Source organism: Achromobacter sp. ACM01 (genome assembly GCF_014851745.1).
In the GTDB taxonomy this organism is placed as follows: Bacteria; Pseudomonadota; Gammaproteobacteria; order Burkholderiales; family Burkholderiaceae_B; genus Achromobacter; species Achromobacter aegrifaciens.
The window spans coordinates 795371-851535 of sequence record NZ_JACVAF010000003.1 but is presented as its reverse complement, the minus strand read 5'-3'; the positions used below and the strand labels follow the sequence as shown (position 1 = coordinate 851535).

General features: G+C 65.8%; 52 protein-coding genes and 1 tRNA gene (2 of these 53 running past the window's edge). 38 read left to right on the top strand and 15 right to left on the bottom strand.

Going from position 1 to position 56165, the window contains the following annotated elements; genetic code table 11:
- A protein-coding gene (locus tag IB268_RS18670; protein ID WP_054450112.1) for an ABC transporter substrate-binding protein crosses the window boundary here: on the bottom strand, positions 1-1307 show its 5' portion. 250 nt of this gene lie to the left of the window's left edge; the window shows 1307 of its 1557 coding nt (coding positions 1-1307); it begins with the start codon at positions 1305-1307; its stop codon lies beyond the left edge, outside the window.
- 118 nt (positions 1308-1425) lie between these two features.
- Positions 1426-2697, bottom strand: a complete 1272-nt coding sequence (locus tag IB268_RS18665) for an amino acid deaminase (protein ID WP_192352531.1) — start codon at positions 2695-2697, stop codon at positions 1426-1428.
- 152 nt (positions 2698-2849) lie between these two features.
- Here IB268_RS18665 and IB268_RS18660 point away from each other — a divergent pair, with 152 nt between their 5' ends.
- From IB268_RS18660 to IB268_RS18645, 4 genes are all read left to right on the top strand, one after another.
- Positions 2850-3641: a deaminated glutathione amidase gene (locus IB268_RS18660; RefSeq protein ID WP_082400636.1), complete on the top strand. Its 792-nt coding sequence runs from the start codon at positions 2850-2852 to the stop codon at positions 3639-3641.
- A 78-nt stretch (positions 3642-3719) separates the two neighbouring features.
- Entirely contained in the window at positions 3720-5060 is a 1341-nt protein-coding gene (locus tag IB268_RS18655; RefSeq protein ID WP_054450116.1) for a replication-associated recombination protein A, read from the top strand.
- A gap of 42 nt (positions 5061-5102) precedes the next feature.
- Positions 5103-6461 (top strand): serine--tRNA ligase, encoded by a 1359-nt coding sequence (serS, locus tag IB268_RS18650; RefSeq protein WP_175181159.1) that lies wholly within the window; start codon positions 5103-5105, stop codon positions 6459-6461.
- Between the two features lie 233 nt (positions 6462-6694).
- A complete protein-coding gene (locus tag IB268_RS18645) occupies positions 6695-6943 on the top strand; it encodes a hypothetical protein (RefSeq protein WP_082400638.1) in 249 nt (82 codons plus the stop codon).
- 242 nt (positions 6944-7185) lie between these two features.
- Here IB268_RS18645 and IB268_RS18640 read toward each other — a convergent pair whose 3' ends face one another.
- Both IB268_RS18640 and IB268_RS18635 read right to left on the bottom strand, forming a co-directional pair.
- The gene (locus tag IB268_RS18640) at positions 7186-7515 is read right to left on the bottom strand and encodes a virulence factor (protein WP_054450122.1); all 330 of its coding nucleotides are present in this window, start codon (positions 7513-7515) and stop codon (positions 7186-7188) included.
- 307 nt (positions 7516-7822) lie between these two features.
- Entirely contained in the window at positions 7823-8335 is a 513-nt protein-coding gene (locus tag IB268_RS18635; RefSeq protein WP_175159468.1) for a hypothetical protein, read from the bottom strand.
- Positions 8336-8526: 191 nt separating this feature from the next.
- Between IB268_RS18635 and IB268_RS18630 the strand changes: the two genes are divergently transcribed.
- The gene (locus tag IB268_RS18630) at positions 8527-8724 is read left to right on the top strand and encodes a hypothetical protein (protein WP_013391913.1); all 198 of its coding nucleotides are present in this window, start codon (positions 8527-8529) and stop codon (positions 8722-8724) included.
- Positions 8725-8791: 67 nt separating this feature from the next.
- On the top strand, positions 8792-9988 hold the full coding sequence (locus IB268_RS18625; RefSeq protein WP_175159471.1) for an amidohydrolase family protein: 1197 nt from the start codon (positions 8792-8794) through the stop codon (positions 9986-9988).
- 10 nt (positions 9989-9998) lie between these two features.
- Here IB268_RS18625 and IB268_RS18620 read toward each other — a convergent pair whose 3' ends face one another.
- Positions 9999-10877 (bottom strand): LysR family transcriptional regulator, encoded by an 879-nt coding sequence (locus IB268_RS18620; protein WP_054450126.1) that lies wholly within the window; start codon positions 10875-10877, stop codon positions 9999-10001.
- Positions 10878-11035: 158 nt separating this feature from the next.
- Between IB268_RS18620 and IB268_RS18615 the strand changes: the two genes are divergently transcribed.
- The 3 genes from IB268_RS18615 (at position 11036) to IB268_RS18605 (ending at position 14973) form a co-directional block, all read left to right on the top strand.
- The gene (locus tag IB268_RS18615; protein WP_054450128.1) at positions 11036-12163 is read left to right on the top strand and encodes a mandelate racemase/muconate lactonizing enzyme family protein; all 1128 of its coding nucleotides are present in this window, start codon (positions 11036-11038) and stop codon (positions 12161-12163) included.
- 144 nt (positions 12164-12307) lie between these two features.
- Positions 12308-13288, top strand: a complete 981-nt coding sequence (locus tag IB268_RS18610; protein ID WP_054450130.1) for a tripartite tricarboxylate transporter substrate binding protein — start codon at positions 12308-12310, stop codon at positions 13286-13288.
- Positions 13289-13386: 98 nt separating this feature from the next.
- Positions 13387-14973: an EAL domain-containing protein gene (locus IB268_RS18605; RefSeq protein ID WP_192354619.1), complete on the top strand. Its 1587-nt coding sequence runs from the start codon at positions 13387-13389 to the stop codon at positions 14971-14973.
- Positions 14974-14988: 15 nt separating this feature from the next.
- Here IB268_RS18605 and IB268_RS18600 read toward each other — a convergent pair whose 3' ends face one another.
- On the bottom strand, positions 14989-15828 hold the full coding sequence (locus tag IB268_RS18600) for an IclR family transcriptional regulator (protein ID WP_054450135.1): 840 nt from the start codon (positions 15826-15828) through the stop codon (positions 14989-14991).
- Between the two features lie 171 nt (positions 15829-15999).
- On the opposite strand from IB268_RS18600, the gene IB268_RS18595 reads away from it, so the two are divergent.
- The 3 genes from IB268_RS18595 to IB268_RS18585 are packed head-to-tail and all read left to right on the top strand — an operon-like array spanning position 16000 to position 19238.
- On the top strand, positions 16000-17652 hold the full coding sequence (locus IB268_RS18595) for an MFS transporter (protein WP_192354618.1): 1653 nt from the start codon (positions 16000-16002) through the stop codon (positions 17650-17652).
- A gap of 14 nt (positions 17653-17666) precedes the next feature.
- Complete coding sequence (locus tag IB268_RS18590; protein ID WP_054450139.1) at positions 17667-18617, top strand: carbon-nitrogen hydrolase family protein; 951 nt, start codon at positions 17667-17669, stop codon at positions 18615-18617.
- 3 nt (positions 18618-18620) lie between these two features.
- Positions 18621-19238: a flavin reductase family protein gene (locus tag IB268_RS18585; protein WP_119450782.1), complete on the top strand. Its 618-nt coding sequence runs from the start codon at positions 18621-18623 to the stop codon at positions 19236-19238.
- A gap of 813 nt (positions 19239-20051) precedes the next feature.
- On the opposite strand, the gene IB268_RS18580 is transcribed toward IB268_RS18585, so the two are convergent.
- Positions 20052-20142 (bottom strand) — tRNA-Ser (locus IB268_RS18580).
- Positions 20143-20428: 286 nt separating this feature from the next.
- Between IB268_RS18580 and IB268_RS18575 the strand changes: the two genes are divergently transcribed.
- The 3 genes from IB268_RS18575 (at position 20429) to yaaA (ending at position 23317) form a co-directional block, all read left to right on the top strand.
- Positions 20429-21646 (top strand): cation:proton antiporter, encoded by a 1218-nt coding sequence (locus IB268_RS18575; RefSeq protein ID WP_054450164.1) that lies wholly within the window; start codon positions 20429-20431, stop codon positions 21644-21646.
- 102 nt (positions 21647-21748) lie between these two features.
- On the top strand, positions 21749-22531 hold the full coding sequence (locus tag IB268_RS18570) for a 3-hydroxybutyrate dehydrogenase (RefSeq protein ID WP_054450166.1): 783 nt from the start codon (positions 21749-21751) through the stop codon (positions 22529-22531).
- Positions 22532-22546: 15 nt separating this feature from the next.
- The gene (yaaA, locus tag IB268_RS18565) at positions 22547-23317 is read left to right on the top strand and encodes a peroxide stress protein YaaA (protein WP_054450168.1); all 771 of its coding nucleotides are present in this window, start codon (positions 22547-22549) and stop codon (positions 23315-23317) included.
- A gap of 58 nt (positions 23318-23375) precedes the next feature.
- On the opposite strand, the gene IB268_RS18560 is transcribed toward yaaA, so the two are convergent.
- On the bottom strand, positions 23376-25598 hold the full coding sequence (locus tag IB268_RS18560) for an FUSC family membrane protein (protein WP_119450786.1): 2223 nt from the start codon (positions 25596-25598) through the stop codon (positions 23376-23378).
- Positions 25599-26016: 418 nt separating this feature from the next.
- Between IB268_RS18560 and IB268_RS18555 the strand changes: the two genes are divergently transcribed.
- From IB268_RS18555 to pssA, 4 genes are all read left to right on the top strand, one after another.
- Positions 26017-27786, top strand: a complete 1770-nt coding sequence (locus IB268_RS18555; RefSeq protein ID WP_255423500.1) for an acetolactate synthase 3 catalytic subunit — start codon at positions 26017-26019, stop codon at positions 27784-27786.
- Between the two features lie 11 nt (positions 27787-27797).
- The gene (gene ilvN, locus IB268_RS18550) at positions 27798-28289 is read left to right on the top strand and encodes an acetolactate synthase small subunit (RefSeq protein WP_054450173.1); all 492 of its coding nucleotides are present in this window, start codon (positions 27798-27800) and stop codon (positions 28287-28289) included.
- A 76-nt stretch (positions 28290-28365) separates the two neighbouring features.
- Positions 28366-29382: a ketol-acid reductoisomerase gene (ilvC, locus tag IB268_RS18545; protein WP_013391929.1), complete on the top strand. Its 1017-nt coding sequence runs from the start codon at positions 28366-28368 to the stop codon at positions 29380-29382.
- 178 nt (positions 29383-29560) lie between these two features.
- On the top strand, positions 29561-30334 hold the full coding sequence (gene pssA, locus IB268_RS18540; RefSeq protein ID WP_054450175.1) for a CDP-diacylglycerol--serine O-phosphatidyltransferase: 774 nt from the start codon (positions 29561-29563) through the stop codon (positions 30332-30334).
- Positions 30335-30400: 66 nt separating this feature from the next.
- Here pssA and IB268_RS18535 read toward each other — a convergent pair whose 3' ends face one another.
- Complete coding sequence (locus tag IB268_RS18535) at positions 30401-30919, bottom strand: hypothetical protein (RefSeq protein WP_054450177.1); 519 nt, start codon at positions 30917-30919, stop codon at positions 30401-30403.
- Positions 30920-31231: 312 nt separating this feature from the next.
- Between IB268_RS18535 and rpsO the strand changes: the two genes are divergently transcribed.
- The 4 genes from rpsO (at position 31232) to IB268_RS18515 (ending at position 35935) form a co-directional block, all read left to right on the top strand.
- On the top strand, positions 31232-31501 hold the full coding sequence (gene rpsO, locus IB268_RS18530) for a 30S ribosomal protein S15 (RefSeq protein ID WP_006223612.1): 270 nt from the start codon (positions 31232-31234) through the stop codon (positions 31499-31501).
- 90 nt (positions 31502-31591) lie between these two features.
- The gene (pnp, locus tag IB268_RS18525) at positions 31592-33754 is read left to right on the top strand and encodes a polyribonucleotide nucleotidyltransferase (RefSeq protein WP_054450179.1); all 2163 of its coding nucleotides are present in this window, start codon (positions 31592-31594) and stop codon (positions 33752-33754) included.
- Positions 33755-34041: 287 nt separating this feature from the next.
- A complete protein-coding gene (locus tag IB268_RS18520) occupies positions 34042-34704 on the top strand; it encodes a hypothetical protein (RefSeq protein ID WP_370127071.1) in 663 nt (220 codons plus the stop codon).
- Positions 34705-34717: 13 nt separating this feature from the next.
- Entirely contained in the window at positions 34718-35935 is a 1218-nt protein-coding gene (locus IB268_RS18515; RefSeq protein WP_054450181.1) for a threonine ammonia-lyase, read from the top strand.
- Between the two features lie 15 nt (positions 35936-35950).
- On the opposite strand, the gene IB268_RS18510 is transcribed toward IB268_RS18515, so the two are convergent.
- The 3 genes from IB268_RS18510 to IB268_RS18500 form a co-directional block, all read right to left on the bottom strand.
- Positions 35951-36595, bottom strand: coding sequence for a PIN domain-containing protein (locus IB268_RS18510; RefSeq protein ID WP_175159655.1), 645 nt, complete (start codon positions 36593-36595; stop codon positions 35951-35953).
- A 96-nt stretch (positions 36596-36691) separates the two neighbouring features.
- On the bottom strand, positions 36692-37381 hold the full coding sequence (locus tag IB268_RS18505) for a glutathione S-transferase family protein (protein WP_054450186.1): 690 nt from the start codon (positions 37379-37381) through the stop codon (positions 36692-36694).
- A gap of 523 nt (positions 37382-37904) precedes the next feature.
- A complete protein-coding gene (locus tag IB268_RS18500) occupies positions 37905-38828 on the bottom strand; it encodes a carbon-nitrogen hydrolase family protein (protein WP_192352535.1) in 924 nt (307 codons plus the stop codon).
- Positions 38829-38911: 83 nt separating this feature from the next.
- Here IB268_RS18500 and IB268_RS18495 point away from each other — a divergent pair, with 83 nt between their 5' ends.
- The 5 genes from IB268_RS18495 to IB268_RS18475 all read left to right on the top strand — a co-directional run bounded on the left by IB268_RS18495 (position 38912) and on the right by IB268_RS18475 (position 44205).
- On the top strand, positions 38912-39856 hold the full coding sequence (locus IB268_RS18495; RefSeq protein ID WP_192354617.1) for a LysR substrate-binding domain-containing protein: 945 nt from the start codon (positions 38912-38914) through the stop codon (positions 39854-39856).
- Between the two features lie 71 nt (positions 39857-39927).
- Positions 39928-40848 carry a LysR family transcriptional regulator gene (locus tag IB268_RS18490; protein ID WP_054450193.1) on the top strand — a complete coding sequence of 307 codons (921 nt, stop codon included), beginning with the start codon at positions 39928-39930 and terminating at the stop codon, positions 40846-40848.
- Between the two features lie 169 nt (positions 40849-41017).
- Complete coding sequence (locus tag IB268_RS18485) at positions 41018-42226, top strand: CaiB/BaiF CoA-transferase family protein (RefSeq protein ID WP_082400642.1); 1209 nt, start codon at positions 41018-41020, stop codon at positions 42224-42226.
- 70 nt (positions 42227-42296) lie between these two features.
- Entirely contained in the window at positions 42297-43256 is a 960-nt protein-coding gene (locus tag IB268_RS18480) for a tripartite tricarboxylate transporter substrate binding protein (protein ID WP_119450837.1), read from the top strand.
- A gap of 22 nt (positions 43257-43278) precedes the next feature.
- Positions 43279-44205: a hydroxymethylglutaryl-CoA lyase gene (locus tag IB268_RS18475; RefSeq protein ID WP_192354616.1), complete on the top strand. Its 927-nt coding sequence runs from the start codon at positions 43279-43281 to the stop codon at positions 44203-44205.
- Positions 44206-44219: 14 nt separating this feature from the next.
- On the opposite strand, the gene IB268_RS18470 is transcribed toward IB268_RS18475, so the two are convergent.
- The gene (locus IB268_RS18470) at positions 44220-44657 is read right to left on the bottom strand and encodes a universal stress protein (protein WP_054450200.1); all 438 of its coding nucleotides are present in this window, start codon (positions 44655-44657) and stop codon (positions 44220-44222) included.
- 93 nt (positions 44658-44750) lie between these two features.
- On the bottom strand, positions 44751-46307 hold the full coding sequence (locus IB268_RS18465; protein ID WP_192354615.1) for an AMP-binding protein: 1557 nt from the start codon (positions 46305-46307) through the stop codon (positions 44751-44753).
- A 226-nt stretch (positions 46308-46533) separates the two neighbouring features.
- Between IB268_RS18465 and IB268_RS18460 the strand changes: the two genes are divergently transcribed.
- Complete coding sequence (locus IB268_RS18460) at positions 46534-47547, top strand: tripartite tricarboxylate transporter substrate binding protein (protein WP_192354614.1); 1014 nt, start codon at positions 46534-46536, stop codon at positions 47545-47547.
- A gap of 6 nt (positions 47548-47553) precedes the next feature.
- Here IB268_RS18460 and IB268_RS18455 read toward each other — a convergent pair whose 3' ends face one another.
- Positions 47554-48462, bottom strand: a complete 909-nt coding sequence (locus tag IB268_RS18455; RefSeq protein ID WP_192354613.1) for a LysR family transcriptional regulator — start codon at positions 48460-48462, stop codon at positions 47554-47556.
- Positions 48463-48549: 87 nt separating this feature from the next.
- Here IB268_RS18455 and IB268_RS18450 point away from each other — a divergent pair, with 87 nt between their 5' ends.
- The 9 genes from IB268_RS18450 to nirJ all read left to right on the top strand — a co-directional run.
- Positions 48550-49710 carry an acyl-CoA dehydrogenase family protein gene (locus IB268_RS18450; RefSeq protein WP_119450842.1) on the top strand — a complete coding sequence of 387 codons (1161 nt, stop codon included), beginning with the start codon at positions 48550-48552 and terminating at the stop codon, positions 49708-49710.
- Positions 49707-50846 (top strand): CaiB/BaiF CoA-transferase family protein, encoded by a 1140-nt coding sequence (locus IB268_RS18445; protein WP_175181166.1) that lies wholly within the window; start codon positions 49707-49709, stop codon positions 50844-50846. Before IB268_RS18450 ends, IB268_RS18445 begins: the two co-directional genes overlap by 4 nt.
- A gap of 117 nt (positions 50847-50963) precedes the next feature.
- Positions 50964-51755: a uroporphyrinogen-III C-methyltransferase gene (gene cobA, locus IB268_RS18440; protein ID WP_175181167.1), complete on the top strand. Its 792-nt coding sequence runs from the start codon at positions 50964-50966 to the stop codon at positions 51753-51755.
- Positions 51734-52081 carry a cytochrome c gene (locus IB268_RS18435; protein ID WP_192354612.1) on the top strand — a complete coding sequence of 116 codons (348 nt, stop codon included), beginning with the start codon at positions 51734-51736 and terminating at the stop codon, positions 52079-52081. The genes cobA and IB268_RS18435 overlap by 22 nt, the downstream gene beginning before the upstream one ends.
- A gap of 7 nt (positions 52082-52088) precedes the next feature.
- Entirely contained in the window at positions 52089-53258 is a 1170-nt protein-coding gene (locus IB268_RS18430; RefSeq protein WP_192354611.1) for a cytochrome D1 domain-containing protein, read from the top strand.
- Positions 53248-54246 carry an AsnC family transcriptional regulator gene (locus tag IB268_RS18425; protein ID WP_225591412.1) on the top strand — a complete coding sequence of 333 codons (999 nt, stop codon included), beginning with the start codon at positions 53248-53250 and terminating at the stop codon, positions 54244-54246. Before IB268_RS18430 ends, IB268_RS18425 begins: the two co-directional genes overlap by 11 nt.
- Positions 54239-54724: an Lrp/AsnC family transcriptional regulator gene (locus IB268_RS18420; protein ID WP_192354609.1), complete on the top strand. Its 486-nt coding sequence runs from the start codon at positions 54239-54241 to the stop codon at positions 54722-54724. The genes IB268_RS18425 and IB268_RS18420 overlap by 8 nt, the downstream gene beginning before the upstream one ends.
- Before the next feature lies 1 nt (position 54725).
- Positions 54726-55244 carry an Lrp/AsnC family transcriptional regulator gene (locus tag IB268_RS18415; RefSeq protein ID WP_054450220.1) on the top strand — a complete coding sequence of 173 codons (519 nt, stop codon included), beginning with the start codon at positions 54726-54728 and terminating at the stop codon, positions 55242-55244.
- A gap of 13 nt (positions 55245-55257) precedes the next feature.
- Positions 55258-56165, top strand: the 5' portion of a protein-coding gene (nirJ, locus tag IB268_RS18410) for a heme d1 biosynthesis radical SAM protein NirJ (RefSeq protein ID WP_125470934.1). The gene runs 232 nt beyond the window's last position; the window shows 908 of its 1140 coding nt (coding positions 1-908); the start codon lies at positions 55258-55260; its stop codon lies off the right edge, out of view.

Below are 56165 nucleotides of genomic sequence, written 5' to 3'. Positions count from 1 at the left end.
TCGATCAGGGCGGGTTCAGGCAGGAAGGGGCTGTGCGTGATGAAGACGTCCCACAGGGCCGGGTCCTGGCGGCGCTGCGTCAGCGTGGCCCAGTCCACCACCTGCATGTCCACGGTGAAGCCCGCGGCCTTCAGGTATTCGGCGGCGACCAGCGCCATCTTGTAGTGGAACTCGTACTGCTGGCTGGTCAGGATGCGGATCTTGCGGTCCTGCACGTTGGCACCATCCACCAGCTTCTTGGCGCCGGCGGCGTCGCCCTTGTTGTAGACCTTGCCGCCCAGGGACGTGGCCCAGGGATAGCCCTCGGGATACAGGTCGCCGTTGAGCTTGTAGAAGTTCTTGTCGCCGAAGGCGGCGTACAGCATGTCTTCTTCGTTCAGCGCCAGCTGCACGGCCTGGCGGACCGCCAGGTTCGACATGATGCCTTGCTTGGTATTGAGCACCAGGCGCGGCCAGCCGAAGGGCTTGAGCATGACGGGGTCGGAGCGGCCGTTCTTGAGCTTGGGCAGCGATTCCACCGGCAGCGAGTCGACGTAGTCGAACTGGCCTGCCACCGCGCTTTCGACGCGGGTGTTGGCGTTGCTGACCGGTACGAAGCGGATCTCGTCCAGGTACTGCTTGCGCGCGCCGCCAAAGCCGTCAGGCTCGCCTTCGCGCTGCTTGTAGCCTTCGAAGCGGACCAGCTGGATGTACTGGTCGGGCACGCGCGCCTTCAACTGGTAGGGGCCGGTACCGACGAATTCGGTCAGGGCCGGAGCGATCTTGCCCTTGGGCATGATGACGGCGGCGCTGTTGTTCATGGCCAGCAGCGCGGTCAGGGGCGCATAGGGCTGCTTGAGCGTGATGCGGATGGTGTTGGCGTCCGGCGCTTCCATGCCGGTGATGATCTTGGCGGCCATCTTGCCGCGCGTGGCGGTCTCGGTCCAGCGCTTGAGCGAGGCCAGCACGTCGGACGAATCCATCTTGGATCCGTCATGGAAGGTGATGCCCTGGCGCAGCGGGATCGTATAGGTCAGCCCGTCGGCGGAGACTTCCGGCAGCTTGTCGGCCAGGAGCGGGGTCAGGTTCCACTTGCCGTCGAAGGTGTACAGCGTTTCGAAGAAGTGCTGGGTCAGGATGCCCACCAGGTCGGCGGTGCTGGTCATCGGATCCAGCGTGGGCGGCTCGCCTATGGTGGCAACCGAAATCGTGCCTCCCTTGATCGGCGTGGCACAGAGGGCGGGGGTCGACAATGCGGTCAAGCCAATTGCGCCGGCCAGCAGCAGGCTATTGAGCCCACCGCCTCGCCGGGAGGTACGGAAGTTCATGATTCTCTCTCCAGAGGGTCAAAAACGGGTTTTGCTTGTAGTAATTAGAGGTTTGCGCCGGAATCCCGCGATTCCCCCTGCCCGCCGGGTACCGGCGCGGTGCGGCGGGCAGGGCCGTTCAGAAGAAGGTTTCGGCCACGTCGGTAACGCGGTATTGCTCGTCCACCAGCAGCACCTGGCGCCACTTGTCGAAGGTCAGGCACGGGTGGGAAATATCGAAGGCGATCATGTCGCCGACCTGGATGTCGTCGCCTGCGCCGATCTGCATGAAGGCGTGCTGGTCCATCATCGCGCTCAGCTTCCAGTGGCCGGGAGCCTGGCCGGGCGCGGCGTCACGGCCGGGGCGGTACAGCGCGGCGGGCGTGGGCAGGCCGGCGTCGAAGGCGGCGTCGCGCTTGCCCATGGCGACGATGGCGCGGCCCGGTTCGGGCAGAGACTGTACGTAGGCCCAGACCTGCAAGGCCGGCTGCAGGCCGGGTTCCATCTTTTGCGCGACCGGATTGTGGGCGTTGATGCGCTCGGCGGCCGAGCGGTAGATGCCGACGTCGTGCGACAGGTAGCAGCCGGGGCGCAGCACGATTTCCAGCGGCGCGCCGATGTCCAGTTGCGAGAATTCTTCGGCCACCACGTCGAACCAGGCGGAGCCGGCGCCAGAGATCAGGGCGGGGCCGTTCTTGCGCAGGCGGCCGGCGGCGGCGAGGCCGCGCAGGGCGTCGGCGGCGCGGCGCAGGAAGGCGCGGATGGCGTCTTCTTCCTGCAGCACGCCTTCGTAGACTTCGATGCCGGCCAGGGCCAGGCCGGGCCATTTGCCGATTTCGTCGACCAGCGCCCGCAATTGGGCGTCGTCGCGCACGCCGGTGCGGCCACCCTGCGGGCCCAGCTCGATCAGCACCGGCAGGGTCAGGCCCTGTTCGCCGAAGTAGGCGCCCAGCTGGGCCGCGTTGGCCGGGGAGTCCACTATGCAGAAAAAGGTGAAGGCCGGGTCGCGCAGCACGTGCGCGATGATGGCCATGTTGGCGCGGCCCACCAACTGGTTGGCCATCAGGATCCGGCGCACGCCGTGCTGGTAGGCGGCCCGGACCTGCGGGGCGGTTGCCAGCGTGATGCCCCAGGCGCCGCCTGCGATCTGGCGCTGGAACAGCGCCGGGCTCATGGTGGTCTTGCCATGGGGCGCAAGCTTGACCTTGTACGCTTCCATGAAGCGCTGCATCCATTGCAGGTTATGGCGCACGCGGGCTTCGTACAGCACCGCCACGGGCAGGCTGACGTCCTCATTGAGCAGGTTCCAGTTCAGCGCCGCCACGCCGGCGGTGGTACAGGATTCCGGAAAGGCGCCCAGGCCTTTGCCGTTCACGTCCAGGGGGGCTGCGGGGAAGGAGGAGTTCGTCATGGGGGCGCCTGCTATGGAAAATATTTACGTCAAACCTGGTTTTTTTCATTATCGTGAAAAGAATTTACAAGCGGGAGTTAGGAGTTTCCCGTAGTCGGCGCTGGCCGGCGGTTGGCGCGACAATAGGAAAACCTCCGACACAAGGAAGCGTCATGCTGAAAGTTGCTTTGGGCCAGTTCGCCGTCAGCCGCGTCTGGGAAGAAAACGCCCAGGTCTGCATAGACTTGATGGAGCGCGCCCGCGCCGGCGGCGCCGGCCTGCTGGTCTTGCCCGAAGGCATCCTGGCCCGCGACATCACCGATCCGCAGATCGTCCTGAAGGCTGCCCAGCCGCTGGACGGTCCCTTCATGAGCCGCCTGCTGGAAGCCAGCCGCGGCTCGCAGTTGGCGACCATGATGTGCGTGCATGTGCCGACCGGGGAAGGGCGGGTCTGGAACACGCTGGTGACGCTGCAAGACGGCAAGATCCTGTCGCAATACCGCAAGCTGCACCTGTACGACGCCTTCAACATGAAGGAATCCACCAACGTCACGCCCGGCGTCGACATCCCGCCGCTGCTGGACATCGGCGGCCTGCGCGTGGGCCTGATGACCTGCTACGACGTGCGCTTCCCCGAACTGGCGCGGCGCCTGGCGCTGGACGGCGCCGACCTGCTGGTGCTGCCGGCGGCCTGGGTTCGCGGCCCGTTGAAGGAAATGCACTGGGAAGTGCTGGTCACGGCGCGCGCGCTGGAAAATACCTGCTATGTGGCTGCCACCGGCGAATGCGGCGAACGCAACATCGGCTGCAGCATGGTGGTGGATCCGCTTGGTGTGGTGACGGCGCGGGCGGGCGAAGCCCCGGCTCTGGTTTTCGCCGATATCGACCCCGAACGCCTGGCCCATGCCCGCAAGGTATTGCCGGTGCTGGCGAACCGCCGCTTCGCGCCGCCGGGACTGGCCTAGGACCGCTAAGGGAGGCAGGCCCGCGCCATGGTGTAATGCTGGCTTGAATTACTTGCTGTCTCCCCTCATCTTCTGCCAATGAGCAACGATCTCTTCGCGGCCGATCCTGCGCATCGGCCCTATGTGCCCCTGGCCGAGCGGCTGCGCCCGCGGACCCTGTCCGACGTGGTCGGACAGTCGCATCTGCTGGGGCCCGACAAGCCCCTGCGCGTCGCCTTCGACTCGGGCCGGCCGCATTCCATGATCTTCTGGGGGCCGCCAGGCGTGGGCAAGACCACGCTGGCGCGCCTGATGGCGGACGGCTTCGACGCGCAGTTCATCGCCATCTCGGCGGTGCTGGGCGGGGTCAAGGACATCCGCGACGCGGTCACCGTGGCGCAGGTGGCGCAGGGCCAGGGACGACGCACCATCCTCTTCGTCGACGAGGTGCACCGCTTCAACAAGGCGCAGCAGGATGCCTTCCTGCCCTATGTGGAAAGCGGGCTGTTCACCTTCATCGGCGCCACCACCGAAAACCCCTCGTTCGAGGTCAATTCGGCGCTGTTGTCGCGGGCGCGGGTGTACGTGCTGCAATCGCTTACCGCCGAGGAGCTGCAACAGCTGGTCGACCGCGCCGTGCAGGCCCTGAACGACGGGCTGGAAGAGGGCGAGCGCATCCATGTCGAGGCCGACGCGCGCGAACAGCTGGCGGCCTGGGCCGACGGTGACGCGCGCCGCCTGATCAGCGCCGTGGAAGTGGTGGCCGAGTCGGCCCAGGCCGCCGGCCGCGATACGGTGGACGCGGCCTGGCTGGAGATCTCGCTGTCGCAGAACCTGCGCCGCTTCGACAAGGGCGGCGACGCGTTCTACGACCAGATCAGCGCACTGCACAAGTCGGTGCGCGGCTCCAACCCAGACGCCGCGCTGTACTGGTTCTGCCGCATGATCGACGGCGGCGCCGATCCCAAATACCTGTCGCGCCGGCTGGTGCGCATGGCGGTGGAAGACATCGGCCTGGCCGATCCCCGCGCCACCGACCTGGCCGTGAACGGCGCCGACATCTATGAACGCCTGGGCTCGCCGGAAGGCGAACTGGCGCTGGCGCAGGCGGTGGTCTACATGGCCTGCGCGGCCAAGTCGAACGCCGTCTACAACGCCTACAACCAGGCGCGCAAGTTCGCGGCCGAGCACGGCAGCGCGCCGGTGCCGATCCACCTGCGCAATGCGCCCACCAAATTGATGAAGCAGCTGGGCCATGGCAAGGCCTACCGCTACGCGCACGACGAGCCGCACGGCTACGCCGCCGCCGAGCAATATTTCCCCGATGGACTCAATCCCTCCTTCTATCGGCCGACCGATCGCGGCCTGGAGGCTAAAATCCAGCAAAAGCTGGCATTCCTGCGCGAGCTGGACGCACAGGAACGCGCCAAGAAACGGTAACGGGCGCCGCCCGTTGCTTCACGCAACCTCACCGATATCACCATGCTAGACCCGATACTGCTGCGTAAAGACCTGCAAACCGTCGTAGACCGCCTCAAGAGCCGTGGCGTGTCCTTCGACACGGAACGGTTCAATGAGCTGGAATCCCGCCGCAAGGCTGTCCAGACTGAAACCGAGTCCCTGCAAGCCCGCCGCAACGCGCTGGCCAAGCAGATCGGCCAGCTCAAGGCCAAGGGCGAGGACGCCAGCGCCGTCATGGCCGAATCGCAGGCCGTGCCCGTGCGCCTGAAGCAGCTGGAAGAAGAGCTGGCCGCCTTGCAGCAGCCGCTCAATGAACTGCTGATGTCGGTGCCCAACCTGCCGCACGCCAGCGTGCCGCTGGGCGAATCCGCCGACGACAACGTCGAAGTGCGCCGCTGGCTGCCGGGCGCGGCCGGCGCCGACGGCAATCCGCCGGCCCTGGCGTTCGAGGCCCGCGACCACGTCGCCATCGGCGAGCCCCTGGGGCTGGACTTCGACATGGCCGCCAAGCTGTCCGGCGCCCGCTTCTCGTTCATGCGCGGCCCGATTGCGCGCCTGCACCGTGCGCTGTCGCAGTTCATGCTGGACCTGCAGACGGGCACGCACGGCTACACCGAGTGCTACACCCCCTACATCGTCAATGCCTCGACGCTGTACGGCACGGGCCAGCTGCCGAAGTTCAAGGACGATATGTTCGCGGTGTCCAAGGGCGGCGGCGACGACGATCCCAAGGTCGATGACCAGGGCAAGCCGTACGTGCGTGAAGACCAGTACCTGATCTCCACCTCGGAAATCACCTTGACCAGCGTGGCGCGCGACACCATCCAGGCCGCTTCCGACCTGCCGCTCAAGCTCACGGCGCACACGCCGTGCTTCCGCTCGGAAGCCGGCAGCGGCGGCCGCGATACCCGCGGCATGATCCGCCAACACCAGTTCGACAAGGTTGAAATGGTGCAGATCACCCAGCCCGATCAGTCCTACGAGGCGCTGGAAGACATGGTGGGCCATGCCGAGCGCGTGCTGCAACTGCTGGGCCTGCCCTACCGCGTTGTGCTGCTGTGCACGGGCGACATGGGCTTCGGTTCGGCCAAGACCTATGACCTGGAAGTGTGGCTTCCCGCGCAGAACACCTGGCGCGAGATTTCCTCGGTGTCGAACTGCGAAACCTTCCAGGCCCGCCGCATGCAGGCGCGCTTCCGCAATGCCCAGGGCAAGCCGGAATACGTGCACACGCTCAACGGTTCGGGCCTGGCCGTGGGCCGCGCGCTGGTCGCCGTGCTGGAAAACCACCAGCAGGCAGACGGCAGCGTGCTGATTCCGGAGGCGCTGCAGCCTTATATGGGCGGCCTGACGGTGCTGAATCCGGCACCGAAAGCCTGACGCTTTTCAGCTGTCCATCCGTCATTTGGCGGAGTAAAAGACGGAGCCTTCGGGCTCCGTTTTTTTTTTATTATCTGTACATATTCCTGTCGCCTCGGGCCTTTAAGCTGCCTGCGCGAGTGTTTGATTATGATGTGAGCAATTGTGTATTCCAATAAAAGGGCCGGATAGTTACGGCACAATATGCCCCGTGTGCTACACGCTTCATTCACTTAAATAACAAGGAGTTGCCCATGACTTCAAGAATGATTGGAGATTTTCGTGTGAGATGCTCCGTGGCTCAGGAAGACGAGCAGGGCTACCGTGTGCAGATATGGACGCGCCGGGTTGGCGGCACCGCGCCGGAAAAGTGCTGGACCGTGCCCGGACAGGCGCCGTTTTCGAGCCTGCACGAAGCCGAGCAGGAAAGCCTGCAACTGTTCCAGGGCATCAACGGCGTGCGTTTCAACGGTGAACCGGAGTTTGCCCATGCGTCCGCATAATGGTTGGTGGCGGTCGTCGAGCGAGCCCCGCCGTTGGATCGATCTCGTTCAGGAAACGCCGCGGTGGAGCGATGCCAAAGCCAGCAAGGCTCCGCAGCAACCGGTGGTGTTGGTCGGCAAACCCGTGCAGGCTCCTGCAGCCTGAGGTGCTTTCCGCGCGGCACCGGACATTGCCCCGCAGAAAAAAAGGCCACTCGCAAGAGTGGCCTTTGCTTTTTCCGGCGCCTGGCGGCCGTCACGCATTAATCGCGGTCGTGTCCGCGACCACGGCCGTGGTGGTGGTCATGTCCGCGTCCGCGGCCATAGTAATAGCCGCGGTCGTAATAGCGGCCGCCGCCGCGGTAGTACACCGGCGCCGGGTAGACCACCGGCGGCGCGACATACACCGGCGCGGGGCGGTAATAGACGGGCGGCGGGGGCGGCACATACACGGGCTGCGGCGCGACGTAGACCGGCGCGGGGTATACGACCCCCGGTATGCCGATCGAGATGCCGACGTCCACGCGAGCCAGGGCGACGCTGGAGATCAGCAGACCAGCGGCACCAGCACCAGCGATAAGCCATTTTTTCATCTTGCACCTGCCTGCCGCTTGACGCAGCAAAGTTGAGTATTCGTTGATGCCATTTTCGGGCTTTTCGATCAGGCAGACGTAAGCGGGCCCGCGTCAATCGCGACAATCCGCAACCGTCCCCGCCCATATGGCATGCGGCTTGCTGCTACGCAACAGCGTGAGTCCGCTCTGATGCGGCCGCGATTGAAATGGATTGAAATCGCCTGGAATCAGGTGAAGCCGAGTGGCCAGGTTACAGGCAGTCACCATCCGCCCCTGTTTCCGCGTAACGACGTTGCGCGGGCGCACCAGTTTTTTGGGGCAGGAGCTAGGCGTCCCGCTCCCCATCGGCCTGTTGGCGACGGAATTCGACCACCCAGACCCACGGGTTCGCTGCCCAGGCGTGCGAGCCGTAACGCTCGCACCAGGTCAAGGCGAAGGCGGTCTGCAGCGGCACGCCCGGCAATAGGGCGGAGCTTTGGTACAGGGCTTGCGTGCCTTCGGCGCGGGCATCGGCTTCGGACAGGGTTTGCAGGCGCTGGACGCGCACCCCCACGATAACGGCGGTGGCGAAGGTATTGCCGGCTTCGTCGGTCAATTCGATACTGTCGCCGGATTTTCCAAATGGGCACCTGACCCAGCTGGAGGTCTTGCGCAATTCGGATGGATTATCCAGCGACGGGCCCATGGCCACCCATCTGCCGGAATCCGCGGCGTCCGCATACCAGACCGTGGTCAGTTTGGTCGGTTGCGGCTTCAGGATGCGCCGGCTCTGCACTTTACGGCCGTCCAAAACAGCTTGTTTAAGCGGCTCGCTGAATTGAAGAGACTGCCTTTTCATACGCTCGCGGTTCCTCCAACGGTCAAAGCATATGCGCCAATGCGGCGACAGCCTGGTCGACGCATGCCTACTGTGCGGGCGGTTTGGGCCTGGAATCGGGAAGTATGCCGCCTCAAGGCCATCATGTCAGGCATGAGCTGGATTTATGTGTCTTTTTGAATACGGCGCGGGGATGTTTGTATACTCGAAACATGACTACGAACCTGCATGATCTCAAGCCGGGTTACTACTGGTACACCATGGCAAATGACCCGCTCGCCATCATTCATATCCATGAGGATGGCGGTGCCACGCTGATGGGTACGGATTACCGCATCGGCGCCGAAGGCGTGGCCGACATGGTCCGCCAGGGTGAACGTTTCTTCTGGATAGAACCGCCCCAAGCCTGAGCTTGATGGCGCGTGCCGCCTGGTCTGCGCAAGGCCGGCCGCCACGCGCGGCGCCTGGAATCCTGCCATGACCAATCTGTTTTTGAAGAATGTCCGCGCCCCGCAAGGCGGTGCGGTGGACGTGCTGGTGCGCGACGGGCGCATTCAGGGTATCGGGCCGGGCCTCGCCGCCGCGCCCGGCATGCCTGTCGAGGACGGCGCAGGCGCCTTGCTGCTGCCTGGCCTGGTCGAAGGCCATACTCACCTGGACAAGACCACCTGGGATTCGCCCTGGTACGTGAACGAAGTGGGCCCGGCGCTGACCGACCGCATCGAGAACGAACGCGTCTGGCGCGCCCGCAGCGGCCATGACGCGGCCAGCCATTCGCGCGCCCTGGCGCTGGCCTTCCTGCGCGAAGGCACGACCCGCATCCGCACGCACGTGGACATCGATACCGACGCCGGGCTGCGCCATCTGGAGGGTGTGCACGCCACGCGCCAGGAGCTGGCCGGACGCGTCGAGATCCAGACCGTGGCCTTTCCCCAGTCGGGCCTGCTGGTCCGGCCCGGCACGGCCGAGCTGCTGGACCAGGCGCTGGCGCAGGGCGCGGATGTGCTGGGCGGGCTGGATCCCTCGGCCATCGACCGCGATCCGGCGAGGTCGCTCGACGTGCTGTTCGGCCTGGCGGACAAGCATCACAAGCCCGTCGATATCCATCTGCACGAGCCGGGCGAACTGGGCGCCTTTACCCTGGACCTGATCCTGGACCGCGTCCAGGCGCTGGGTATGCAGGGCAAGGTTGTCATCAGCCACGCCTTCTGTCTGGGCGGCGTCGACGCCAAGCGGCTGGACGGCCTGCTGCGGCGGCTGGCCGCGCTGGACGTGGCCTTGCTGACGACCGCGCCGCCGTCGCGGCCCGTGCCGGCCGTGCGCGCCTGTCGCGAGGCGGGGGTGACGATCTTCGGCGGCAACGATGGCATCCGCGATACCTGGACGCCTTACGGCAGTCCCGACATGCTGGCGCGCGCCATGCTGATCGGGCTGCGCAACGACCTGCGGCGCGACGACGAGGTCGAATGGGCGTTCGATTGCGTGACCGCCGCCGCGGCCCGCGCCTGTGGTTTCAGGGACTATGGCCTGGCGCCGGGCGCGCGCGCCGACCTGGTGCTGGTCGACGCCAGCTGTATTGCGCAAGCCGTGGCAACGCGCGCGCCGCGCCGCCTGGTGGTGTCGGGCGGCGTGGTCGTGGCGCGCGACGGCCGCGACGCAAACGCACAGGGCTGATCTTCCGCGCTCAGTCCAGGCCGAGCTGGGTCTCGGCCATTTCCACGAAGGCCTGCATCAGCGCCGAACGCACGCCGGAGCGCAGCCAGACCGCGCCCACGGTGCGCACCGGGCAGGGCGGCGGCAAGGGCCAGCGCCTGACGCGGGCTGACGGTTCACCGGTGGTCGCCCAATCCGGCAGCAGCGCCACGCCCAATCCTTCCGACACCAGTTTGGCAATGGAATCGATTCCATCCAGCTCGAAGCGCACGTGCGGCCGCAGGCTGCGCGCACGCAGGTAGTCGTCGGCCATCTTGCCGCCCACCACGCTGCGGTCATAGCAGATGTAGGGTTCGCGAGCGATGACTTCCAGCGGATCGCGCACCTTCATGTCGGCCGGCGTGACCAGCACCAGCGGTTCTTGCCGCAGGTCGCGCCAGGCGCAGGTCTTGGGGATGGCGAATAGCGGATGCACCAGCAGCGCGCCGTCCAGTTCGCCGGACAGCACCTTGCCGTAGAGCAGGGTGGTGGGCGCGGGTTCTATGTAGATTTCAATGTGGGGATGGCGCGCGGTCCAGGCGCGCAGCACGGGCGGCATGATGCCGGTCAGCGCGGTGGGCGTGGCGCCCAGGCGCAAGGGGCCCGCCGGCAGTTCGGTGTCGGACGCGGCCGAACGCAGGTCGCGCACGTCGCGCAGGATGGCGCGGGCGCGCTCCAGGATCCGCATGCCGGCCTGGGTGGGCTTCACGGTGCGGCCGGAGCGCGCGATCAGGGCGCTGCCCATGTCCGCTTCCAGCGCGCGCAGGCGCTGCTGCACCGTGGCGGGCGTCAGCCCCTGGTGGCGCGCGGCCTGGGCGATGGAACCCAGCTCCACCACGTGCACATAGGTTTGCAGAAAGCGCGAATCCACGAACCAGCTTCTCCTGAAAAGATGCTTTTTCCATATTCTAAAGATGGATGAAGATAATTGTTGTTTTCTTTTGCCGCGGCAAGAATACGTTCAGAGCGTTGAGGCCCCGCAAGCCGCGCAGGCCCCGCCCGACCATCCCGATTACCAAGGAGCCAGTTGTGCCCATCATTGAATCCATAGACGTGTGCGCCGCCGCGGTGCCCCTGGACAAGGTCACCTCGTTTTCGAACCGCACCGTGTCCACGCGGCACTACGGCCTGGTGAAGGTTCGTTCCTCCGACGGCGTGGAAGGCATCGGCTTCTGCTACGTGGGCAGCGCCGGCGGCGCCATCTTCGAAGCCGCGGTGCAGAACCTGCTGGGCCCCGTGCTGCTGGGCAAGGATTCGCTCGCTGTCGAAGGCCTGTGGCAGGCGATGTACCAGGAAGCCCTGCTGCAAGGCCGGCAAGGCACGGTAATGCGCGCATTGAGCGCCCTGGACATCGCGCTGTGGGACCTGAACGCCAAGACCGTCGGCCTGCCGCTGCACAAGTACCTGGGCGCGGTCGAGCTCGAAACCGTGCCGGCCTATGCCAGCGGCGGCTATTACCTCGACGGCAAGACGCCCCAGCACCTGGGCGAGGAAATGGCGAGCTACGTGGACAAGGGCTTTCGCGCCGTGAAGATGAAGACCGGCCGCCTGTCCCCGGCCGAGGAAGAGGCGCGCCTGAAGGCGGCGCGCGAGGCCATCGGCCCCGACGTCGAGCTGATGATGGACTGCAACAACGCCTGGCAGGACGTGACTCAGGCCATGCAGTACATCCGCCGCTTCGAACAGTACGATCCGTACTTCATCGAAGAACCCTTCGGCCCCGACGACATCGACAGCCACGCCAAGCTCGCGCGCCTGACGCGCCTGCCCATCGCCACCGCCGAGATCGGCTACGGCCGCTGGTATCACAAGGAGCTGCTGGACAAGGGCGCAGCCGGCATCCTGCAGACCGACGCCGCCGTCTGCGGCGGCATCACCGAATGGAAGCGCATCGCCGCTACCGCTGCCAGCTACGGCGTCGTGGTTTGCCCGCACTGGTTCCATGACGTGCATGCGCCGCTGGTCGCCGCGACGCCGAATGCACGCTACGTCGAATTTTTCTGGGACGATCAGGTCCTGAACTTCCGCAGGCTGGTCGACCGCCAGTTGACGCACAAGCAGGGGCGCGTGGTGTTGCATCAGGAGCCCGGCCTGGGCTTCGGCTTCGACGAGCGCATGGTCGAGCGCTACGGCAAGTGGAGCCGGGTCGCTGGTTGAGGGCAGGGCGCGCGGCCTGCGGGCCGCGCGCAGCAGCGCAGGAGCATCGCAGCCAGGCCGCGCCAGACGGCCGCTTGCGGTGGGCGGTGACAGAGTTTCGAGAACCAGTCGCCGGCCATCGGACCGGCGCGCGAGGAGACAGCAATGCAACGTAGGCAATTCATGACCGGCGCCGCGGCGCTGGGAGCCGCGCTGGTCCTGCCGGCGGCGGCGCGGGCGCAAGACCTGCCGCAGGGGCCGGTGAAGATCGTGGTGGGCTTTCCCGCCGGCGGCGGCACCGACGTGCTGGCGCGCCTGCTGGGGCAGAAGCTGGGCGTGATGTGGAATATTCCCGTCATCGTCGAAAACCGCGCGGGCGCGGCCGGCATCATTGCCGCCGAACAGGTGGCGCGCCAGCCCAACGACGGCAACACGCTGTTGATGGCGCACGTCAACAGCCACGGCATCGCGCCGGGCCTGCAGCCCAAGCTGGCCTATTCGGTGGACCGCGACTTCACGCCCATCGCGCTGGTCGGAAAGACGCCCACCATCCTGATCGGCGGCGCCTCTCAGCCCGCCAAGACGCTGCCCGAGCTGGTCGCGCTGTGCAAGGCGCAGCCGGGCAAGATCGTGTTCGGTTCGGCCGGCAGCGGTTCGGCGCAGCACCTGGCGCTGGAGATCTTCAAGGCCCGCGCCGGGATTGATGTGCTGCACGTGCCCTACAAGGGTTCGGCTCCCTTGATGAACGACCTGCTGGGCGGCCACGTGCAGTACTGCTTCGAAGGCATGACCACCGCCACGCCGCTGGTGCAGTCCGGCAAGGTGATCGCGTTGGCGCAGACTCTGCTGCAGCGCTCCAAGAGCCACCCCAATGTGCCGACCGTGGCCGAACAGGGCTATCCCGGCTTCGAGGCCAGCATCTGGTTCGGCATGGTCGGTCCGGGCAAGATGCCCGCCGCCATGGTCCAGCGCATGAACCAGGACATCGACCGGGCGCTGGCGATGCCGGATGTGCAGGAAAAGCTGGCGCAGGTGGGCGCGGAGGATGGCGGCGGCAGCGTCCAGCGCTTTGCCGACTTCATGAAGCAGGAGCAGCAGAAGTACGCCCAGACCATCCGCGACGCGAAGATCGTGGCGGAAGGCTGAAACGGCGGCTGCGAGCGGAAATTGATGGAGACACTGCCCCCTCAAAAAGTGTAAAAAGATATAACCTCGCCAGCCGGCGATCCCTGGGGACGGCCTCGATGCCGCGCAAGTTTGTAATCGGCATCGCCATCGCTCTCGCCGCCGCCGCGGCGCTGTTGCCCATCGGCTTCGCGCTGCACATGTCCTGGTCCCGCGCCGTCGCGGGCGAACAGCGCTATCTGGACGACCAGGCCCAGCGCATCCTGAGGGACACGCAGGACTTGCTGGACCAGACCGTGACCACGCTGCGCGATCTGGACGGGCTGGCATTCGAACCCTGTTCACCCCAGCATATCCGCCATATGCGGGCCCTGGCCCTGAGGGACCGGGCCGTGGACGATCTGGCCTACGTGGCGGGCGGCATCGTCCAGTGCACCACCTGGGGCGTGCCCAGCTACGAAGAGCCGCTGGTTCCGGCCCAGGTCGAACTGGCCAATGGTGGACGCCTGTTGCTGGACGCAGTGCCCGTCTTGAGCCCCGGCATCAGGATGGTGGCCGTGCGCCACGGCGATTACAGCGCCTTGTTCGAACCAGGCCGGTTCACCGAAAAGGCGCTCACGGACGGCGCGCAACTTGCCGTGGTCCTGCCGGGCGTGGGCATGCTGGGCACCCGCAACGACCCCGATCTCGTGCTGGTATCGCAGGCGCTGAATGGCGGCAAGCTGGACATCGACGAGGCCTATCTCAGCGCCGTCGCCCGCAATGCGGACCTGGCCGTCGTCCTGCTCGAACCTCAAACCGAAGCGCTGGACATGCTGCCGCGCGAACGCCTGTTCTGGTTGCCCATGGGGACGCTGGTCGCGGCGGCCATGATCGCGCTGGTCGTCTGGCTGTCGCGCCGGCGCCTGTCGATCGCGGGCGAATTGGCCGCCGGCATCAGGCGGCGGGAATTCGTCGTCCACTACCAGCCCATCATCGACCTGCGCACTGGCCGCTGCATCGGCGCGGAGGCGCTGGTGCGTTGGATCAGGCGCGGCGGCAAGACCCTGAGACCTGATCTGTTTATCTCGATCGCCGAGGACAACGGCCTGATGGCCCGCATCACCGAAGAGGTGTTTCGCCTGGTGATCCGGGATATGGAGGATCTGCTGGGCGAGGACCGGGGAGCGCACATCTCGGTCAACCTGAGCGCCAGCGATCTCAAGGATGGCGGGGCGTTGCGGGTGTTGCAGCGCATGCTCGAAGGCACGGTCATCGATCCCCGGCAGATCTGGCTGGAAGCCACCGAACGCGGCTTCATGGACGTGGACAAGGCCTGCAGCGTGATCGAACAGGCCCGGGCGCAAGGCCATGCCGTGGCCATCGACGACTTCGGCACGGGTTACTCCAGCCTGTCCTATCTGCAGCGGCTGCCGCTCGACTCGCTGAAGATCGACAAGTCCTTCGTCGACACCATCGGCACCGATTCCGCGACCCACAAGGTCACGGACCACATCATCGACATGGCCAAGTCGCTGAACCTGCTGACCGTGGCCGAAGGCATCGAACGCCAGGAACAGGAAGACCACCTGAAAGCGCGCGAGGTGGATTTCGGCCAGGGCTGGCTGTACGGCAAGCCCATGCCGGCGCCGGAGTTCATCGCTTACTACAAGAAAAACGTGGCTAGCACGCCGCCGCCCAGCCGGCTGCCCGACGCGTGGAGGTGAGGGCGGCAGAAGCGCCTAGCGCGCCTGCGGCTCCACCCAGCCTGCCGTTGCCGAGATCGAGCGGGCTTTTTCACTGAGCAGCCGCGCCGTGTCGGATTGCAGGTCGTCGTCGATGGCGCCCACCGGGCCCATCAGCGTGATGGCCGCCTTCATCTCGCCCAGCATGTCGAAAATGGGCGCGGACAGCGACGTGAAGTGCGGCAGCAGCGCGTCGCGGCAACGGCTGAGGTGGTGTTCGAGCACTTCCTCGCGGATGGCCTGCACGTCCTTTTGCGTGTAGGACTTGCCGCCATATCCGTCCGAACCGGCCGAGGCCATTTCCTGTTCCAGCAGTTCGCGCGTGCTGGCTTCCGGCAGGTGCGCCAGGAAATTGCGGCCCAGCGCCGAGGACAGCAGCGGCAGCACGCTGCCCACGCGCAGTTCCAGCAGGGGGCGGCTGCGGGCGCCTTCGACGCGGTAGACGATGGTCGGGCCCTTGTTGCCCCACACGCCCAGGAACACGGTGTGGCCGGTGACCGCGGCCACTTCGGCCATGATGGGCCGGGCGGTGGTGAATACGTCGAACTGTTCCAGGGCCGCCAGGCCTAGCCGCAGGGCATAGGGACCCAGGCCGTAATGGCCCGTATCCGCGTGCTGCTGCACCACGCCCACCTTCTGAAAGCTGACCAGGTAGTAGTGGACGTTGGGTACCGTCAGTTCACAGGCATCCGCGATTTCCTTCAGGGGCAGGGGGCGGCCGGCCTTGCGGATGACGTCCAGGATCCGGAATCCCACTTCGATCGACTGGATGCCCCTGCGCGCGGCGGCAGGCGCCTGTTCCGCGTTCTTTTCCATCTTGCCGGCGGGCCTTGCCATTGCTGCCTCCACTGTTTTTCTGGCGGGAGTGTAGCAGCGGGGCGGACCCTTGCCGCCCGGGCGCGCGGGCGGCTTCGCCGGGTTTCCCCTAGTTTTTCAGGTCCTGGGTTAAGTTTGATAATAGTTAATGAATACAGCATTATCAATCTAAAGCGATTGGGGAAAGCAAGCATGGAAGCGAATGTGGCAATGCCGCGGATCGACGTCGGTCCGACGCTCAGCAGGAAAGAGGAACGCCAGGTGGTGGTGGCCTCGACCCTGGGCACCTTGTTCGAGTGGTACGACTTTTTCATTTACGGGACCCTGGCCGTCTTCATGAGCCAGGTGCTGTTCCCGCAGGACAACCCCACGGTGGCACTGCTGGCCGCGCTGGGCGCGTTGGCGGTGGGCTTCATCATCCGGCCCCTGGGCGCCGTGATGTTCGGCTACCTGGGCGACAAGCTGGGCCGCAAGTACACCTTCCTCATCACCGTGGTGATGATGGGCGGCGCAACCGTCCTGATCGGCTGCCTGCCCACCTATGAATCGGCCGGCCACCTTTCATGGATCCTGCTGCTGACCCTGCGCGTGGTGCAGGGCCTGGCGGTGGGCGGCGAGTACGGCGGCGCGGTCATCTATGTGGCCGAGCACTGCGAACCCAAGCGCCGAGGCCTGCTGACGGGCTGGATCCAGATCACGTCCTCGGCGGGCCTGATCCTGTCCCTGATCGTGATCCTGTGCACCCAGGCATCCATGAGCGCCGAGGATTTCCGCCAGTGGGGCTGGCGCCTGCCGTTCATCCTGTCGATCGTGATGCTGGCGATTTCGATCTACGTGCGCGCCAAGCTGCACGAGTCGCCCGTGTTCACGCGCATGAAGCAGCAGAACCGCCTGTCCAAGAACCCGGTCAAGGAGACCTTCGGCCAATGGTCCAGCCTGCGGCTGGTGCTGCTGGCGCTGATCGGCGTCACCGCCGGCCAGGGCGCTACCTATTTCACCGGCCAGTTCTACGTCATGATCTTCATGCAGCAGGCCGTGCAACTGGACCAGACCAGCGTCTACACGCTGATCCTGATCGGTTTCATCATCGGCGCGCCGACCTTCGTGCTGTTCGGCTGGCTGTCGGACCGCATCGGCCGCAAGTGGATCATGATGGTCGGCTTGTTCGTCGCGGCGCTGGGCTACCACTCCATGTTCGACGTGCTGCTCAAGGCGGGCAACCCGGCCCTGGCGCAAGCCATGCAGACCACCCCGGTGCGCGTGCATGCCGACACCAGCGGCGGCGCCTGCGACTTCGGACTGCAGGCCGCCATGATCGGCAGCCATGCCGACCACAAGAAGGTCTGCGTGCAGGCCAAGAAATTCCTGGTCGGCAAGGGCATCAACTTCGAATACGCCGCGCCGCTGCCCGGGCAGAGCATCGCCATGAGCGTGGGCGGCACGACCGTCAACGGCTTTGACCGCGCCGCCTACACCAGCGCGCTGACGGCCGCCGGCTATCCCGAGCGGGCCGATCCCGCGCGCGTCGACCGCACGACCATCATCCTGATCCTGGTGCTGATGACGGCCGTGGTCGCCATGGTCTACGGCCCGGTGGCGTCCTATCTGGTCGAATTGTTCCCGGCCCGCATCCGCTATACGGCGCTATCCTTCCCGTACCACATCGGCGCCGGCATCTTCGGCGGCATCGTGCCCTTTACCGCCACCTACCTGGCTCAGGCCAGCGGCAATATCTTTGGCGGCCTGATGTATCCGGTCGTCGTGACCGCGGTGGTCGGCGTCATCGGCAGCCTGTTCCTGCCGAACACCCGCGCCCGCGCCATCGACGAAGACGCTGCACACTGAGAAAGAGGAGAGACATGTCCACGCAACAGAGCTTCAAGGCTGCCGTCATCCAGGCGGCCTCCATTCCCACCGACAGCGTCGCCTGCGCCGAAAAGGCGGCATCGCTCATCCGCCAGGCGGCGGAGCAGGGCGCCCGCGTGCTGGTGTTCCCCGAGGCGTTCCTGGGCGGCTATCCCAAGGGCAACTCCTTCGGCGCGCCCATCGGCATGCGCAAGCCCGAGGGCCGCGACGCCTTCGCCAGCTATCACAACCAAGCCATCCGGCTGGATGGCGAAGAGGTCGCGCTGGTGGCCCAGGCCGCGGCCGACACCGACAGCTTCGTGGTCATGGGCTGCATCGAGGCCGATGGCGGCACGCTGTACTGCACGGTGCTGTACTTCAATGGCCGTGAAGGGCTGGCGGGCAAACACCGCAAGCTCATGCCCACCGCCGGCGAACGCCTGATCTGGGGCTTCGGCGATGGTTCCACCATGCCCGTCTTCGACACGCCCTACGGCAAGATCGGCGCGGTCATCTGCTGGGAAAACTACATGCCCATGCTGCGCATGTACATGTACAGCCAGGGCGTGGCGCTGTATTGCGCGCCCACCGCCGACGACCGCGATTCCTGGATTCCCAGCATGCGCCACATCGCGCTGGAGGGGCGCTGCTATGTGCTCACGGCCTGCCAGCATCTGCGCCGCGATGCCTATCCCGACGATTTTGAATGCGCGCTGGGCGACGCGCCCGACACCGTGCTGATGCGCGGCGGCAGCGCCATCATCGATCCGCTGGGCGAAGTGCTGGCAGGGCCGGATTTCTCAGCCGAGACCATCCTGTACGCCGACATCAACCCCAACCAGATCCTGCGCGGCAAGTACGACTTCGACGTCTCGGGCCACTACGCCCGCCCCGACGTGTTCCAGCTGCAGGTCGACACCCGTGAAAAGCGGGCCGTCTCGGCGCTGAATGCCGGGGAGGCTTGAATCATGCATTTTGATTTCAGCGCCTTGCCGACGCAGACGGTCTACAACGTGCTGACCTCGACCGTCACCCCGCGCCCGATCGCGTGGCTTACCACCATTTCGGACAAAGGCGTTGTCAACGCGGCTCCCTTCAGCTTCTTCAATGTCATGGGGCCTCAGCCGCCGACGGTCGCCATCGGCCTGATGCGCCATGCCAGCGGCGAACTGAAGGATTCCGGCGCCAACATCATCGAGAACGGCGAGTTCGTGGTGAACCTGGTGCCGGAGTCGCTGGTTGCGCAGATGAACCAGACCTGCGCCGATTACCCGGCGGACGTGGACGAGATGGCGGCGGCCGGCCTGACCGCGCTGCCGGCTACACACGTGCGTCCCCCGCTGATCAAGGGCAGTCCGGTGTCGCTGGAGTGCGTCAGCCAGGCAACCATCGTGACCGGCCCGCGCCAGCTCGTGGTGATCGGCCGGGTGCTGGGCGCGCACGTCGACGATGCCTATGTGCAGGACGCCGAGCGCGGCTACATGGACACGCCGGCCATGGGGCTGATCGCGCGCATGCACGGCGGCGGCTGGTACGCGCGCAGCACGGACCTGTTCCAGTTGGCGCGGCCAACGGCGCCCTTGTGATAGTCAGGCGGGGCGGCCCCGCCTTCGCTTGCTGCAATCCGATAGCGCTTCAGCAGGTTGAGGACATCGCCGGCGAAATTCCGGTCTCGAAAAGGCATGGGAGACGCCGATCTTCCTGTCTTGACAGGTATTGCCTCGCTCTGAATACTCCTGGCGCGCCGATGGGGGGGCTCGAGTCTGCGGCTTGCCATATGGTGCCAAAGTGACATGGGTCCATATCTGGCGATGGGGCGCTGTCGGGCCATTTCGATGCTCGCCCCGGTGGGGCTGCACTTCGGATCCCTCCGTCCGGCCACCGGCTCAAGGCATCTACCCATGAACGGGGTCCAAACCCAACGCATTAGGCAACTGCCAGCCGAGGACCCCGGAGCCATCCGAAGCGCAGCCCCACCGGGGCGAGCATCGGAATGGCGCAGGGCAGCCTCGGCGGCTAAAGAACCCTGACGCCCGCAAGCTCGAAGCCCTACCGCCCCGCACTTCGGTTTTGTGAGGCAGCGTTCTTGAGTCGCCGCCGTCCGGACTGCGGAATTCCGATGCTCGCCCCAGTGGGGCTGCGCTTCGGATCCCTCCGTCCGGCCACCGGCTCGCGGCATCTGCCCATTACGGGATCCAAAACCAACGCATTAGGCGCCCACCAGCCGAGGACCCCCGGAGCCATCCGAAGCGCAGCCCCACCGGGGCGAGCATCGGAACGGCGCCGGCTTGCCTACACGCAAGCCGGCGCGCGCCGAGCCTGTGCGTTTTTAGTTTTTATGAAGTCCGAAGGAAAAAGAAAAAGGCCAATCCCGAGGGATTGGCCTTTTTTGCAATACTTGGCGGAGAGGGTGGGATTCGAACCCACGGTACGGGGATACCGTACGCCTGATTTCGAGTCAGGTACATTCGACCACTCTGCCACCTCTCCGTGGCTGGGTTTCGTAACGGTGGTGTTCCTGGCTGGCCTGGGTTACCCCAAGGGCCGGGTCTTCCACTAAAGATCCCTGGTCGGAAGGATCTTCGTTGTCGAAGCAGCGAAGCCCGCAATTCTACAGGATTTTTTTTGTTTGTGTAAAGGGGGTGGTTGAAAGTCCCCCACAGCGGGTTTCATCCGGCTTTCAGCGGCGGCGATCTTTGCCCAGAATTCCGACATGCCCGGCGTCCCTGCCCGGCACTCTTCTCTTCTCGGCGCTCATCCCGGAACCGCTAGTCCCATGGATCTCATCCTTATCCTTTTGCTTGCGGCCGTGCTGTGCGTGCCCCTGACCCAGCTGCTGGGCCTGGGCGCGATCCCGGGCTATCTGCTGGCCGGCGTGCTGGTGGGGCCGTCCTGCCTCAGGCTCGTCACCAATGTGGACACCATGATCAATGTGTCCCAGTGGGGCGTGGTGATGATGCTGTTCATCATCGGGCTGGAGCTCTCGCCCAAACGCCTGTGGGCCATGCGCAACGAAGTCTTCGTGCTGGGTTCCTTGCAGATGCTGGCCTGCGGGCTGCTGCTGGCGGTGGTGTTCGGCGCGGCGCTGCGGCATCTGGCCGGCATGGAATGGCAGGCGGCAATCCTTTGCGGGCTGTCGCTGGCCCTGTCGTCCACGGCGGTGGCCTTGCGGCTGCTGGACGAACGCGTGCTGACGCGCACGCCGCTGGGCAGGTCGGCGCTGGGAATACTGCTGTTCCAGGACATGGCGGCGATCCCGATGCTGGTGGCGGCGGGCCTGCTGGGTTCGGATGGCGCCTCGGCGCCTTCCTTCAAGGAGGCGCTGATCGCCGTGGTGGTGGTCGCGGCGGCGTACCGGCTGCGGCTGCTGGGCTGGGCTGCCAAGGCGCAGTTGAATGAATTGTTCACGGCCGCCGCCCTGCTGATGGTGGTGGGCGCTGCTCAACTGTTCGACTACGCCGGCCTGTCCGCGGGCCTGGGCGGGTTCCTGGTGGGCGTGCTGATGGCCGAGTCGCGCTATCGGGATGACCTGGAAAAGGCCATCGACCCGTTCAAGGGGCTGCTGCTGGGCCTGTTCTTCGTAGCCATCGGCATGTCCGTGAATCTGAAGGTGGTGGCCAACCACTGGCCCTTCATTCTTGTAGGCGTATTCGCGCTGCTGCTGGTCAAGGCCTTGATTCTGTACGGCTTTTCGCGCTTTCTGGGCCTGCCGCGCTATCACCGCCTGCTATTCGCGCTGGCGCTGGCGCAGGGCGGGGAGTTCAGCTTCGCCATCTTCAACGAAGCCTGGGACAACAATCTGATGAACCTGGAACAGCGCGACTTGCTGTCCGTCATCGTGGCGATTTCGATGGGCGTGGTGCCGATGCTGATCAAGCTGCTGGAACGCATACCCGAGAACCGGGGCGGCATGGCCGATCTGCCGGCAGCGGAACCGGTCCAGGACGAGGCGCCGAAACCTCCCGCGCCGCGCGATCCTCCTCCCGCTGCTTGACCCTGCGTGCCGTACGGGCATGGCATGATTGCCGTCATGCCGGGCAGCTACACTTGACCCTTGCTTGGCCCGTCCAATGTGCTCGACCACAGGAGAATGCTCATGCTTAAAGGAAAAGTCGCCCTTGTCACCGGTTCCACCAGCGGCATCGGCCTGGGTATCGCCACTGCCTTCGCCCAGCAAGGCGCCGATATCGTCTTGAACGGCTTCGGCGATGCGGCCGAAATCGAAAAGCTCCGCGCCGGCCTGGCCGACAAGCATGGCGTGAGGGTCATCTACGACGGCGCCGACCTGTCCAAGGGCGCGGCCGTGCGCGAGCTGGTCGAGAACGCCGTGCGCCAGTTGGGCCGCATCGACATCCTGGTCAATAACGCCGGCATCCAGCACACCGCGCTGATCGAGGACTTCCCCACTGAAAAATGGGACGCGATCCTGGCGCTGAACCTGTCGGCAGTGTTCCACGGCACCGCCGCCGCCTTGCCGCACATGAAGAAGCAGGGCTTCGGCCGCATTATCAACATCGCCTCGGCTCATGGCCTGGTGGCTTCGGCGAACAAGTCGGCCTATGTCGCCGCCAAGCACGGCGTGGTCGGCTTCACCAAGGTCACCGCGCTGGAAACGGCCGGCCAGGGCATCACGGCCAACGCCATCTGCCCGGGCTGGGTACGCACTCCGCTGGTCGAAAAGCAGATCACCGCGCTGGCGGAAAAAGATGGCGTGGACCAGGAAACCGCCGCGCGCGAACTGCTGAGCGAAAAGCAGCCGTCGCTGCAATTCGTGACGCCGGAGCAACTGGGGGGCACCGCCGTGTTCCTGGCCTCGGACGCCGCCGCGCAAATCACAGGTACGTCCGTCTCGGTCGATGGCGGCTGGACGGCACGCTAAAAAAGGAATTCCCGAATGCTGTTTTTGCTTTCTCCCGCCAAGAAGCTGGATTACGACTCGCCGCTGCACATCGAGACGCATACCCAGCCGCTGTTCGTGGACCAGGCCGCCGGCCTCATCAAGGTGCTGAAGACCAAGTCGGCCGAGGACATCTCCGAGCTCATGAGCTTGAGCCCGGCGCTGTCCGAACTCAACGTGCAGCGCTATGCCCACTGGAAGCGCAGCTTCACGCAGGCCAACTCGCGCCAGGCGGTGCTGGCCTTCAACGGCGACGTCTACGAAGGGCTGGAGGCCGCGACCCTGTCGGCCAAGCAGCTGGACTGGGCGCAAGAGCACGTGGCCATCCTGAGCGGCCTGTATGGCGTGCTGCGCCCGCTGGACCTGATGCAGCCCTACCGCCTGGAAATGGGCACGCGCCTGGCCACGCCCAAGGGCAAGAACCTGTACGAGTACTGGGGCCCGGCCATCGCTGACTATCTCAACGAACGGCAGGCCGGCCAGAAGGCGCCCGTGATCGTCAACCTGGCGTCCGAGGAATACTTCAAGTCGGTCGACCTGAAGACGCTGAAGGCGCGCGTCGTGCAATGCGTATTCCAGGACTGGAAGAACGGCGCCTGGAAGGTCATCAGCTTCCACGCCAAGCGCGCGCGCGGCCTGATGGCGCGCTACGCGATCCTGCACAAAGTGTCCAAGCCCGAAGGCCTGCAAGGCTTCGACCTGGAAGGCTACAAGTTCGACGCCTCTGCCTCGTCGGAAGACAAGCTGGTGTTCCGCCGCAAGGTCTGATCCGGTCCCGGGCGTTGCGCCCGGGACTCCCCATTCCCGTCAGAGCCATCCACGCCGGTCATGCTGCCGCCGCCACCGGCGGCGCGTGCGTGGGATCGGCCAGCGCGTGCAGTTCCTGGCGGATCATGTGCGCCGCCTTCAGCATCTGCTTGACCGGATAGACCAGCGCCGCCTGTTCGCCTTCCGTGTCGAACTGGGTCGGCAGGCCGGCCGGCGCCTGCGCGCGGTTCTCATCCAACAGGTCCACCATGCCGGTCAGCGCCCGCTGTACCGCTTCGGGCGTAGCCGGCAGGCTGGCCAGAATGGGGATGGCCGCTGTGATCTGCGAAGCCAGGATGTGGTTCTGGATCAGCAGGTTGTTCAGCTCAGGCACGCTTACCTGATGCGACGTGGGCTCGCTCATCATCCGGTAGAAAGCCTCGGCGAAATTGCTGAAGGAGATGTGCACGTTCTTGCGCGCCAGCCGCCAGGCCAGGTCGGCGTCCGTGACCGCTGGAGTCTCGCCGGCGGCGGCGCCCACGGGCGCGCCGTGGGCCTGCATGGCCTCGACGTAGCGCAGGCCGGCGATCAGGTATTCGCGGTTGGCGCGCGTGGCCGCGGCCGCCAGCGGTTTCAGGTAGCGGGCCTCCCACCAGGGCAGGATGTAGCTGCAGATCAGCGCCAGCGCGCAGCCGATCAACGTATCGATGGCGCGTTCGCCGATCACTGACATGGACACCGTGCCCGGCGACACGAAGTGGAACACCAGCACCACAAACAGCGTGTTGAAGGTGGCGCTGGCCATGTAGTTCAGCTGCACCAGGCTGTTGCCCATGATGCAGGCGCCCAGCAGCGCGGCGAACAGCAGTTCGGGCCGGTCGGTCAGGTTGAACAGCAGCAGGGCCAGGATGCAGCCGATCAGCGTGCCCGTCAGGCGCCAGCTATTGCGCTGGCGGGTCAGCGCGAAACCCGGCTTCATGATGATGACGATGGTCAGCATGATCCAGTAGTTGTGCGCGGAAAACGCCGGCGAAAGCCATTGGCTGGCCAGCGTCATGGCGATGGCCGCGGCCGCGGTGACGCGCAGCGCATAGCGAAAGTGCGGCGAATCCAGGCGCAGGTTGCTGGTCAGGAGCCCCACGCGGAATTCCTGCCGCGAAATGAAGCGCGTCAGCGACTTGTTGATGCGCAGCACGTCGGTGGGCTTGGCGTCGGGCGAAGCCGCGGTGTGGTCGGCCAGGCGGTCGACGATGCGCGCCGAATTGCGCAGCCGGCGCAGCACCTGGACGATCAGCGCCAGCATCTCGGGCTCGCGCTCGCCCAGGCCCTGCTGCTTGAGCTGTTCGATCTCGTATTCGATGGCGCGCAGTTCGGCCTTGGCGCTGCTGCGGTACTGCACCTTGCGCCCGCGCGACACGTCCAGCGCGATGCGGTTGAGCTCCAGCGACATCTTCACCAGCGCATCGCGCATGAACATCAGGCAGTCGCTGCCGGCCAGCGCGCGGCGCAGCGCCGCGTAGTCGGTATGCGTGGCCACCAGCGTATCCAGCAGCTGCAGCATATCGACGAACATGTTCCAGATCATCACGCGCTGGCGGTCGCCCAGGCCTTTGCCGCGGGGCAGGGCGCGCAGCACCATGTCGCGCGCCGCCTGGTGCTTTTCCGTCATGACGGATTGGCGCTGGATCAGCTCGCGGTAGGCGTCGTCCAGATCGGCGGTTTCATCGTAGAAGGTGGCGCGCGCCGCCACGTAGTCGGCGGTGGCGAAGAGCGCCACCGACATGGCCTGCTGCTCCTCGCGCAGCCAGAACAGGCGCGAGAACCCCAGGCTGAATGCGACGTAGAACAGCGCCCCGCCCAGCGTGGCCGCGGCGTGCGCCAGCACCTCATGGGGCGCCAGCGGCGAATGCATGGTCAGGGTCATCAGCAACAGGCCGGCAAAGCCGATCAGCCCGCCGCGTTTGCCGAACACCGTGAACATCGAATAGACGAAGCACTGCGCGATGACCGCCAGCCAGATCAGCACGGGGTGCGATGACGCCAGCCCTGTGATGATGACCGTCAGCGTGCCCAGCGCGGCGCCGCCCAGCATCTCGTTGGTGCGGTGGCGCTGCGGCCCGCCCGGCTGGTCGATGATGGCCAGGCATTGCGCCCCGAACGTTGCAACCAGACCCGTGGTGTAGTTGCCGAACAGGCCGCCCAGCACCAGCACGGGCAACAGCATCCCCACCCCCTGACGCACCCCTCCGAAGAAGTAGTGGCTGTAGAGGAAGCGGCGGATGCTGGCAATGCGCAAATCCATGTGGCGGCGGCTCGGTTTCGGATGACGAAACAAGTATAGAGAGACTGCCTAAATTTTTGGGGTCGGATAGTTACCGAACCTTCCAAGCAACGGTCGAAGAAAAGTCGATTTGCTACCTTTGACGCAACGCGGTAAATTGCTCCACTTGCATCGGTCTGCCTATCCGAAACCGGTGCGTTGAGGCGGATTGCCAGGGTCACCTCCCAGCCATCCCGCAGCAGTTACACCTGCCGTTGGCCGCGCCACAAGCGTGTGTTGCCAAGGCTTCCATTTCGACCTCCAGCGTCCCCCAGGGGCGTTTGCACTGCGTTCTGTCGAGCGTGTGCCGGGTCGGCAAGGTGTCCGGGTGGCGTGGCTCCGTGAGCCGCAAAGCGCCGGATCATGTTGTCGGGACCGGTATGGGTTCAGTTGCCGCCGTATCCGGGCGAGCAGCAGTCAGGGTTGCAGGGCCGGTACTGAAAGGAATGACAACATGGAACTGAATGGCGCCGATATCGTCGTGCGCTGCCTGGCCGATGAAGGCGTGGAACACGTTTTCGGCTACCCCGGCGGCGCGGTGCTTTACATCTACGACGCGATTTTCAAGCAAGACAAATTCCAGCATATCCTGGTTCGTCACGAGCAGGCCGCCGTGCACGCCGCCGATGCCTATTCGCGCTCGTCGCAAAAGGTCGGCGTCTGCCTCGTGACCAGCGGACCGGGCGTGACCAATGCCGTCACCGGCATCGCCACCGCCTACATGGATTCCATCCCCATGGTCATCATCAGCGGGCAGGTGCCCACTGCGGCCATTGGCGAGGACGCCTTCCAGGAATGCGACACCGTCGGCATTACGCGTCCCTGCGTCAAGCACAACTTCCTTGTGCGCGACGTCAAGGACCTGGCCGAAACCATGCGCCGCGCGTTCTACATCGCGCGCACCGGCCGTCCCGGCCCGGTGCTGGTGGATATCCCCAAGGACATCACCATCGCGCAGTGCAAGTACACGCCGCCCAAGGGCGAGATCTCGATGCGCTCCTATGCGCCCGTCAACAAGGGCCACCAGGGGCAGATCAAGAAAGCCGTGCAGATGCTGCTGGCCGCCGAGCGGCCCATGATCTACACGGGCGGCGGGGTCATCCTGTCGAACGCCGCGCCCGAGCTGAACAAGCTCGTGTCGCAACTGGGCGCGCCCTGCACCAGCACCCTGATGGGTCTGGGCGGCTACCCGGCCAGCAGCGGCCAGTTCGTCGGCATGCCCGGCATGCACGGCACGTACGAGGCCAATATGGCGATGCAGCACTGCGACGTGCTGCTGGCCATCGGCGCCCGTTTCGACGACCGCGTGATCGGCAACCCCAAGCACTTCGCCCAGAACGCCCGCAAGATCATCCATATCGATATCGATCCCTCGTCGATCTCCAAGCGCGTGCGCGTGGACGTCCCGATCGTCGGTAACGTCAAGGACGTCCTGGCCGACCTCAGCGCGCAGTACGACATCGCCGCGGCCGAGCACAAGCCTGCTCCGATCGCCAAGTGGTGGGAGCAGGTCGAGTCCTGGCGCGGCAAGGAATGCCTGAAGTTCGCCAACTCGGACGAGGTCATCAAGCCGCAGTTCGTGGTGGAAAAGCTCTGGGAAGTGACTGGCGGCGACGCCTTCGTGACTTCCGACGTGGGCCAGCACCAGATGTGGGCCGCGCAGTACTACAAGTTCGACAAGCCGCGCCGCTGGATCAACTCCGGCGGCCTGGGCACCATGGGCGTGGGCCTGCCGTACGCCATGGGCGTGCAGATGGCCAATCCTGGGCACGACGTCGCCGTCATCACGGGCGAAGGGTCGATCCAGATGAACATCCAGGAACTGTCGACCTGCCACCAGTACCGCCTGACGCCGAAGATCATCTGCCTGAACAACCGCTTCCTGGGCATGGTCCGGCAGTGGCAGCAGATCGACTACGGTTCGCGCTATTCCGAGTCCTACATGGATTCGCTGCCCGATTTCGTCAAGGTGGCCGAGGCCTATGGCCACGTGGGTCTGCGCATCGAACGACCGGCGGACGTCGAGCCGGCGCTGCGCGAAGCGTTCAAGAAGCACAAGGATCGCCTGGTTTTCCTGGACTTCATCACCGACCGCACCGAAAACGTGTGGCCGATGGTCAAGGCCGGCCGCGGGCTGACCGAAATGCTGCTCGGCTCTGAAGACCTGTAAGGAGGCCACCCATGAAGCACGTGATTTCCGTCCTCCTCGAGAACGAACCCGGCGCGCTGTCGCGCGTGGTGGGCCTGTTTTCCGCGCGGGGCTACAACATCGAGACCTTGACCGTGGCGCCCACCGAGGACTCCACGCTGTCGCGCATGACCATCGTGACCACCGGTTCCGATGAAATCATCGAGCAGATCACCAAGCACCTGAACCGCCTGGTGGATGTGGTCAAGGTGGTCGACCTGACCGAAGGCGCGCACATCGAGCGTGAGCTGATGCTCGTGAAGGTGCGCGCGGTCGGCAAGGAGCGCGAGGAAATGAAGCGCATGGCGGATATCTTCCGCGGCCGCATCATCGACGTGACCGACAAGTCCTACACCATCGAATTGACCGGGGTGCAGGAAAAAGTACAGGCCTTCCTGGAGGCCCTGGACCGCAGTGCAATCCTTGAAACCGTGCGCACCGGCGTGTCCGGCATCGGACGCGGTGAACGGATTTTGAAGATTTGACCGGCCTTCCAGGCCAAGCCGCACCCTACATCTGAATTAAACAAATATCCAAAATACTGGAATCTGGAGCACAACCATGAAAGTTTTCTACGACAAAGACTGCGATCTCTCCCTGGTCAAGGGCAAGACTGTTGCCATCATCGGCTACGGCTCGCAAGGCCACGCGCACGCGCAGAACCTGCATGAATCCGGCGTGAAGGTCGTGGTCGGCCTGCGCAAGGGCGGTGCCTCGTGGAACAAGGCCGCCAACGCCGGCCTGGAAGTCAAGGAAGTCGCCGACGCGGTCAAGTCCGCCGACATCGTCATGATGCTGCTGCCCGACGAGAACATCGCCTCGGTCTACAACAAGGAAGTGCACGCCAACATCAAGCCCGGCGCCGCCCTGGCGTTCGCCCACGGCTTCAACGTGCACTACGGCCAGGTCGTGCCGCGTGAAGACATCGACGTCATCATGATCGCCCCGAAGGCCCCGGGCCACACCGTGCGCAACACCTACAAGCAAGGCGGCGGCGTGCCCCACCTGGTGGCCGTGTACCAGGACAAGTCGGGCGCCGCGCGTGACGTGGCCCTGTCGTACGCCAGCGCCAACGGCGGCGGCCGTGCCGGCATCATCGAAACCAACTTCCGCGAAGAAACCGAAACCGACCTGTTCGGCGAACAGGCCGTGCTGTGCGGCGGTACCGTCGAACTGATCAAGGCCGGTTTCGACACGCTGGTGGAAGCCGGCTACGCGCCCGAAATGGCGTACTTCGAATGCCTGCACGAACTGAAGCTGATCGTCGACCTGATCTATGAAGGCGGCATCGCCAACATGAACTACTCGATCTCGAACAACGCCGAGTTCGGCGAGTACGAAACCGGCCCGAAGATCGTCACCGACGAAACCCGCAAGGCCATGCGCCAGTGCCTGACGGACATCCAGACCGGCGAATACGCCAAGAAATTCATCCTGGAAAACACCGCCGGCGCTCCGACGCTGACCTCGCGCCGCCGCATCAACGCGGAATCGCAGATCGAGCAAGTGGGCGGCAAGCTGCGCGCCATGATGCCCTGGATCGCCGCCAACAAGCTGGTGGACAAGTCCAAGAACTGATCCATGCCATTGCGCGGGGCCTGCCCCGCGCAATCAGGGTCGAAGCGGCATGCCTGCGAGGGCATGCCGCTTTTTTTTGCAGGCTTCCCCTCGATTGGCCAGGCACGCGGCTTGCTCCGCCCCGCAAGCGGGGCCAGATGGGTTAACCTTTCAATGTTCGTTGTAAGTTATTGAGACCATGCCCAATTTTTCCATGCGCGATTCCGAGAACCGCCACCGCAGCATCTACCTGCTGCCCAACGCGTTCACCACCGCGGCACTGTTCGCGGGGTTCTACGCCGTCGTGCAGGCCATGAACGACCGCTTCGAAGTGGCCGCCATCGCCATTTTCGCGGCCATGGTGCTGGACGGCATGGACGGCCGGGTCGCCCGCCTGACCAACACCCAGTCCGCCTTCGGCGAGCAGTACGACTCGCTGTCCGACATGACCTCCTTCGGCGTTGCGCCCGCGCTGGTCATGTACGAATGGATCCTGAACGACCTGGGCCGCTGGGGCTGGCTGGCCGCGTTCGTCTATGTCGCCGGCGCCGCGCTGCGCCTGGCGCGTTTCAACACCAACATCGCCGTGGTCGACAAGCGCTACTTCCAGGGCTTGCCCAGCCCGGCTGCCGGCGCGCTGGTGGCGGGTTTCGTCTGGCTGGCCGTGGACAACAAGCTGCCCATCCATGACAGCCTGATGGCCTGGGCGGCGTTCACGCTGACCATGTACGCGGGCATTTCCATGGTGTCGAATGCGCCGTTCTTCAGCGGCAAGAGCTTCGCCCTGGGCCGCAGCGTGCCGTTCTGGGGCATCCTGCTGGTGGTGGCCGTGTTCGTGTTCGTGTCCAGCGATCCTCCGGTCGTGTTGTTCGGCCTGTTCGTGCTGTACGGCCTGTCGGGCTGGATCATGTGGGCCTGGCGCTGGAACCGCGCGCGCCGCCTGACGCAGGAACGCCGCAACCAATCGTCCTGATTGGTGAACGCCTTGAAAACAAAACCCGCCTGATGGCGGGTCTTGTTTTTTAGAGAGGCGGGGGAATCAGCGCCACATGAACCGGTCGTCGTCGTACATGGGGTCCGGGCCGGGATGGAAGTGCGTCAGCTTGCTGCCGTCGCGGCTCATGTAGACATACATCAGCGAGTTCCAGACGCCGTTTTCCTTGTAGCGGTACGACCAGACCACCTCGCGCTTTTCTCCCAGGCCGGCTTCCTCGATCTTGGCGGGCGGGCCGAATTCGCAGCGCACGCGGTCGGGACCCCATACGCCTTCGCTCAGCACCTTGAAGTGTTCGTCCGTCAGCAGCGGCACCACCTGGCCCACGCGTCCGTCGGCGCCGACGTTGGTGCCCCAGGCGTACTGGCCCATGGGCTGCTGGGTCCAGATCACGCGCCGCCCGCCATTGGCTTGCGGGCATTCGAAGTTGGGCCGGCCGAACTGGGCTTGCACGTCGGCGTAGGGCGTGCCGGGAGGAATCTGGGCCATGTTTGCGCAGGCGGCCAGGCCGGCCAACGCGGCGGCAGCCAGTGCCAGGCGCGCGCTTCTGTAATATTTAGACATATCTTCTCCTTACGTGGCATCGCGGCCTGCGGCGGGGCAGGCGGCCCTCATTGGGGTAATTCTAGCGAATCGGCTATAATCATCGAGCTTTATCAAGTGTATTGATCTTGCAACATCCTTTGCGCTGGCCGCAGAGCTGGTCCAGGTGCCAGGCCCCGGTGTCGAAACACCGCGTCCAACACCCGGATTCCAGGCTTCTGTTTGAGTCATCAATGGCAGCAGTGAGAAAGCGAATTCCGCCAGGTTCGCGCAAATTTTTTCCAAACCACGTCAGGGCGCCTCGGCCCTGTCGCATGTCCGAAGAGGTCATAAATGTCTGTAGCTGACATCAAGAAATCCGATATCGTCGCGCAATTCCAACGCGCTCAAGGCGATACCGGCTCCCCCGAAGTTCAGGTGGCTCTGCTCACCGCCCGCATCAACGAACTGACCGGTCACTTCAAAGAACACATGAAGGACCATCACTCGCGCCGCGGTCTGCTCCGTATGGTCAGCCGTCGCCGCAAGCTGCTCGACTATCTCAAGGGCCGCAATCCCGATTCGTACCGCGCACTGATCGAAAAACTCGGTCTGCGCAAGTGATCGACGGGGCTGGCTCCCCATGACGCAACCGTGGTCGGTGCGACGTATGTCGCGACGGCCACGGTTTTTCATTTGTAAGGAATAATCGTCATGTTCAACAAAGTGACAAAATCGTTCCAGTACGGCCAGCACACGGTCGTCCTGGAAACTGGCGAGATCGCTCGCCAGGCCTCCGGCGCCGTTGTGGTGTCGATCGAGGACACCGTCGTCCTGGCCACCGTCGTGGCTTCCAAGAAGGCCAAGCCGGGTCAAACGTTTTTCCCGCTGACCGTTGACTACATCGAGAAGACCTACGCCGCCGGCCGCATCCCGGGTGGCTTCTTCAAGCGCGAAGGCAAGCCCTCCGAGAAGGAAACGCTGACCTCGCGCCTGATCGACCGTCCCCTGCGTCCGCTGTTCCCCGAAGACTTCTACAACGAAGTCCAGGTGGTCATCCACACGCTGTCGGTCAATCCTGAAATCGATCCCGACATTCCCGCCATGATCGGCGCCTCGGCCGCGCTGGCCATCTCGGGCATCCCGTTCAACGGCCCCATCGGCGCCGCGCGCGTGGGTTATATCGATGGCCAGTACGCCATCAACCCGACCGCCTCGCAACTGAAGTCGTCCAAGCTGGATCTGGTCGTCGCCGGCACCGAAAACGCCGTGCTGATGGTGGAATCCGAAGCCGACCAGCTGTCCGAAGAAATCATGCTGGGCGGCGTGGTCTACGGCCACCAGCAAATGCAGGCCGTCATCAACGCCATTCATGAACTGGTGAAGGACGCCGGCAAGCCCGATTGGGACTGGCAAGCGCCCGCCAAGGACGAAGCCCTGATCGCCGCGGTCACCGCAGCTGCCCAGGAAGGCCTGAACGCCGCCTACCAGATCCGCGAAAAGCAGGCCCGTACGACCAAGCTGCGCGAAGTGTCGGCTGACGTGTCGGCCAAGCTGGCCGCCGCCGCCGCCGAAAAGGGCGAAGCGCTGCCGGACGCCGTCGCTGTCGACAACATCATGTTCTCGCTGGAATCCGCCATCGTGCGCGGCCAGATCCTGAACGGCGAGCCGCGCATCGACGGCCGCGATACCCGCACCGTGCGCCCCATCAGCGTGCGTCTGGGCGTGCTGCCCCGCGCACACGGCAGCGCGCTGTTCACCCGCGGTGAAACCCAGGCGCTGGTCGTGGCCACGCTGGGCACCAAGCAGGACGAGCAGATCATCGACGCGCTCATGGGCGAATACCGCGACCGCTTCATGCTGCACTACAACATGCCTCCGTTCGCCACCGGCGAAACGGGCCGCATCGGTGTGCCCAAGCGCCGCGAAATCGGCCACGGCCGCCTGGCCAAGCGCGCGCTGATCCCGCTGCTGCCGGCTCCGGAAGACTTCCAGTACACCATCCGCATCGTGTCGGAAATCACCGAGTCCAACGGCTCGTCGTCGATGGCTTCGGTCTGCGGCGGCTCGCTGGCCATGATGGACGCCGGCGTGCCGGTCAAGGATCACGTGGCCGGCGTGGCCATGGGCCTGATCCTGGACGGCGGCAAGTTCGCCGTGCTGACGGACATCCTGGGCGACGAAGATCACCTGGGCGACATGGACTTCAAGGTTGCGGGCACCGAGAACGGCGTCACCGCACTGCAGATGGACATCAAGATCCAGGGCATCACCAAGGAAATCATGCAAGTGGCGCTGGCTCAGGCCCGCGAAGGCCGCCTGCACATCCTGGGCAAGATGAAGGAAGCGCTGGACGGTTCGCGCGGCGAGCTGTCGGCTTTCGCTCCGCGCATGCTGACCATCAAGATCAACCCCGAGAAGATCCGCGACGTGATCGGCAAGGGCGGCGCCACCATCCGCGCGCTGACCGAAGAAACCGGCACGCAGATCGACATCTCGGACGACGGCACGATCGTGATCGCCAGCGTCGACGAAGCGCAGGCCAAGGAAGCCCAGCGCCGCATCGTCGAACTGACCGCCGACGTCGAAGTGGGCCAGATCTACGAAGGCGCCGTGCTGCGCCTGCTGGATTTCGGCGCCATCGTGCAAGTGCTGCCGGGCCGTGACGGCCTGCTGCACATCTCGGAAATCGCCAACTACCGCATCGCCAACATCAACGATGTGCTGAAGGTCGGCCAGCAAGTCCGCGTCAAGGTCATCGAGGCCGACGACAAGGGCCGCCTGCGCCTGTCCATCAAGGCGATTGGCGGCATCGAGCAGCAGCAAGCCGCTGCGGCTCCCGAAGCTGCCCCGCAATCGGAACCGCAAGCTGAATAAGCCTGCTTGACCGGTAGCATGAAACGGCGCCTGCGGGCGCCGTTTTTCATGGGCCGGCGCGCGCGCTTGTGGCCGGCATGATTCATCTTCTTGCTTCTTCAGACCCCGGACATCTCCCAACTGCGCTTACCTTCCTGTAAAGTCTTGCGCGAGAGCGAGGCCCCCCGACCACGGAGGATGGCCTGCGCGACGTGGCAAAGAAGGGGGAAACGGATGGGCAAGGCATGACGGCGTGGGCCAGATCCGCCAGTGCCGCGGCGCTGCTTGCGGCCGTGCTGAGCGGCTGCATGAGCAGCCCCGCGCCGGGCAAGGGCGGTCCCAAGAGCGAGGACATGTCCGCCGACCAGTTCGGCCAGACCGACTTCAACCGCACCGTCACGCTGGAGGTGCGCGACAACCTGGCCAGCCTGTATGTCCTGCTGGACAAGCTCTACCGCCGCAATCCGCGCGAATGGCGCAAGTCCGGCGCGCCCGACCTGGCCAAGGCGGTGTCGCTGGTCAAGCATTCCATCGAAGTCCGCATCCCGCCCAAGGACCTGGCGGGACTGCGCGACATCCAGATCCTGGCCGTGTCCCTGGACCCCAACTATTCGGGCGACCGGGTCGGCGCTTTCATCTACGGCCTGGCCGACACCATCATCGCCGCCCACAACGGCAAAACCCGCCTGTACGCTACCGACGCGCTGGACGGGCAGCGGGTCTACAATGCCGCACGGAACGTCGAGGCAGCCGCCTGGCTGCTGGCGTCGCGCCGCAATACCCAGGGCGAACCCTTGCTGCTGGCCAACGAAATGTCCCAGAACGCCACCAACCTCAGCTTTGAACGCGAATTCGGCGCCATCATCGGCCGCCTGGATCTGATCGCGAACCTGCTGGGCGAGAACACGCGGCGCATCGGGATCAACTACGCGCAGGGCCTGCTGCTGTTCAATTTCCTGCCGGTGCGCTAACAGGATTTCCATCGTGATCGATATCGCCTCCATTCAGACCGCCCGCGAGAACCTGCGCGGCCAGGTGCTGAAGACCCCGTTTACCCTGTCCCGCACGCTGTCCGACATCTTTGGCGCGGAGATCTGGCTGAAGTTCGAGAACCTGCAGTTCACGGCTTCGTTCAAGGAGCGCGGCGCGCTCAATCGCATGCTGACGCTGTCGGAAGCAGAACGCGCCAAGGGCGTGATCGCCGTGTCCGCCGGCAACCACGCGCAGGGCGTGGCCTACCATGCCCAGCGCATGGGCGTGCCGGCCGTGATCGTGATGCCGCGGTTCACCCCCACCGTCAAGATCGCCAACACGCGCCGCTTCGGCGCCGAGGTGGTGCTGGCCGGCGACACCTTCGACGATGCCAAGGCGCGCGGCTACGAGTTGGCGCAGGAGCGCGGCCTGATCATGATCCACCCGTACGATGACGAGGCGGTCATATCGGGGCAGGGCACGGTGGCGCTGGAGATGCTGGAAGACCAGCCGCAGCTGGACACCCTGGTCGTCGCCATCGGCGGCGGCGGCCTGATCTCCGGCATTGCCACCGCGGCCAAGGCGCTCAAGCCCGGCATCGAGATCATCGGCGTGCAGACCGAGCGCTTTCCGTCCATGTACGCCGCCGTCAAGGGCGTGTCCATGCCGCAGGGCGCCTACACCATCGCCGAAGGCATCGCGGTGAAGTCGCCGGGCGCGCTGACCCAGCCCATCGTCACCCAGCTGGTCGATCGACTGGAGCTGGTCAGCGAAAGCGATATCGAGCACGCCATCGTGGTGCTGCTGGAGATCGAGAAATCGGTGGTCGAAGGCGCGGGCGCCGCCGGCCTGGCCGCGCTGCTGCGCGCGCAGGAAGAGGGCAGCGACCGCTACAAGGGCAAGCGCATCGGCCTGGTGCTGACGGGCGGCAACATTGACCCGCTGATGCTGGGCGAACTGATCGAGCGCGGCATGGTGCGCGCCGGCCGCCTGGCGCGCATCCGCGTGGACCTGCGCGATCTGCCGGGCGCGCTGGCACACGCCACCAAGCTCATCGCCGACGCGCAGGCCAACATCACCGAAGTGCACCACCAGCGTGCGTTCACCTCATTGCCGGTGCGCAATGTCGAGGTGGATTTCGTGCTGCAGACGCGCGGCCACGAGCACATCCAGGAAGTGATCGACATACTGAACGCGGCGGGTTTTGCCGCCAGCAACCACGACCACTGAGCACGCTGGCGCGGTTCAGGCGCCGCCGTTCTGCGCGGCGTCGCGCGCCAGCAGGTTCTTCAGGCCATACAGGCGCTCGCGGTGCAGCGTCGCCGACAGCGGCTCGGGCTCACGCCCCAACGCCACATAGTCCGCGGGCACCTGTGCCGCCGCCGCACGGATGGCGTCGGGCGCGGCCTGCCACCATTGCGTCAGCATGCGGTCGGGGTTGTAGACGTCCAGCCCCTGGCGCCGCAGTTCGGAACGGTTGAAATCCTTCAGATTCCAGGTCAGCACCTGCACCACCGGCGGCTGTTGCAGGCCGCAGCGCGCGCGCCGCGCCAGGCCGGCCGCGATCACGTGGAAGTCCTTGGGGTCGCTGTAGCGCAGGGAGGCCTCGTAGACCTGGGTGTCCGTCTCGCGGGCGCCGGGAAAGCGCGCGTTCATGTCGTCCCACATCTCCATCATCACCTCGGGCGGGATCTCCCAGATGCGCGAGGCGTTGCGGCGCCATTCCTCGCCGATGCGGTCGGTCCAGACCGGCGTGTACACGCCGGCCTCGGCCAGCCTGAGCAGCAGGCGGCGCAGGATGCCTGACATGAGGACGCAGGCGTCGAGGACGATGAAGGGCGGGGAGGAGGAAGCGGCGGTCAAGTGAGGTCTGAAGCCCCGCCGGCGCATGGCGGGCAGGGCGGAAACGTGGAAAACGAGGCGCAAGAATAACGTTTTTGGAAGCCGTCCGGGGCGGGCGGCCGCGCGCGGGAAGGGAGTCAGGCCTTAACCGAGTTCGGCGCGCACGGCATTGCACAGGCTCACCAGGTTGCGCCGCGACACCAGGCACTGTTTGAGCGGCGTGTCGATGGCGTAGAAATAGATATTGGCGAGAAAGCCGTAGAGCCCCGCGTCCACGCTACCCGGATTGGGGCCGAACATGAAGCCGTTGTCGCCCAGCAGGCTGGAGACGGCCTCCAGGTCGGCGATCCCGCGCGCATAGGCGTCTTCGGGGGCGTAGCGGCCTATGCCTTGGTAGTGGTAGCGCTGGAAGTTGTATTGGCGGGCGGCTTCCAGCTGCTCGGGCGTGACGTCCGGGTGGGCGTCCAGCAGCGCGCGGCGGAAGGTCGGCCAATAGCGGTCATCGCGCCAGCGCGAATAGGACATGACCCAGTACAGGTCGTCCAGCGCGCGGCGCACCAGCAAGTCCTGGCGCTGCTGCTCGGGCGTGAGGGAATCGTCGATGGTCAGTTCGTACTGGCGCTTCAGGTAGGCGATGATGGCGTCGCTGTCGCCGATACGCAGATCGCCGTCGGCGATGTAGGGCAGCTGGCCACGCGGGGCGGACTGTACGTCCAGCGTATGCCGGTGGTCGAACGGCAGCCGGCAGAGCTTCAGGAAGGCGTAGATCTTCAGGCCGTAAGGGTTGTTGTCTTCCAGCCCATAGAGTCCGGGGTACGAGTAGAGGGTGATCATGGCGCGCTCCCTGGTTACCGGACTAGATTAGATCGGCGGGGGCAATTTTGCGCGCTTCAGTTTGACGAGGCAGGCGTTCGCCGGTTTGCGACGAAGGATGGACGCCTGGCCTGTGGCGGGGTGGTGCCCGAGACCGGAATCGAACCGGTACGGCCGCGAGGCCGAGGGATTTTCTTACCACTTCGGCTTTCGCCGCCAGCGCGGATGCGCTGTTCGTGGTCTGGAGCACGCCTTCACCATAGCCTTGCGGCCTTAGGTGCCCGCCGTCTGCTCTCTACACCTTCCCCGGTCATGCGACCTGGGCTTGGCTCGGCGTTGGCTCGGAACGGGTCCAGGGCATTCGCCGAGTTTGACGGGCTACACCTTTGGAGTTTCCCCCAAAGGGCTCAAATTAGTTCAAGTCCCTTGTGTCTACCAATTTCACCACTCGGGCGTTGCGCGGCCCGGAAGGGCCGGCAGCGGGCGAGACTATACCATCCCGGCGCCAGGTGCCCGGATTGCGGGCTCCCGTCAGCCGGGGCGTTCAGGAGACGAAGCGCACGGCGGGGCGCGGGCGTTCGTCCACGGTCAGGGAAAAGACGTCGGGGCGCGAGTAGTGGCCCACCACGTCGAAGTCGTAGCGGGCGCGCACCAGTTCCGCCGTGTCGACCTGGGCGGTCAGCAGGCCGGCCTTGCCGTGCAGCGGGCCCGCCAGCACGTCGCCCAGCGGGCCGACGATGACCGAGCCGCCGTTGATCAGAGGGCGGTTGGCGTCCCAGCCCGGCACGTCCTGGCCCAGTTCGGCGGGCGAGGGTTGCACCTGGCAGGCGCTGACCACGAAGCAGCGGCCTTCGTGGGCGATGTGGCGCATCGAGCACTGCCAGATGTCGCGTTCGTCCACGGTGGGCGCGCACCAGATTTCCACGCCCTTGGCGTACATGGCGGTGCGCAGCAACGGCATGTGGTTTTCCCAGCAGATGGCGCCGCCGATGCGGCCGGCTTCGGTGTCGACGACCGGCAGGGTCGAGCCGTCGCCTTGGCCCCAGATCAGGCGTTCGGTGCCGGTGGGCATGAGCTTGCGGTGCTTGGCGGCGAGGCCGGTAGCAGGTTCGAAGAACAGGGCGGTGCAATACAGCGTGTTGCCGCCGCGTTCGATCACGCCCACCACCAGGCTGGCCCCGGTGCGCTGCGACAGGGCGGCGAGCGCTTCGGTTTCGGGGCCGGGCACGTCGATGGCGTTGTCGTAATAGCGGGCATAGGCCTCGCGACCTTCGGGCAGGCGGTAGCCCAGGCGGGTGCCGAAGATCTCGCCCTTGGGATAGCCGCCCAGCAGCGCTTCGGGCATGACCACGAGCGAGGCGCCAGAGGCGACGATCTCGCCCTCGTAGGCGAGGATGTCTTCCAGGGTGCGGGCTTTGCCCTCGGGGGAGGAGCCGATCTGCAGGGCGGCGACGGTTTTCGTGGTCATGGCGGGGGTCTCGGAAACGTGGCAATGGGCTTCAGTGTCCGGCCGGCCCTAAAATCAATCAATCCTGGTCAGAGATAAATGATATGAACCAGATTGATATCGAGTCAGCCGACTTGAACCTGCTCAAGATCTTCGAGGCCATCTATGACGAGGGCGGAGCGGGACGTGCCGCGCTGCGCCTGGGCGTGACGCAGTCCGCTGTCAGCGCGGCGCTGGGCCGCCTGCGCGCGCTTTACGGAGATCCCCTGTTCACGCGTACCGGCAGAGGGCTGACGCCCAGCCTGCGGGCGCGCGAACTGCGGCCCGTCATTGGCGAAGCCCTGGACAAGTGCCGTCAGAGCCTGTCGCTGGCGCGGCCTGGCGCGGCGGGCTTTGCCGGCAGGTCGGTGACGCTGGGGCTATCGGACGATTTCGAGATCGCACTGGGACGAGACGCGATCCACGCGCTGGCGCAGAGCGCGCCGGGGCTGCGCCTCATCTTCCGCCAGACCCACAGCCGGCTGGCGGCCGACATGCTGATGGCGCGCGAGGCGGACCTGGTGATCGCTTCGGGCGGACTGGCCTCGCAGGCCTTGCAGCGCGTGACGGTCGGGCAGGGCGGCTATGCCTGCCTGCTGGATCCCGCCAGCGTGGCGCCAGGCCAGACCACCTTGTCGCTGGAGGAATTCATCCGCCGCCAGCACATTCTGGTGTCGTCCGGCGGCTTCATCGGGGTGGTGGATGAAGTGCTGCACGGGCTGGGACTGACGCGCCGGGTGCAGGCCTCGACCACGCATTTTTCGGCGTTGGCGTTCCTGTTGCGGGGCAGCGATGCCTTGTCGACCTTGCCCGCGCACGCGGCGCGCGGCCTGGCTGCCGCTTCCGGCCTGCGCGTGCTGCCCTGCCCGGTCGCGATGCCGGGCTATGCCATCGAAATGGGCTGGCGCGCCGACGCCTTGCGGGATGAGGCAGTGGCCGTGGTCAGGCGCGGTTTGCTGGGCTTGCTGAATGGCTACGCATGGGAGGGCGGTATGGGCGTGCGGGGTTAAAGGCGCAAGGCGCCCCGGACCGGGAAAACCCCGATCCCTGCGCAGGCGCGCAAGGCACGACACTTCCCGGCATGAAGCCCGTCCCGTCTCCCCCGCCGCATCCCCGCGATATCGATCCCGTCTCGCTCCGCCTGTTCCTCGCAGCGCTGGAGGAAGGCAGCCTGGCGCGCGCCGCCGCCCGCGAGAATATCGTTCCTTCCGCCGTCAGCAAACGTATGTCGGAGATGGAGGATGCCTTCGGCGTGCCGCTGCTGGAACGCGGGGTCAGGGGCGTGCAGCCCACGCCGGCAGGCAATGCGCTGGCCACGCACGTGCGCATGGTGCTGCAGAGCATGGACCGCATGCGCCGCGAGATGGCGGGCTTTGCGACCGGCGTGCGCGGCAGTATCCGGCTCGCGGTTAGCGTGGCGGCGCTGTCCGGCGAACTGCCGGCGCAGATCCAGTCCTTTCGCCGCGCCTATCCCCAGATCGATATTTCCCTGGAAGAGGGCACCACCCAGGAGGTGTTCCGCGCGGTGCTCGACGGCCAGGCCGACGTGGCGGTGGGTTCCGATTTTGGTCATGACGGTTTGCAGGTCTTTACCTGTGGCCGCTGCGATCTGGCGGCGGTCGTGCCCGGCCAGCATCTGCTGGCCGACCGCGACACGCTGGACTACGCGCAATTGCTGCCCTTCGAGCAGATCGAACTGAACCGCGACAACGGCATCAGCGCGGTGTTCGAGCAGGCGGCGCAGGATGCGGGCGTGGCGCGGCGGATCAGCGCGCGGGTCAGCTCGCATGAAACCATCTGCATGCTGGTGGCGCGCGGCATGGGCGTGGCCGTGGTGCCCATGTATCTCAAGGCGCGCCACGCCAACCTGGACATCCGCTTCATTCCGCTCTCCGGAGCCTGGTCCAGCACTTCCTTGTGCATCGCCGTGTTGGGGCTGGACGCCTTGCCGCCCGCCGCTCGCGTGCTGTTGGCGCATCTGGGCGTGGCGGAGGCCGCCTGAAACGACGGGGCTCAGGGCTTTCCCGGACGTTCCCAAACGAGAATGCCCCCGTGCTGAAAGAGCGCTACCCGCTGATCCGGCTTGCCGCCGATGATGGGGCATGGGGCGGCGGCATGCATCGATCTTGCCGTTGCCTGTTTTTCAGCGCATCAGGCCCGAGGATATGCAGATGGCAGCAACACCGGCTTCACCCTTCATGGACCACACCGAATTACCGCTGCGCGGCATCAAGGTGCTGGAGCTGTCCCACATGATCATGGGCCCGGCGGCCGGCCTGGCGCTGGCGGACCTGGGAGCCGAGGTCATCAAGGTGGAGCCGATCGAAGGCGACCGCACCCGGCGCCTGAAGGGCTCGGGCAGCGGCTACTTCCCGGTCTTCAATCGCAACAAGCAAAGCCTGGCGATCGACCTGAAGGCGCGCGAGGGGCAGGCCGTGGTGCGCCAGCTGGCCTTGCAGGCGGACATGGTAGTGGAGAATTTTCGCGACGGCAGCCTGGCCCAGTACGGGCTGGACTATGAGTCGCTGTCGGCCGAGAACCCTGGGCTGATCTACGTATCGCTCAAGGGCTTTCTGTCCGGCCCCTACAAGCAGCGCACCGCGCTGGACGAAGTGGTGCAGATGATGGGCGGGCTGGCCTACATCAACGGCGGCGCGGACACGCCCCAGCGCGTGGCGGCCTCTGTCAACGACATCCTGGGCGGCACCTTCGGCGTGGTGGGCGCGCTGGCGGCGCTGCACGACCGCCACGCCACGGGGCGCGGCAGGCATGTGCGCTCCGGCCTGTTCGAGAACAACCTGCTGCTGGTCGCGCAGTTCATCGCGCAATACCAGCTGACGGGCGCGGCGCCCAAGCCCATGGGCGCGGAGCGCCGGCCGCCCTGGGGCGTGTATGACGTGTTCGAGACCGCCGACGGCCGCGTGTTCGTCGCCGTGGTGGGCGATGCGCAATGGCGCAACTTCGCCCAGAAATTCCTGCCGCCCGAGTGGGCCGCCGATCCGCGCCTGGCCACCGCCGTCGACCGCGAGGCGGCGCGGCCCTGGCTGGTGCCGGGCGTGGGCGAGATCCTGAAGACCTGGAAGACCGACGAGCTGTGCGCGGCACTGGAAGCCGCCGGCCTGTCCTATGGCCCGATACGCCAGCCGCACGACCTGCTGGACGATGCGCACCTGAACGCCGGCGGCGCGCTGCTCAAGACCCGGCTGCCGGACGGCGGGGAGATATCCGCGGCGGCGCTGCCCATCGAGTTCGACGGCCTGAAGGCCGGCAAGCGTTCCGATCCGCCGCGGCAGGGCGGCGACACGCAGGCCATCCTGCAGGGCCTGGGCTGGGATGCCGCGCGCATCGAGGTCCTGCGCAGCGCAGGCGTTATTGCATGAACGGGCGGTAGCGCCCGATATCGGTCGAGGCGGCGCAGACCGCCAAGACTTCCATCAAAGAGGAGACAAGATGATCCGCAAACTGTTCGCGGTGGCCGCGCTGGCCGCCGCCTGTGCCGCACACGCCCAGGACTATCCCAGCAAGCCCATCCGCATCATCATCCCGTCCACGCCGGGCGGAGGCACCGACTACATCGGCCGCCTGATGAGCACCAAGCTGCATGAACTCAACGGCTGGTCAGTGATTCCCGAGAACAAGCCGGGCGCGGGCACGGCGCTGGGCCTGGCCGAAGCGGCGCGCTCGCCTGCCCAGGGTTACGACCTGGTGATCGGCCAGTCCGACAACGTCACCCTGATTCCGCTGCTGATGAAGGTGTCGTACGACCCGGTCAAGGACCTGGCGCCGGTGGCGCTGGTGGCCACTACGCCCATGGTGTTGCTGGTATCGGACAGCTCGCCCTACAAGACGCTGCCCGAAGTGATCGACGCCGCCAAGAAGGATCCGAACAAGATCTCCTATGGCACCTCGGGCACGGGTGGCGGCGTGCACATCGCCATCGAAATGCTGCAGCACGCGGCCGGCTTCAAGATGCAGCACGTGCCGTACAAGGGCTCGGCCCCGGCGCTGGCGGACCTGATGGGCGGACACCTGCAGTTCGCGGGCTCTTCGATTTCGTCGGCGGCCACGCTGATCAAGTCCGGCAAGGTGCGCGCGCTGGCAGTCACTTCGCCCAAGCGCAATCCGGCGCTGCCGGAGGTGCCCACGGTCGCGGAGCTGGGCTACAAGGATTTCAGCGTGGTGACCTACTACGGCGTGCTGGCCCCGGCCAAGACGCCGTCCGCGGTCGTGTCGCGCCTGAATAGCGACTTCAACAAGCTGCTGGCGCGCAAGGACGTGCAGGAGGCGCTGGCCTCGCAAGGCCTGGAAACCGATCCGGTGTCCACCGAACAGTTTGCCGCGTTGATCAATTCGGACATCGCCAAGGCGCGCCAGACCATCGAAAGCGCGGGCATCGTGGTGCAGCAGTAGGCCGGCCGGGAAAGGACAGCACATGAACCAGGAAATCAGGCTTTGCGAAGTGGGTCCGCGCGACGGGCTGCAAATGGCCAAGGGCATGATGTCCGCGGCCGACAAGCTGCGCTGGATCCGGCAGCTGGCCGACGCCGGCCTGCGCGAGATCGAGGCGGGCAGCTTCGTGTCGCCGCGCTTGGTGCCGCAGATGGCCGATACGGGTACGGTCCTGCCCGACGTCCTGAAGATCGAGGGCTTGACGGTGGTTGCCCTGGTCTGCAACCTCAAGGGCGCCATTGCGGCCTACGAGGCTGGCGCGCACGCGCTGTCGTTTCCTGTCTCGGTCAGCGACACGCATAGCCGCGCCAACGTCGGCAAGGGCACCGACGCACAGGTGGAGGTGCTGGCCTCCATCGTCGATTGGGTGCGGGCGCAGCCGCGGCCCGTGCGCATCGATGCGGCGGTCGCCACCGCCTTCGGATGTTCGATGGAAGGCGCGGTGCCGGTGCGCCGTGTCGCGCAGGTGGCCGCCGCCGCCGCGTTGGCCGGCGCCGACGAGATCGCGCTGGCCGACACCGTGGGCTATGCCCATCCGGCGCTGGTGCGCGATGCGGTGCGCGCCGCGCAGGACGCCGTGGGCGCGCGCCTGGTCAAGCTGCACCTGCATGACACGATGGGGCTGGGCCTGGCCAATGCGCTGGCCGGGCTGGACGAAGGCATCCGCGCTTTCGATTCCTGCCTGGGAGGCCTGGGAGGCTGTCCCTTCGCGCCTGGCGCGTCGGGCAATATCGTCACCGAAGACCTGGTCTTCATGCTGGAAAGCATGGGCTACCGCACGGGCGTGGATCTGTCGCGGTTGCTGCAGGCGCGGCCCTTGCTGGCCCAGGCGCTGCCGCAGGAAAGCCTGCGCAGCGGCGTGGCCGCCGCTGGCATACCGAAGACCTACGGAGCGCGCGCCGCGGTCTAGTCCAAGCGCCGGTCTTAGCGGTAGACGATCACCGGCAGCGTCGAATGCGCCATCACCTTCTGCGTCTGGCTGCCCAGCAGCACGGCCGCCAGTCCGCCGTGGCCGCGCGAGGCCATGGCGATCAGGTCGCAGCCTTGCGTCATGGCGATATCGATGATGGTCTGCGCCGGGTTGTTGCTTTCGCGCATTTCGGTGGTGCAGGGCACGCCCGCGGCGCTGGCTTGCGCGGCCGCTTGCGACAGGTACGACTTGGCGAGTTCCTGGGCCTCGCGCTCATATTCCGTATGCACGCCCTCCAGGTGCACCGTTTCCATGGAGGTCGGGCGGTAGGCGCTGTACACCGTCAGCACCGTGACGCTTGCGCCCAGGGCGCTGGCCAGGCCCAGTCCTTGCGCCAAGCCAGCATAGGAACGCTCGGATCCGTCGATGGGGATGAGTATGTGCTTGTACATGACAACCTCCTGAGGGTGTGGAGGGCGGCGCGAGTCCGCGCGGCCCTAGGAGCGTGAACAGCATCTATCCCCATACTACGCCTAGTGGTGCCCTTAGCCCACCTTTCTCTCCTCATGCGCCCAGTGCGCGTCCCTCAGTTGCTTGCGCGCGAGCTTGCCGTTGGCGTTCTTCGGCAACTCCGCCACCAGTTCGATGCTGCGAGGCTTCTTGAAATCCGCCAGGTGCTTGCGGCAATGCTCGATCAGATCGGCCGGGGTGGTGGTGTCGCCAGGCTTGAGCACGAGCACAGCCTTGACGGACTCGCCCCACACCTTGTCGGGCACGCCGAAAACGCAGGCTTCGTACACGCCCGGATGCTGATACAGCGCCTGTTCGACTTCAGTAGGGTAGATATTGAATCCGCCCGAGATGATCATGTCCTTCTTGCGGTCCACGACATAGAGGAAACCTGCATCGTCCATCCGAGCCAGGTCGCCGGTATGCAGCCGGCCATCGCGCAGGGCTTGCGCGGACAGCTCGGGTTCGCGCCAATAGCCTGCGAAGATGTCGGGGCCGGTGGCGGTAATCTCACCGACCTCGCCGGGCGCGACCTCACGGCCGTCTTCGTCCAGCAGACGAACCTCGCTTTCGCCGAATGGACGCCCGCAGGAGAGCAGCCGTTCCGGGTGGCCCGACATGGCTGCGGCATGGTCCAGGGCACTCAGCAGCACCAGGCCGCCGGTGGTTTCACCCGCGCCATAGCCCTGGCTGAGCTTGGGTCCCAGGGCTTCCCAGGCTTCGCGGATGCGGGCCGGCGCCATCGGCGCGCCGCCATAGGAAATCTGTCGCAGCGCGCTCAGGTCGTGCTGATGCAGCCGCGGATGCGCGATCAGCATGTTGACCATCGTGGGCACCATGAAGCTGAAGGCGGCGCGATGCCGGGCAGCGGAGGCCAGGAAGCTCTCGGGGTCGAACCGGTCATGCAGCAGGATCGTTCCGCCCTGGAACAGGAAGGGCTGCATGAACATGCCGCTGGCGTGGGTAATGGGGCCGGCGAGTGCCAGCACTTCGCCGGGATTGGCGCGCATGCGGCCCATCACGACCTTGCGCAGCGACGCCAGGCGGTTGCCTACCGTCTGCATGGCGGCCTTGAGCTTGCCCGTCGAGCCCGACGTAAAGTGCAGCACGGCCAGGTCGCCGGGTTGCATCGGCACGTCCGGGTTGCTGTCGGCGGCCGACTCCAGCAGGCGTTCGTATGAGCGCCAGCCTTCGATGTCGCTGGCGCCCATCACCAATCGATGCTGCACGTTCTCCAAGCCGTCCAGCAGGGATTGCGCTGCTTCCACATGGGCTGGGTCCACAATGAAGGCCGCCGCATCGGCATTGTTGACCGAATCCAGCACCTCCTGGTTCGACAGGCGCGCGTTCAGGGCCACTTTCACCAGTCCCGCCTTGTACAGCGCGCATTCGAGTTCGATGATCTCCGGGCAATTCCAGGCCAGAATGGCGACGCGATCGCCTTTCTTCAGCCCCAGGCCCAGCAAGGCGTTGGCCAGGCGGTTGGAGCGGGTTTCCAGCTGTCCGAAGCTCAGCGTCCTGTCGCCGAAAATGACGGCGGGACGGTCGCGCCAATAGCGCGCATTGCGGGTGGTGTATCGGCCTTGGTTCATGGTGTGTCCGTGTCTGGGGTTGGCTTGCCGCTATCCTGCGGGGCGGCAAGGCGCCCGCGGATAACCAGGACGCGAATCCTCATGCCGCGCCGTTATCGTGCGGGGGCGATTCCCCTGCGTTATGGAAATCGTTGGATGCGGCATGACGTTCAGGCGGCCTGCGGGTTACCTCTATGCGAAAGCGGGGCCAGCATCGGTCCCGCCTTGCACAAGAACAGGAGACAACATGAACCAGCGAAATTTCCGCCTGCGGGACAGGGCGGCCCGTTGCCTGGCGGCCGTCAGCCTGGGGCTTGCCGCGCTCATGGCGGGACCCGCGCAGGCGGCTGGCGCCGGGGCTGCCGGCTACCCCGACAAGCCCATACGCTTCATCGTGCCGTTCTCGGCTGGCGGCCAGTTCGACTACATCGCCCGCCTGGTCGCCGTGCCCCTGGGCAAGGAACTGGGCCAGCCCATCATCGTCGAGAACGTGGGCGGGGGCGGCGGCAATCTGGGGGGCGCCAAGGTCGCGAACGCGCCTGCGGACGGCTACACCCTGCTGGAGTACGGCGGCAACTTCGCGATTGCCAAGCATCTTTCGCCCAAACTGTCGTTCGACCCCATCGCGGATCTGGCGCCTGTATCCGGACTCAGCATCGCTCCGCACGTGGTCCTGGTCAGCAGCGCCTTGCCGGTCAAGACATTCCAGGAGCTGCTCGCATACGCCCGCGCCAATCCAGGCAAACTGAGCTACGGCAGCCCGGGGGTGGGCTCATCCATGCATCTGACGTTTGAAACGCTCAAGCAGCATTTCGGCCTGGACGCCATACACGTGCCCTATCGGGGTGGCAGCAACGCGCTCAATGACCTGGCAGGCGGCCAGATCGATATCGGCATCGTTGCGGTCGCGCCCGCCATGCCCTTCATCGCCTCGGGGAAGATCCGTGCGCTGGCCGTCACCAGCGCCAAGCGCGCCGCTTCCCTGCCAGAGGTGCCTTCGGTGGCCGAGCTGGGATATGCCGGCTTCGACAGCGGCAGCTGGGCGGGAATCGCCGTGCCGAAAGGCACGCCGCAGGAAATCATCGACCGGCTGAATGCCGCCGTCGGCCGCGCGATGCAGGATGCCCAGGTGCTGGAGGCCTTGGCGTCGCAATCGTTCACGCCCATACCCGGCACGCCGCAGCAGCTGCGCAAGCTCATCGATGATGAGTCCGCCCGCTATGGGCCGCTCATCGACAAGCTGGGCTTGCAGGCGGATTGAGGAGGGCTAGGCGCCCGCCCGGGCCCGGGCATGCTCCCGCAGGATTTCCAGCAGCCGCTGCGTCAGCGGCGACTGGTAGCTGTTGCGCCGCGTCAGCACGCCGATCTGCCGATGCCATGTCATGTCGTCCAGGGGCAGGATGCTCAGGCCCTGGCCGGCATGCGCGGACAGGGTGATTTCGCTGACCAGCGTCAGCAGGTCCGTGCTGTGCAGGATGCCCAGCAATCCCGATACCGACGCGTTGGATTCGATCGTCACGTTGGGCGGCGCCGACCCGTGTTGCTCGAACTTGGCTTCCAGCCAGCGGCGTGATGCCGCCTGCGGTCCCGGCAGCATCCACTGGCACCCCGCCAGATCGGCAAAGCGGACCTTGCGGCGGCCCAGCAAGGGATGGCCCGGACGCACGGCAACGAAAAGCTTGTCTGCGAACAAGGGTTCCCGTTCGAACTCCGCCGCGGAGGCGGATTCGAACAGCGAACTGATGGCGAAGTCCAGGTCTCCCTGGCGCAACGCCGGAATCAAGGCATCGTTCAGGCTGACCATGACCTGGACCTTGGCGGCGGGTCGTTGCGCCAGCAGTTCGATGCAGGCCGGATTGAAGAACGATTCCGCGAGCAGCGGCGTGACGCCGACGCGCAGCAAGCCGATGCTTCCGCGGTGCAGGTCACCCGCTTCCTGCATGGCGTCGTCGAGTTCCCGCCTTGCCTGCATCGAGCGCTGGTAGAACGCGCGTCCTGGAATTGTCAGCTCCATGCCCTTGGGCGTGCGGACAAAGAGCTGCAGTTTCAGTTCTTCTTCCAGGCGCCGGATGCCCTTGGTCAGTGCAGGCTGGCTGACGCCTATGCCGTCGGCGGCCCGGCCGACATGGCCCAGCCGCGCGACCGCCAGGAAATAGTCCAGATCTTCCAGCCTCATGATTCCGCCAGGTTATTGAAAACGAAGAAAAGATAATTGCGAGGATGCCGGGCGCTGTCAAGCTGGGGACTACTCAAAGGAGACGACATGGCCCAAGACGACAAACAGGCGCTGACCGGCCTGCGCGCCCGGTTGCAGCAGTACCTGCAGGACGAACTCATACCGCTGGAACAGTCGCTCGGCCTGGGGTACGAGGACAAGTTCGGGCGCGACCTGGTGCAGTCCGTGTGGAAACGATGCCGGGCGCTGGGATTCTATGGAGCGCAGTTGCCGCGCGAGCTGGGCGGGCAGGGGCTGTCCTACCGCGACCTGTGCGTGCTCAAGGACGACGTCGCGGCATCCGGCGCCATCCTGTTCCCCCATGTGCTGGGGGATTGGGGCGGTCCTTCGCGCATCGGCAACCTGGTCCAGTATGCGACCCCGTACCAGCACGACCGCTACATCATGCCCGTGGTCAACGCCGAGCGCGGCGCCTGCTTCGCCATGACCGAGCCGCAGTCGGGCTCCGACGCTACCCGCTTGCAGACCGTCGCGGTGGCCGACGGCGACGATTACATCGTGACCGGGGTCAAGCACTACATTACCGCCTCGACGTTCGCCGATTTCGCCATCACCATGTGCGTCACCGATCCTGACCGGGGCGCGGAAGGCATATCCGCGATTTTCATCGATCTGGACAGCCCCGGCGTACGGCTGGTGCACGATTGCGTGCCGATGACAGGCCAGTATGTCGATGCGGACATCGTGCTGGATCAGGTCCGGGTGCCGAAGAAGAACCTGATCGGCAAGGAAGGGCAGGGTTTCAAGATCGCCATGAACCGCGTCAGCGTAAACCGCCTGCTGCATTGCCCGACCATGATAGGCCTGGCGCGCCAGGCTTTCAGGCTGGCTGTGGACTACGCCAAGCACCGTCAGCAGTTTGGCGGCCCCATCAGCCGCTTCCAGGCCATCCAGCACATGCTGGCCGACATGGCGACGGCCCTCTATGCCTGCGAACAGATGGTGCTTGCCACGGCAGAGCGTGCCGACTCGGGCGAGGACGTGCGCGATGCGGCGTCGATGTGCAAGCTGTTCGTGTCCGAGCGTTGCTTCGAAATTGCCGACAAGGCCATGCAGATCCATGGAAACGTGGGAGTGACGAAGAACCATCCGGTGGAGTTCATCTTCCGCCGCCTGCGCCTGTACCGCATCGTCACTGGAACCAGCGAAATCCAGCGCAATACCATCGCAAAGGGGATACTCGCATGAGCGCCGGCGCAGAGCAGGGGGCGGCGGGCTACCTGAGCGGCATGTCTGTGCTCGACCTGGGCCAACTGCACCCTGGGCCGTACACCGCCATGTTGCTGGGACAGTTGGGGGCAACCGTGATCAAGGTGGAAAAGCCGCAGGGCGACACCGCTCGCCAGTTGGGAGCCGAGACCTTCGCCAAGTACAACCGGGGCAAGCAGTCCATCTGCCTCGATCTGAAGCGCGAAGAAGACAAGCGCGTCCTGCTGCAACTGGTGGCAGGCAGCGACGTCGTGGTGGAGGGTTTCAGGCCTGGCGTAATGGCCAATCTGGGACTGGACTACACGCAATTGGCGCGCGTCAATCCGCGGGTGGTGCTGTGTTCGATTTCGGGATTCGGGCAGACAGGGCCCTATGCGCAACGGCCCGGCCATGACGTGAATTACATGGCCCTGGCCGGATACTGGGCCGTGCCGTCGCAGGTGCGCGATGTCATGGCGCGGCCGCGATTGCGTCTGTCGGATTACTGCGCAGCCATGCACGCCGCGCTCGCGATACTGGCTGCCGTGCAGGACGCGCGCGAGTCCGGCGTGGGGCAGCATTTGGACGTGTCAATCCATGACACCATGACGGCATGGATGGCCCCTGCATTGCAGGCGATGAACGGTCCCGCTGGCCCGGAGGTGGCGCATCTGCCGCATGTCATGCCTGACAACGACGTCTTCGAGACGGCGGACGGCCGGCATCTTGCGCTCGGCATTCTGGAGGAATCGTTCTGGCGCAACCTTTGCGTGGCGCTGGCCCCGGTCTGCCCGGATCTGAACGCGCCGGGCTACCAGACGAGGGCGGGGCGGATGCGCGAAAAGCGGGTCTTGAACGATCGACTGCGTGAATTGTTCAAGAGCCGCAGCCTGGCGGATTGGGAACGCCTGTTCGACGGTCACGATATCCCCTGGGCGCCAGTACTGCGGCACGATGAAGTGTTCGAGGACCCGCACGTCAGACATCGCGGGGTCGTTGCCGATACGCCGGCAGGACGCGTGGTGGGCTTCCCGGTGAAGTTCTCCAAACCCCTGCCGTCGATGGCGCGGGAGGTCCCCGGCCTGGACCAGCATCGCGCACAGATCCTGGCGCGTTTGCGCGCCCAGGCGTCCTGAACGCCCCTGGCGCACCCATTGCACTTGCGTCGACCGTACCTATTGCAGCCGCCTGTCGCTTCCTACACTTCCTCCTGAAGCCTTATTTTGCGCAGCCTGGCTGCAAGGGAGGGAGTAGTGAGCGGAACGGTTTACCTGGTTGGCGCCGGTCCGGGCGATCCCGAATTGCTGACGGTGCGCGCCTCGCGGCTATTGCAGCAGGCCGATGCCGTGGTCTGCGACAGGCTGGTGGGCGGCGGCATCCTGCCCCTCATCAATCCCGCCGCGCAGTTCCATGACGTAGGCAAGATGGCGGGCGACTGCCGCCACCGGCAGGAAGACATACATCAGCTGCTGTTGGCGCTGGCGGGGTCTTGCTCCCGCGTCGTGCGCTTGAAGGGCGGCGATCCGTTCATTTTCGGGCGCGGCGGCGAGGAGCTGCTGTTCCTGTCGCGGCACGGCGTGCAGGTTGAGGTCGTGCCGGGCATCAGCGCCGCCAACGGCTGCGCGGCAGCGCTGGGCATACCCCTGACGCATCGGGGCGTGGCGGCCAGCGTGCGTTTCATCACGGGTCATCTGCGGGACGACGCCGGCCTTGAACTGGACTGGAGTTCGCTGGCCGATCCCACCTGTACCCTGGTGTTCTACATGGCGGTGGCCAACGCCGCCGAGATCGTCGCGTCCTTGCAGCGGCATGGGCGCGGCGGCGACACGCCGGCCGCGCTGGTTCATTCCGGCACCACCGAAGCCCAGGACTGGACGGTGGCCCCCTTGCGCCAGATTCCGCAGCTGGTGGCCGGCTTCAAGCCGCCCACGCTGCTGGTGGTCGGCGACGTGGTGCGACTGGCGCAGCGCGCCTGGTCCGCCGCCGCGGCGGGACAGCTGTTGTTGCGTGACGCGGCCGAGCCATGCGCCCCGGTCGCGGCCTGACATGCCTGGCGCTGGCCTGTTGCACGGGGCTGGGAGCGGCGGTGGGCCGGACGCAGGCGGCGCCGGACCTCGATCCCGCCGATCAGCAGCGACTCATACACCTGGTGCGGCAGGACTGCGGCTCCTGCCATGGATTGCGCCTGAATGGCGGCCTGGGGCCGGCGTTGACGCCGCAAGCGCTTGCTGGCAAGCCGCCGGCCTATCTCGAACAGGCGATTCTGCACGGGCTGCCCGGCACCGCCATGCCCGGGTGGCGCGGCATGCTTGCGCCCGACGAAGCCGCCTGGATCGCCGCGCGGCTGCTCAAGGGCTTTCCAGAGGAATAAAACGTTCATGAAACTGCGTTTCCTGCTCGTCCTGGCCGCCGTTGTGCTGGCCGGCTGCGCCGCGGCCACCGACCCGCGCGGCACCAACGACCTGGGCATGGTGATAGAGCGTGCCGACGGCGCCGTCTCCATCGTCGAAACCAGCGGACAGACCCGGCTGGCGCGGGTCGAAGGGCTGGGCGACCTTTCCCATGCGCACATCGCCTATTCCCGCGATGGCCGCTACGGCTACGTCTTCGGCCGGGACGGCGGGCTGACCAAGGTGGATCTGCTGTGGAAACGCGTGGACCGTCGCAGCATCCAGTCCGGCAATGCGATCGGCGGCGCCATTTCGCAGGACGGGCGGCTGATCGTGGTGCAGAACTACACGCCCGGCGGCATCAAGGTCTTTGACGCTGTGACCTTGCGCCAGATCAGCGAAGTGCCCGCCGAGTATGCGCCGGGCAGGCGCTCCAAGGTCGTCGGCCTGGCGGACCTGCCTGGACAGAAGTTCGCCTACGCGCTGTTCGACGCGGGCGAGATCTGGATCACGGATCTGTCGGACCCCGCCCGGCCGTCCACACAACGCCACAAGGCCGGTCGCCAGCCCTACGACGCGCTGGTCACCCCGGACGGCCGCTATTACATCGCCGGGTTGTTCGGCGAGGATGCGCTGGCCATGATGGACCTCTGGCATCCGGAGGCCGGCGTGCGCAAGATCCTGCAGGGCTATGGGCGCGGCGAGGAGGCGTTGCCGGTCTACAAGATGCCCCACCTGCGAGGCTGGAGCGCGGCGGGCGGACGCCTGTTCCTGCCCGCCATCGGCAGGCACGAGGTGCTGGTGGTGGATACCGCCACCTGGCAGGAGACCGGCCGCATCGCCACGCTGGGCCAGCCGGTGTTCGTCATGGCGCAGCCCGATGGCCGCCGCGTCTGGGTCAACTTTGCGGTGCCGGACAACGGCCAGGTACAGGTCATCGACACCGAAACCCTGGCCGTGGTCCGGACGCTGGCACCTGGCCGCGGCGTGTTGCACATGGAATTCACGCCGCGAGGAGAGGCGGTATGGCTGTCGGCGCGCGACGATGACCGGGTGGTGGTGTATGACACCCGGACGCTGCAACGCGGCGCCACGCTGGACATTCCCAAGCCCAGCGGCATTTTCTTCACCAACAGGAGCGGCCGCATTGGCTTCTGAACTGTCCGATTCCGATCTGCGTCTGCTCGATGGCTGGCAGCGGGACTTTCCGCTGGTCTCGCGGCCCTACGCCTTGCTGGCCGAGCGCGTCGGCCTGGATGAAGACACGGTGCTGGCGCGCTTTCAGCGGTGGCAGCGCGAGGGGCTGGTGAGCCGTGTCGGTCCGGTGCTGCACCAGTCCTGCTTTGCCAGCGCGCTGGTCGGCATGCACGTGCCGTCCGCCCGCCTGGATCAGGTTGCCGCCTACGTCAGCAGCCTGCCACAGGTCAATCACAACTACGAGCGCGAACATGCCTTGAACTTGTGGTTCGTCGCCGCCTGCCGCAAGCCTGGCGCGTTGGCGCGCTTGCTGGCGCGGATCGCACAGGCCTCCGGCTGCGAGCCGCTGGCCTTGCCCATGGAGGCCGAGTACCACATCGACCTGGGTTTCAGTCTGAGCGCGCCACAACAACGCACGACGCCGCAGCGCAGCGGCGGACGAGCCGTGCTGCCACCCGCCGGCAGCGCGCAAGAGACCTTGCTCCATGCCGTGCAGGATGGGTTGGACCTTTGCGCGCACCCCTATCGCCGGTTGGGACTACTTGCGGGGCTGGATGAGGACGAGACGCTGCGCCTGCTGGAGCGCTGGCAGCGCGCAGGCCTGTTCCGCCGTTTCGGCGTGGTGCTGAGACATCGCCAGCTGGGCTTTCGCGCCAATGCGATGTGCGTCTGGAACGTGGACGACACGCGGGTGGATGCGCTGGGGCAGCGGCTTGGCGCCGAGCCCGGCGTCACGCTTTGCTACCGGCGCACGCGGCGCTTGCCGCAATGGCCCTACAACCTCTTCTGCATGATCCACGGCAAGGAGCGGAAAGCGGTGCAGGCGCTGCGCAATGCCATCGCCGGCCGTCTTGGACTTGATGCCTGGCCGCATGCGGTGCTGTTCTCGACCAGATGTTTCAAGCAGCGCGGTGCGAGGTTCGTGCCGGAAGAGGCGACGCATGGTTAGGTCCAAGGACATTGCCGCGGGCATGCCGCTGGGCTTGGACGCTGCCGACCGCAAGCTGGTCAACCGCCTGCAGGGCGGCTTTCCGATCAGCCCGCGTCCGTTCGCGGACGTCGCGCGGGCGCTGGGGCTGGACGAAGACGCCGTGATCGCGCGGGTAGCCCGCTTGCGCGAGTGCGGCGCGCTGAGCCGTTTCGGCCCGTTGTTCCAGATCGAGCGCGCCGGCGGCGCGTACTGCCTGGCGGCGATGGCCGTGCCGCAGGCGCAATGGGAGCGGGTCGTGGCCCTGGTCAACCGCCGGGTCGAAGTGGCGCACAACTACCGCCGCGAGCATGCGCTGAACATGTGGTTCGTGCTGGCGGCGGCTGATCCCGCCGAAGTTGCCGCCTGTTTGCGCGCCATTGAGCAGGAGACGGGCCTGCCCGTGCTGGCGTTTCCGAAGGAGCGCGAGTACTTCCTTGAAATGAAGCTGGAGGTCTGAGATGGACGCAGCCGGCCTGACTCCGTTCGAACTGTCCCTGGTCCGCGCCACGCAGGAGGGGCTGCCGATCCGGCGGGATCCATACCGGGCCGTGGCCGCGCGGCTGGGCGTCACCGAAGCCGAGGTGATGGCGCAGTTGCGCGACATGCTCGCGCGCGGCGTGATACGGCGCATCGGCGTGGTACCCAACCACTACGCGCTCGGATTCGTGGCCAACGCCATGTCGGTCTGGGACGTGGAAGACGGTCAGGCCGACGCTGTGGGAGCCTGGTTGGGCCAGCGCGCGGACGTGAGCCATTGCTACCGGCGTCCCCGGCATCCGCCGCTGTGGCGCTACAACCTCTACGCCATGCTGCACGGGACCGATCGCGCGGCGGTGCTGGCGCGCATCGATGAAGTCGCCGAGGCCTTGCACGCGCGCTTTCCGGACGCCCTGCGTGCGCACGACGCGCTGTTTTCCTCGGCAATCCTGAAAAAGACCGGTCTGCGCCTGAAAGAAGGCCAGGGGCCGGCAGCATAGCGAGGAATTCCGCATGTTCCGCATCTCTGCCTTCGTGTCTGAACTGCTGCGTCCCACGCCGCTTGCGCCGCGCCGTGGGGCGGCCGGGCCCGTGGTGATCTGGAACCTGATCCGGCGCTGCAACCTGCATTGCCGGCATTGCTACTCCGCTTCGGTCGACAAGGACTTCGCCGGCGAATTGGACTACGCCGAGGTCTGCGCAGTCATGGACGATCTGCATGCCTACGGTGTGAGGGCGCTGATCCTGTCTGGCGGCGAACCGCTGTTGCGGCCGGACATTTTCGATATTGCGCGCCGGGCCAAGGCCATGGGCTTCTACGTGGGCCTGTCGTCCAATGGCACTCTGATAGACGGGTGCAACATCGAGTCCATCGCCGGTTGCGGCTTCGACTACGTGGGCATTTCGCTGGACGGCCTGGGCGCGACGCACGACCGCTTCCGGGGCGAGGCGGGCGCCTTCGATGCCTCGCTGGCAGGCATCCGGCTGTGCAGGGACCGCGGCCTCAAGGTCGGCATCCGCTACACCCTGACCCAGGGCAACGCCGACGATCTTCCCGGGCTGCTGGCATTGCTGGACGCCGAGAATGTCGACCGCTTCTACTTTTCACACTTGAACTACGCCGGCCGCGGCGGCCGCAACCGGGGCGAGGACAGCCATCACCGCATGACGCGCGCGGCCATGGAGCGGATCTTCGAAACCTGCCTGGAACAAGCCGCGGCCGGCAGACCGCGTGAGTTCACGTCCGGCAATAACGATGCCGACGGCGTGTTCTTCCTGCACTGGGTGCGTCGCCGGTTCCCGCAGAGCGCGCCGCATATCGAGGCCAGGCTGCGCCTGTGGGGCGGCAACGCCAGCGGCATGAACGTCGCGAACATCGACAATCGCGGCAATGTCCATGCCGACACCATGTGGTGGCACTA

What these genes read in the sequence shown, in the direction of transcription:
- IB268_RS18665 (WP_192352531.1), bottom strand. Translation starts at nt 2,697, where the DNA reads ATGACGAACTCCTCCTTCCCCGCAGCCCCCCTGGACGTGAACGGCAAA.
- IB268_RS18660 (WP_082400636.1), top strand. Translation starts at nt 2,850, where the DNA reads ATGCTGAAAGTTGCTTTGGGCCAGTTCGCCGTCAGCCGCGTCTGGGAA.
- IB268_RS18655 (WP_054450116.1), top strand. Translation starts at nt 3,720, where the DNA reads ATGAGCAACGATCTCTTCGCGGCCGATCCTGCGCATCGGCCCTATGTG.
- serS (WP_175181159.1), top strand. Translation starts at nt 5,103, where the DNA reads ATGCTAGACCCGATACTGCTGCGTAAAGACCTGCAAACCGTCGTAGAC.
- IB268_RS18645 (WP_082400638.1), top strand. Translation starts at nt 6,695, where the DNA reads ATGACTTCAAGAATGATTGGAGATTTTCGTGTGAGATGCTCCGTGGCT.
- IB268_RS18640 (WP_054450122.1), bottom strand. Translation starts at nt 7,515, where the DNA reads ATGAAAAAATGGCTTATCGCTGGTGCTGGTGCCGCTGGTCTGCTGATC.
- IB268_RS18635 (WP_175159468.1), bottom strand. Translation starts at nt 8,335, where the DNA reads ATGAAAAGGCAGTCTCTTCAATTCAGCGAGCCGCTTAAACAAGCTGTT.
- IB268_RS18630 (WP_013391913.1), top strand. Translation starts at nt 8,527, where the DNA reads ATGACTACGAACCTGCATGATCTCAAGCCGGGTTACTACTGGTACACC.
- IB268_RS18625 (WP_175159471.1), top strand. Translation starts at nt 8,792, where the DNA reads ATGACCAATCTGTTTTTGAAGAATGTCCGCGCCCCGCAAGGCGGTGCG.
- IB268_RS18610 (WP_054450130.1), top strand. Translation starts at nt 12,308, where the DNA reads ATGCAACGTAGGCAATTCATGACCGGCGCCGCGGCGCTGGGAGCCGCG.
- IB268_RS18605 (WP_192354619.1), top strand. Translation starts at nt 13,387, where the DNA reads ATGCCGCGCAAGTTTGTAATCGGCATCGCCATCGCTCTCGCCGCCGCC.
- IB268_RS18600 (WP_054450135.1), bottom strand. Translation starts at nt 15,828, where the DNA reads ATGGCAAGGCCCGCCGGCAAGATGGAAAAGAACGCGGAACAGGCGCCT.
- IB268_RS18595 (WP_192354618.1), top strand. Translation starts at nt 16,000, where the DNA reads ATGGAAGCGAATGTGGCAATGCCGCGGATCGACGTCGGTCCGACGCTC.
- IB268_RS18590 (WP_054450139.1), top strand. Translation starts at nt 17,667, where the DNA reads ATGTCCACGCAACAGAGCTTCAAGGCTGCCGTCATCCAGGCGGCCTCC.
- IB268_RS18585 (WP_119450782.1), top strand. Translation starts at nt 18,621, where the DNA reads ATGCATTTTGATTTCAGCGCCTTGCCGACGCAGACGGTCTACAACGTG.
- IB268_RS18575 (WP_054450164.1), top strand. Translation starts at nt 20,429, where the DNA reads ATGGATCTCATCCTTATCCTTTTGCTTGCGGCCGTGCTGTGCGTGCCC.
- IB268_RS18570 (WP_054450166.1), top strand. Translation starts at nt 21,749, where the DNA reads ATGCTTAAAGGAAAAGTCGCCCTTGTCACCGGTTCCACCAGCGGCATC.
- yaaA (WP_054450168.1), top strand. Translation starts at nt 22,547, where the DNA reads ATGCTGTTTTTGCTTTCTCCCGCCAAGAAGCTGGATTACGACTCGCCG.
- IB268_RS18560 (WP_119450786.1), bottom strand. Translation starts at nt 25,598, where the DNA reads ATGGATTTGCGCATTGCCAGCATCCGCCGCTTCCTCTACAGCCACTAC.
- ilvN (WP_054450173.1), top strand. Translation starts at nt 27,798, where the DNA reads ATGAAGCACGTGATTTCCGTCCTCCTCGAGAACGAACCCGGCGCGCTG.
- ilvC (WP_013391929.1), top strand. Translation starts at nt 28,366, where the DNA reads ATGAAAGTTTTCTACGACAAAGACTGCGATCTCTCCCTGGTCAAGGGC.
- pssA (WP_054450175.1), top strand. Translation starts at nt 29,561, where the DNA reads ATGCCCAATTTTTCCATGCGCGATTCCGAGAACCGCCACCGCAGCATC.
- IB268_RS18535 (WP_054450177.1), bottom strand. Translation starts at nt 30,919, where the DNA reads ATGTCTAAATATTACAGAAGCGCGCGCCTGGCACTGGCTGCCGCCGCG.
- rpsO (WP_006223612.1), top strand. Translation starts at nt 31,232, where the DNA reads ATGTCTGTAGCTGACATCAAGAAATCCGATATCGTCGCGCAATTCCAA.
- pnp (WP_054450179.1), top strand. Translation starts at nt 31,592, where the DNA reads ATGTTCAACAAAGTGACAAAATCGTTCCAGTACGGCCAGCACACGGTC.
- IB268_RS18520 (WP_370127071.1), top strand. Translation starts at nt 34,042, where the DNA reads ATGAGCAGCCCCGCGCCGGGCAAGGGCGGTCCCAAGAGCGAGGACATG.
- IB268_RS18510 (WP_175159655.1), bottom strand. Translation starts at nt 36,595, where the DNA reads ATGCGCCGGCGGGGCTTCAGACCTCACTTGACCGCCGCTTCCTCCTCC.
- IB268_RS18505 (WP_054450186.1), bottom strand. Translation starts at nt 37,381, where the DNA reads ATGATCACCCTCTACTCGTACCCCGGACTCTATGGGCTGGAAGACAAC.
- IB268_RS18500 (WP_192352535.1), bottom strand. Translation starts at nt 38,828, where the DNA reads ATGACCACGAAAACCGTCGCCGCCCTGCAGATCGGCTCCTCCCCCGAG.
- IB268_RS18495 (WP_192354617.1), top strand. Translation starts at nt 38,912, where the DNA reads ATGAACCAGATTGATATCGAGTCAGCCGACTTGAACCTGCTCAAGATC.
- IB268_RS18490 (WP_054450193.1), top strand. Translation starts at nt 39,928, where the DNA reads ATGAAGCCCGTCCCGTCTCCCCCGCCGCATCCCCGCGATATCGATCCC.
- IB268_RS18485 (WP_082400642.1), top strand. Translation starts at nt 41,018, where the DNA reads ATGGCAGCAACACCGGCTTCACCCTTCATGGACCACACCGAATTACCG.
- IB268_RS18480 (WP_119450837.1), top strand. Translation starts at nt 42,297, where the DNA reads ATGATCCGCAAACTGTTCGCGGTGGCCGCGCTGGCCGCCGCCTGTGCC.
- IB268_RS18475 (WP_192354616.1), top strand. Translation starts at nt 43,279, where the DNA reads ATGAACCAGGAAATCAGGCTTTGCGAAGTGGGTCCGCGCGACGGGCTG.
- IB268_RS18470 (WP_054450200.1), bottom strand. Translation starts at nt 44,657, where the DNA reads ATGTACAAGCACATACTCATCCCCATCGACGGATCCGAGCGTTCCTAT.
- IB268_RS18465 (WP_192354615.1), bottom strand. Translation starts at nt 46,307, where the DNA reads ATGAACCAAGGCCGATACACCACCCGCAATGCGCGCTATTGGCGCGAC.
- IB268_RS18460 (WP_192354614.1), top strand. Translation starts at nt 46,534, where the DNA reads ATGAACCAGCGAAATTTCCGCCTGCGGGACAGGGCGGCCCGTTGCCTG.
- IB268_RS18455 (WP_192354613.1), bottom strand. Translation starts at nt 48,462, where the DNA reads ATGAGGCTGGAAGATCTGGACTATTTCCTGGCGGTCGCGCGGCTGGGC.
- IB268_RS18450 (WP_119450842.1), top strand. Translation starts at nt 48,550, where the DNA reads ATGGCCCAAGACGACAAACAGGCGCTGACCGGCCTGCGCGCCCGGTTG.
- IB268_RS18445 (WP_175181166.1), top strand. Translation starts at nt 49,707, where the DNA reads ATGAGCGCCGGCGCAGAGCAGGGGGCGGCGGGCTACCTGAGCGGCATG.
- IB268_RS18435 (WP_192354612.1), top strand. Translation starts at nt 51,734, where the DNA reads ATGCGCCCCGGTCGCGGCCTGACATGCCTGGCGCTGGCCTGTTGCACG.
- IB268_RS18430 (WP_192354611.1), top strand. Translation starts at nt 52,089, where the DNA reads ATGAAACTGCGTTTCCTGCTCGTCCTGGCCGCCGTTGTGCTGGCCGGC.
- IB268_RS18420 (WP_192354609.1), top strand. Translation starts at nt 54,239, where the DNA reads ATGGTTAGGTCCAAGGACATTGCCGCGGGCATGCCGCTGGGCTTGGAC.
- IB268_RS18415 (WP_054450220.1), top strand. Translation starts at nt 54,726, where the DNA reads ATGGACGCAGCCGGCCTGACTCCGTTCGAACTGTCCCTGGTCCGCGCC.